This window comes from Comamonas faecalis, from assembly GCF_039538025.1.
GTDB classification, from domain to species: Bacteria; Pseudomonadota; Gammaproteobacteria; order Burkholderiales; family Burkholderiaceae_C; genus Comamonas_C; species Comamonas_C faecalis.
Genome location: NZ_BAABBP010000020.1, coordinates 1 through 56727 on the forward strand (window position 1 = coordinate 1; position 56727 = coordinate 56727).

The following is a 56727-nucleotide window of genomic DNA, read 5'->3' on the forward strand; positions in this document are numbered from 1 at the left end:
GCCAGAAGTGGACCATGCCCATCCGGGATTGGAAGGCCGCGCTGACCCGCTTTACCATTCAGTTCGGAGACCGCATCTCCGTCAATTGAAGTCCGACCCGTTTACACAAAAATTCGGACACGCCCCGTACTGGGCCTCGTCGCTGGCGTGGTCGGCCAGCAGGCGCTGGCCGGTGAGCTGCGCGATCTGTTCGCGGATGAGCTGTTGCTCGTAGAAGCCGTCGCCCAGGCGCTTGAGAGTGGCGCCCGGGTCCAGGCCCAGGGCGCCGAGCATGTAGTCGCTGCTGAGCCACTGGCGGTAGTCGGCGAAGCGCGGGTCGGTCTCCACCAGGTGGGTGGCGCTGGAGCCGGGCATGAGGCTGAAGATGCTGGCCGTGGGCAGCGCGATGGCGGGCAGCGAGCTGCGCATCACGGCGCTTGCGCCGGCGCTGGCGGCCGTGCCGGTGCCGCCAGCGCCGGCCTGGGCCTGGGCGATGTCTGCTGCGGCGAGCGTGCCGACCGCGGCATCCGGCGTGGCGTGCGCGCCTTGGCCCGCCGTGCCGGCTGGCGCATCGATGGCTACGTCGCCGGGTTGCGCCGCGGGGGCGCCAATGGGTGCGATGTGCCCGGTGGCGGCGGTCTCGATGGTGGTGCCGGGGCTCGGGGCCTGGCCGCCGATGGGACTGGATGGGGATGCCGCGGTGTATTCCTGGATCCGGCCGGTGCCCAGGCGGATGGTCTCGTCGATGGTGGTGACGGCGTAGGCGCCGCTGCCGGCCTGGCCGACACGGTGCACGTAGGGGCTGTACTCGACGTTGTCCATGCGCCAGGAGCCCAGGTCCCGCACCTGCCGGGTGCCCAGGGTTTCCTCATTGATGAGTTGCCCGCCCTGGATGTCCAGCCGTGCGCCGGCCAGGATCTGGCTGTTGTCGTTGCGGCCTTCGGCCAGGCGCAGATCCATGTTGCCGCCGCTGACGATTCTTGCGGCCAGGCCGTGGTTGTCGACGACGGTCTGCGTGGTTTCCCGCCGGTTGATGTTGACGACGGTGAAGTGCCGCGAGGCGCGGTTCATGAAGTCGTTGTTGTAGGCCTGGAGTTTTTGCTTGAGAAGGGAGGTGTCGCCGTAGGCGACGCCGAACAGGCTCCAGACCGGGTCATCTTCGGCGTAACTGAAGCGCTGGGGGATGGTTTCCCCCGTCTCCGTGGGCACGTTGATGAATTGGCCGGGCAGTATGTAGGGCGATCTCTGGTAGCCGGCCTCGAAGGGGTAGAGGGTGCTGGGCGCGACGTATTCGTAGCGGTTCACGTCCGGCAGCCCCGTGTCCTGGCGGTCGCTTGCGCATTTGAAGCAGCGCCCCATGTCCGTCTCCAGGTACCTGGGGCCCGAGAGGTTGTGCTCCATGTAGACGTAGGTTTCGGCGGCGCTGTCGACGTACTGCTCCTGCCGGGTGGAGAAGCCGAGGTTCAGGTTGTCCAGCTGCTGTGCGGCCAGCACCATGTCGCCGGCGGACTCGATGGAGGCGCCCGCATTGCGCAGGCGCTGGGCGCTTTGCCCGGCGTGGCCGTCGGCGTCGAGCAGGCCGCCGATGGCCAGGTCGCCGCCGCTGTAGATCAGGGCGCCGTTCTCGTTGGCGATGTCGCGGGCGGCGATGTCCAGCCGCTGGCGCGCCGCGATGCTGCCCGCCTGGCCGTCCTCCTGGCGGTTGAGCAGGGTGTCGGCGCCGATGCTCAGGTGATCGCCGTAGATGCGGCCGCTGCCGGTGTTGTCGAGGATGGCTGCGTCGATGCGGGTGCGGGAGCCGTCGATGAGGCCGCGGTTGGCGAGCTGCCCGGCGGCGGCGACGTGGGTGGCCGCACCGGCGCTCATTTCTCCTGTTGCGGTGTTGTCGATGCCGTTGGCCTGGACGTGTAGCTGCGCGCCTGCGCGCAGGGTGCCCTGGTTGACGATGTCGCCCGCGCTGGAGACGGACAGGTCGCCAAGGGCCTCGATCAGGGACTCGTTGTGCAGGGTTTGCCGCGTGCCCAGGTGCAGGTCGGCGCCGGCCTGCAGCAGGCCCTTGCCCTGCAGGCTGTCGACCGTGGCCGCCATGTCGCGGCCGGCCAGGATGCGTCCCGCATCGTTGTCGAGCCGGGGTGCCTGCGCGGGGGCGGGGCCGGCCGCGCCCACCGCGATGTCCCGGCCCGCCGACAGCAGGCCCTGGGCGTTGTCGATGTGGGTCTGCACGTCGATCTGCGCATCGGCGTCGGCGACGATGCGGCCCTGCGCGTTGGCGAGCGTCTGCGCGGACAGGGCGACGCTGGCGCCTTCGATGCCCAGATCCGCGCCGGCGGTGGCGCCGTTGTCGATGTGGCTTGCGGCCAGCGTGGCCTGGCCGGCCGAGCGGATCAGCCCCGAGCGGTTGTCCAGCGCCGCTGCTGGCGCGCTCAAGGCCAGGTCGCCCATGGCCAGCAGTTGCCCCTGGCGGTTGTCGATGGCGCCCGCGGCGGCAGGATCCAGCGCCAGGTGCATACTGGCGCCCGAGCCGATGAAGCCGTTGCGGTTGTCCAGGCTCGCGGCATGCAATGTCAGCGGGCCGCCGGCCACGATGCCGCCGGCTTGGCCGCCATGCAGCCCGGCCTGGGTGTTGGAGAGGTGTTTCCCGTGGGTGTCGACGTGCAGCCCGCCTTGGGACTGGATGAGGCCGGCGTCGTTGCGCAGCTCGCCGGACTGGATGGACAGGGTGCCGTCGGCGCTCAGGGCGGTGATGTTGCCCTGGAGGTTGTCGATGCGGGCGGTGCCGGCGTCCAGCGCCACGGTCTGCGCGACGATCCGCCCCGCGGTGTTGTCCACGCCAGTGCTGTGGATTTCCAGGGCCTGTGCGGCTTGCAGCGCGCCGCTGCCGTTGGTGAGCTGCTGGTCGATGCGCAGGCCCAGGTCGCCGCCGGTGCTGGCGAGCAGGCCGCCGGTGTTGTCCAGTTCCAAGGCCTGCAGGCTGATGCTGCCCCTGGCCGCGATCTGGCCCTGCCGGTTGATCACGGCATGGCCGACCTGCCCGTCGATGGCCTCTTGGGCGCTCAGGCTGCCGTGGTCGTTGTCGAGGGAGCCGGCCGCCAGCGTGACGCCGGCGCCGGAGGCGATCCGTCCCTGGCGGTTGTCCAGGGCGCCGGTGGTGGCGATGGCGATGTCCCGGCCCGCGGCGGTAAGAATGCTTCCGCCTTGGTTGTCCAGGCTTTGCGCCTGGAGGGTCATGTGCGCGTTGCCGGCAATCGTGCCGCCGCGGTTGCCCAGAGCACCGGTGGCGGTGATCTGCCCGGCCGCGGTGTGGCCGGTTTGCACGAATTCTCCCGCGTCATTGACGATGGTGTGCGCCTGCACCGAGATGCCGTGCGCGCTCAGGCGGGCTGCGGTGTGGTCCAGGAGCGCATCGATTTGCAGTGCGACGTCTCCGTCGATGGTGATTTGCCCCTGGGCGCCTTGCAGCGCGTGCGCCGTGATGGTGGCCCGTGCGTCTGCGTCGGTGGATGACTGCTGCAGGATGCCGTGCTCGTTGTGCAGGGTGCCGGCCACGGAGATGCTCAATGCGCTGCTGTTGCTCGCGATGGTGCCGCCGTCGTTGTCGAGGTCTGCGCCGGTGGTGGCCAGGCGCATGGCGCCGGAGCCGGATTGGGCGATCGTTCCGTTCCGGTTGTCGATGCCTTGCGCGGCGACGTCGACGCGGTGCGCTGCGAGCTGGCCTTGGCGGTTCTGGAGTTCGCCGGTGGTGCTGGCCTGCAGCGCCGCGTTGGAGGCGATGCGTCCGAGGCTGTTGTCCAGCGTTGCGGCCTGGATGTGCAGCAGGGCGTCGGGTGCGGAGGGCGCGTGCTCGATGCGGCCACCGGCATTGGTCAGGGTGCCGTGCACGTCCAGCTGCATGGCGTGCGCATTGGCGAGGATGTGGCCGCCCGTGTTGTCGAGGTCGGCCGTGGTGGCGATGCGCAGGTCTTCGGTGTCGCTGTGGGTGATGCGCCCCTGCCGGTTGGAGATGTCCTGTGCGGAGATGGAGACGCTGCCGGCGTCCAGGCTGCCTTCGTCGTTGTCGAGGTGCCCGGCCAGCTGTACCTGCAGCTGGCCGTTGGTGGCCAGGTGGCCCTGCGCGCCCATGTAGTCGTGGGCCTGCAGGCTCAGCGTGCCTTGGGCGGCGTGTTCGATACGGCCGCCGCGGTTGAGGATGCGTCCGGCCTGCACGGCCAGGTCGTGGGCGTTGGCGCTGATGCTGCCCTCGGAGTTGTCCAGCGTGCCGTGTCCGTCGCCCAGGGTGATGAGCAGGTCGGTATCGCCGGTATGAAGGAGCCGGCCGCCCTGGGTGTTGGCCAGGTTGGCGACGTCCAGGTGCAGGGCCTGGGCGCTGATCAGGCCGCCCGTGTTGCGCAGGGCCTGGCTGCCGGACTGGTTCGCCTGTGCCGACAGTGTCCGGGTTGCGCCGAGCACCGCGCCATCGGTGACGATGTCGTCTTGCAGGGCGTGCAGGATGATGTCGCGGGCGACGGTCTCGCTGTGCGATAGATCCAGGCCCAGGCCTTGCATCTGCAGGTGGCCTGCGGCGAGGTTGCGGCCCTGTGCGCTGAGCAGGCCCTGGGCATGGATGGACAGGCCTGCGTTGCCGGCCAGGCTGCCGTCGGCCTGGATGCCGGCGCCCAACGTGCCCGTGGACTGCAGGTTCGCCGCATGGATGCCGAGGTCCTGCGCCGCGGTGATGCGGCCTTGCCCGTCCTCCAGCGTGTGCGTGACGCTCAGCTGCAGGCCGGCTGCGGAGCGGATGTCGCCGTCGTTGACCAGGCGCGCGGCCGAGGCATCAAGCCCCGCCGCGGCAAAGATGCTGCCCTGGGCATTGGCCAGGGCGCCGGAGACCTGCAGCTGCAGCGCGCCGTCCGAGGCATGGATGCGTCCGCCGCCGTTGTCCAGACTGTCGGCGCGCACTTGCAGGTCGCCGTTGGAGCGCAGCGCTCCCTCCAGGTTGTCGATGTCGCCGCTGCTGCCGATGTCCAGCGTTGCCGCCGAGTCGATGGCGCCGTGGACGTTGGCGATGCGTCCGCCCGCGTGGATGGATGCGTGGGCGGCATTCTGACCATGGCCCAGGGCCGCGATCACGCCATCGTGGTTGAGGATGTCGCCCTGGACGTCCATGTTCAGCAGTCCGGCCTGGAGGCTGCCCCTGGTGTTGTCGACGAGCCCGACGCTGGCATCGAGCCGCTCGCTTGCGTGCAGCGTGCCATCGGTATTGAGAAGGTTGGCCTTTGCGATTGCAAGCGTCGCCAGCTCCAGCGTGCCGTTGCGGTTGTCCAGGTCGTCCGTCGCTGCATGGATCGATCCGCCAGCGTAGATCCGCCCCGCGTCGTTGAGCAGCGCGCCTTCCGCAGCCGTGATGCGGCCGGCGGGAAGTGTCGTTTCAGCAGGAGGGGTCGTCCCGGGTGGCGGTGGGGACTCGCCGCCGCCGCCGTCCTGCGGGAGGTCTTGTCCCGAGCCCGCCCCGGGCGTCGGCCCGCCGTCTGCGCCGGGCGTGCCCGTGCTTTGCGGCGGCTGCGCGCCAATGCTTCCCCCGGCGGTGTTGCTGATGCGTAGTGCCGCGATGTCGGTCTGGCCCGCGCCCGTCTGGCGCATGGTGCCCTGCCGGTTGTCGATGTTGCCCTGGGCGCTGTCCAGCAACAGCCGCGCGGCCTCCAGTGTGCCGCCGTGGCTGTTGTCGATGTCGCCCAGCGCCGCGATCTGCAATGCCGCGCCGTGATCGGTCGTGGCGATCGTCCCGCTGTTGCGCACGGAGCTGGCGGCGATGTCGATCCCTGTGCCTGCGCGCAAGGTGCCGGCGTTGGCGAGTTCTCCGTCTGTGCCCAGGCTCAGCGAGCCCGTGGCGGCAATGGTGCCCGCGCTCCTCACGCCCAGTCCGGCTTCGGTGCCGATGATGAAGATTTTGCCCGCGTACATGCCGCCCAGGTGGGCCACGTCCAGCGCGAACGGGGGAGGTGGGCCGGAGGCCGCGCCCGCGTCGCTGCGCTGCGCGCCCGCGGCGACGTCGGTCTGGTTCGGACCGGCGACCATGCGCAGGTCCTGCGCCCACAGCCCGGCGTTCACGGAGATGGCGCGCGCCAGGATGTGGGCGTAATTGGCCTGCGTGGCGTCCATGCCGCCGCCTTCGATGGCGATCCTGCCGCCTTGCACGTCGAAGCCGTCCAGGCTGCCGCCCGTGCCGTAGCGGGGGCGGCCCGTGGCCAGCGTCACGCCCGCGGCGTTGATGAGCGTGAGCCCGTCCACCACCAGGCCCGAGGGGTTGGCGACGACCACGTCGGCGCGCTGCCCGGCGACTTCCAGCGGGCCCATCAGCCGGGATTGCGCTGACGAGTTCACCTCGTTGACGATGACCCTGGCACCGCCCGCTGCCAGCCAGGGGTTGGCCTGCACCCAGCCGCCCAGCTGGGTCTGTGCCTGGGTGCGGCTGTTGTTGAGGATGGCTCCGCCCTGGCCGACGTCGAACTGCCGGTAGACGTTGCGGCTGACGCCAGCGGCCGAGGGTGTCTGGATGTTGACCAGGGGGACTCCGTTGGCCGCCTGCAGGACGGTGGGGCGTTGGTGCGCTGCCGCGCCGGGGTCGGCGGCGATTTGCGCCAGCGTGCCCTGGGCCGCCAGCAGCAGCGAGGCCGCCGCGAGTAGCCGGGGCGCGGTGCGGAGGGCGGGGGCATCGTATGGCGCGCGCGCAGTGCCCGTTTGCGTGGCGCCGCTGCTGGCTTTGCCGCCGCTGCAGGCGCTCTCCTGCACCGCCATGCGGATGCCGCGGGACTTGTTGAAGATGACGCGGTGAAGGTGCTTGTTCATGGCGGAGCCTCTTCAAAAACTGCAGGCGAGGTTCAGCGCGAGGTTGGCGCGGGAGGTGCGCAGGTGCTCGGGCTTCTTGAGAGGGGTGGACAGCGAGACCTCGTAGGAGAGCGCGCGCCAGGCGCCGCGCACCCCGACGGCTGCGCCCGCCAGGGAGCGGCCGGCCAGGAAGCGGGCCGAAGGGCCGTCGACGTGGCCGCCGTCCAGGCCGACGAAGGCCTCGGCGGCGGCGCCCATGGGCAGGCCGAGGTCGTTGCGCCAGTACCAGCCGCGCTCGGCCAGCAGGGTGCTCTCGCCGTCGAAGCCGCGCACGGTGTAGCGCCCGCCGATGCCGATGCGATCCTGGGGCGTCAGCGGCGTCCTGTTCCACTGTCCGTGCCACGCGCTGGAGTAGCGCAGGCGCTGGCCGGCCATCTCCAGTGTGCCGGCCAGCGCGACGTCGACGGTGAACAGCCGCATGCGCGAAGTGCCTTCGCCCCAGGGCTCCTCGGGGGCGCGCAGCGCGCCGAAGGCGCCCGTGCCGCGCTTGAAGGCCAGGCCAGCGTCCAGCACCGCCTGCCCGAGGTAGCCGCGCCGCGACAGGCTCAGCTCGTAGCCCGCGGTGCGCCGGCGCTGGACTTCGATTTCCGTGTCGTCGATGGCGTTGGACGAGGTGCGGTGAAAGAACCGCACGCCCGCCACGGTCCGGGACGAGGCGTCGCGGTGGATCACGCGGCTGAGCGTGAAGTCCACTGTGCTGGAGGTGCCGCTGTAGATGTAGCTCTGGTAGGCGCCGGCGACGCTCTGGTGGTATTTGTTGCGCGAGCCGGTCAGTGCAGCGAGCCAGTAGCCCATGGGCACCGAGTAGTGCGCGGCGCCGTTGCGCGTGCCCCGGCCGCCGCCGTTGCCGACGCTGCTGCCGGCGCTGACGTACAGCAGGTCGTTCAGGCCCAGCGGGTTGTCCCACGAGACGGTGGCGGTGGCCTGCGTCCTGCCGGTGGCGCGGGTGCCGCCATTGTCAAGCGTCAGGTTGGTGCGCAGGGGCGGTGCCGCGCGGTAGGAGACCACCAGGTCGCTCTGCCCCGGCCCGGCGCCGTCGCCCTCGGCCGGGGCGATCCGGATGTCGGCGCTGGCGTTGGGCACGCGTTGCAGGTTCTCCAGGCCCTGCTCGACGTCGCGCAACTGCAGCAGTTCGCCGCGCGCGGCGGGCAGCGCCGTGGCCAGCGAGGTGTGGCCCGTGCTGTCCGGGCTGAACCGGACATCGCGCAGGACACCCGGAAGGAAGGCGATGGACAGCACCCCGTCCTGCAGGTTCTGGGGCACGGCCATGGTGCGCGAGGTGACGTAGCCGCGCTCCAGCAGGGCCTGCTGCAGGCGCGCCATGACGGCCTCGATGCCTCGGGCGCCCAGGCAGGGCCGGCTCTCCCAGGCGACGCCGGCGGCATCCCGGAGCCAGGGGACGTGGTCGAGCCGGGGGCCTGTGAGGGCGATGGCGTGCAACGGGAAACAAGGGAATTCTTCAGTGGGGATGTCCGGCGCGACCGGTGTGGCCTGTGGCCGCAGGGCGTCGGCGGCGGGCTCCATGCGCTCGCGCAGGGCTTTGTCGCGTTCTTGCTGGCGCTGTTGCTGCTGCCCGTCGATGACCGCGCCCTCGGCCGGCTGCGCCTGCGCCTGCAGGGCGGGCAGGCCCAGGGCCAGCGTGGCGGCGAGGAGCGTCGCCAGGGCCGCTCCCCGATCTGCCCTTCGCGGTTCCGGGGCCGTTGTCGTCTTGTGCATGGTCTTGCCGTGCTAGGCCGGCAGGATGCATGGCTCAAGCCTTTCTCAAGCCTTGTTCGTGCGTCCTGCCCGCCTGGGCGCCCGGGCGTCTCCCTTCTCGGATAGGGCGTGCTTATACACTATTTGATACACAAGTAACTTGATGGGAAACAGGTGGCGGAGCAGGGGCCGCCAAGCTGGGTTGGGCCGGATGTTGTGGCCTGGATGCCCGGCATGGGCCGGGCGGGGCCGTGCCGTTGATGCCGCCTACGCCGTCACCACCCGCTCGACCACCCGGTCGTCGCCCAGCACGATGAGGGCGAACAGCAGTTCTTCCAGGCTCTGGGCGCGCTGCGTGCGGCGCGCCAGCAGCGGTGTGGCCTGGGGGTTGAGGACGATGAAGTCGGCCTCGCTGCCGGGCTGCAGCGTGCCGACGACGCCGTCCAGCCCCAGCGCCTGGGCGGCGCCGCCGGTGTGGCGCCACCACAGCTCGGTGGGCGCCAGGCTCAGGCCCTGCTTGGTCTGGCCCTCGCGCCCGGTGTAGTAGGCGGCCAGCATGGTGTGAAACGGCGACAGGCTGGTGCCGCCGCCCACGTCGCTGGCCAGGCCGTGCAGCATGTTTTGTTCGCGCGCCTGGGCAAAGTCGAAGAAGCCGCTGCCCAGAAACAGGTTGCTCGTGGGGCTGACGGCGGCGGCCGCGCCGGTCTCGTGCATCAGCTGGCGGTCGGTGCCGTCCAGGTAGATGCAGTGGGCGTAGACGGCGCGGCGGCGCAGCAGGCCAAAGCGCTGGTAGACGTCGAGGTAGGAGCGCGCCTGGGGGAACAGCTCGGCCACCCAGCGCACTTCGTCGTGGTTTTCGGCTACGTGCGAGTGAATCCAGGTGTTGCTGTAGCGCGCGGCCAGCTCGCCGGCACCTTGCAGCTGCGCGTCGGTGCTGGTCGGCGCAAAGCGCGGTGTGATGGCGTAGCCCAGGCGTCCCTTGCCGTGCCAGCGCTCGATCAGCGCTTCGCTGTCGATCAGGCTTTGCTCGGTTTCGTCGCGCAGGCCGTCGGGGCTGTGGCGGTCTTGCAGCACCTTGCCGCTGATCATGCGCAGGCGCCGTGCCTGCGCCTGGGTGAAAAAGGCGTCGACCGACGCCGGGTGCGTGGTGGCAAAGGTGAGCGCCGTGGTCACGCCGTTGCGCAGCAGCTCGTCCAGGAAGAAGCCGGCCACCTCGGTGGCGTGGGCCGGGTCGGCAAAGCGTTTTTCCGCGGGAAAGGTGTAGTGCTCCAGCCAGGGCAGCAGGCCGTCGGCGGGCGAGCCGATGACGTCGAGCTGCGGGTAGTGCACGTGCATGTCGATGAAGCCGGGCGCGATGAGGCGCCCGCTCCAGTCGGTCGTGGCCAGGCCCGGATGGCGGGCGACCACGGCGGCGTGGCTGCCGGCGTCGAGCACGTGGGCCACGCCGTCAGCGCCGCGCTCGGTCACCAGCAGCCCGTCGCTGTCGTACAAGGCCTTGCCCTGCGGGTCAAAGCGCAGCAGCTGCGCGCGGTAGGCCTGTCGTGCCATCTCAACCCCCCACGTAGGCAAACTTGAACATGAACAGCGCGGCGATGATCCACACCATCCAGTGCACCTCGCGCACGCGGCCGGTGCACAGCTTGATCAGCGCGTAGCTGATGAAGCCGCAGGCCAGGCCGGTGGCGATGGAGTAGGTGAAGGGCATCATCAGCGCGGTGATGGCCGCGGGGATGGTCTCGGTGGAGTCGTCCCAGTCGATCTCGGTGAGGTCGCGCATCATCAGGCAGCCGACGAAGAATAGCGCCGGCGCCGTGGCGTAGGCGGGCACGACGCCGGCCAGCGGCGCGATGAACAGGCAGGCCAGGAACAGCACCGAGACGGTGAGCGCCGTCAGGCCGGTGCGCCCGCCCGCCTGCACGCCCGAGGCGCTCTCGACGTAGGCGGTGGTGCTGGAGGTGCCCAGCAGCGAGCCGGCGAAGATGGCCGCGCTGTCGGCCAGCAGCGACTTGCTCAGGCGATCCATCTTGCCCGGCACCAGCAGGCCGGCGCGGCGCGCCACGCCCATCAGCGTGCCGGTGGCGTCAAACAGCTCGACCAGGAAGAACACCAGCACGACGTTGAGAAAACCCTTGGTCAGCGCGGTCTTGATGTCGAGCTGCAGGAAGGTAGGCTCGATCGACGGCGGCGCCGAGAAGATGCCGTGGAACTGGTTGCCGCCGAAGAAGAACGAGGCGACGGTGACCGCGATGATGCCGATCAGGATGGCGCCGCGCACGCGCAGGCGGTCGAGCGCCACCATCAGCAGAAAACCGAGCGACGCCAGGATGACCGAGGGCTGGTGCAGGTCGCCCAGCGTGACCAGCGTGGCCTCCGAGCCGACGACGATGCCCGCGCTCTTGAGCGCGATCAGCGCCAGGAACAGGCCGATGCCGACGGTGATGGCAAAGCGCAGCGACTGCGGTATGCCGTCGATGATCATGCGCCGGATGCCGGTGAGCGTGACGACCAGGAACAGGCAGCCCGAGACGAACACCGCGCCCAGCGCCGCCTGCCAGGTAAAGCCCATGTGCAGCACGACGGCGTAGGCGAAGTAGGCGTTCAGCCCCATGCCCGGCGCCATCGCGATGGGGTAGTTGGCGTAGAAGGCCATGACCGCAGTACCCAGCGCCGCGATCAGGCAGGTGGCGACGAACACCGCATCCTTGGGCATGCCCGCGTCGCCCAGGATGGACGGGTTGACGAAGATGATGTAGGCCATCGTCAGGAACGTGGTCAGGCCGGCGATGAGCTCGGTGCGCACGTTGGTGCCATGTTCCTGCAGTTTGAAAACGCGTTCGATCCAGTTCATGGGGTCTCCTTGTTGTCGGTCGTTGGGGCGGTCAATGCGTTGCACGGGGGAACAGGGGCGGGGCGGGGCGGACGGCTTAGCCGTGCGGGGGCGCGGCGGCGCTGCGCACGCGCTCGCGCAGCCAGCGCACCGCGGGCGAGGCGTGGCAGCGCTCGTGCCACAGCTGGTAGTACAGCAGCGGCGGCATGGCCACGGGGCAGGGCAGGATGGCCAGCGGCAGCTGGGCGGCCACGCGCTCGCAGTACTGGCGGCCGGTGGTCAGCACCAGCAGGCTGTCGGCGACGATGGCCGGGATCAGCCCGAAGTAGGCGCTGCGCGCGACGATGTTGCGCGCCAGGCCCTGGCGGTCGAGCATCTGGTCGATGATGCCGCGCGCGCCCAGGTGGGTGGGCATGGGCGCGATGTGCTCGGCGGCCAGCCACTGCGCCACGTCCCAGCCGCGGCGCACCGCCGGGTGGCGGGTGCTGACCAGGCAGACCACCTCGTCGCTGAGCAGGCGCGCCAGGTGCAGGTCGGCCGGGGGCTGCAGCCAGTTGCCGACGACCAGGTCGATCTCACCGCTGGCGAGCTGGCCACGGTAGTCGGCCTCGTGCGTCAGCGCGTGGATGGCCACGTGCGCCTGCGGCGCGCGGTGCTTGATGTCGGCCACCAGGCGCGGCAGAAACAGCGGGTCGAGGTAGTCGCTGGCGGCCAGGTTGAATTGGCGCGTGGTCTGCAGCGGGTCGAACGCCTGCGCCTGGCCAAACAGCTGCTGCGCCGACTGCAGCAGCTGCGCGGTGGGCTCGATCATCTGCACCGCCGCATCGGTCAGCACCATGGCGGCGCCGCTGCGCACCAGCAGCGGGTCGCCGGTGAGGCGGCGCAGGCGCCGCAGCGCGGCCGACACGGCCGGCTGGTGCATGCCCAGGCGCAGCGCGGCGCGCGAGACGCTGCGCTCGACCAGCACCATGTGCAGCACGCGGATCAAGTGCAGGTCGATGCGGTCGAGCGCCTGCCCCGCGGAGGCGGGCGTGGGCGCGGGGCGGTCGTGCGGGGCCGTTGGGGGCATGGGCGCGGCGGCGTGGGTGAAAAGCTGTGGGCGGCGCGCGATGCCTTCAGTGGGCCGCGGCCTGCACCGCGGTGATCGCGCGCAGGATGGCTTCGCTCGTGGCCGGCGCCTGCAGCGGCGGCACGCAGCCGGGCGCGCCGGCCGCGGCAATCGCGTCGCGGATCGCAAAAAAGACCGAGAACGGCAGCAGCAGCGGCGGTTCGCCCACGGCCTTGCTGCGGTGGATGGAGTCCTCGGCGTTGCGCCCCTCGAACAGCCGCACGTTGAAGGTGGGCGGGCAGTCGTTGGCCGTCGGGATCTTGTAGGTGCTGGGCGCGTGCGTCATCAAGAGGCCGCTCTTGGGGTGCCAGACGAGCTCTTCCATCGTCAGCCAACCCATGCCCTGGATGAAGCCGCCCTCGATCTGGCCGATGTCGATCGCCGGGTTGAGCGACTGGCCGACGTCGTGCAGCAGGTCGGCGCGCAGCAGCTTCCACTCGCCGGTCAGCGTGTCGACGACGACCTCGCTCACCGCCGCGCCGTAGGCGTAGTAGTAGAACGGGTGGCCGGTCATGGTTTTTGCGTCCCACGACAGGCCGGGCGTGGCGTAGAAACCGTCGGACCACAGTTGCACGCGCTCCAGGTAGGCGCTGGCGACGACGGCGGAGAAGTCCAGCGTCTTGCCGGCGACGGTGACCTGGTCGTTGGCAAAGCGCACGTCCTCAATCCGCGCGCCATGCTGCTGCGCCACGTGGGCGGCCAGGCGCTGGCGGATTTTTTGCGCCGCATCCTGCGCGGCCTTGCCGTTGAGGTCGGAGCCGGTCGACGCGGCCGTCGCCGAGGTGTTGGCCACCTTGCTGGTGTCGGTGGCGCTGACGCGCACGCGCCCGAAGTTCACGCCCAGCTCGTGCGCCACCACTTGCGCGACCTTGGTGTTCAGGCCCTGGCCCATCTCGGTGCCGCCGTGGTTGACCAGGATGGAGCCGTCCAGGTAGACATGCACCAGCGCGCCCGCCTGGTTCAGGTGCTTGACGTTGAAGCTGATGCCGAACTTGACCGGCGTGAGCGCCAGGCCTTTCTTCAGCACCTCGCTGCCTGCGTTGAAGGCGGCAATCTCCTCGCGCCGCGCGGCGTAGTTGCTGCTGGCCACCAACTGGCCGACCAGCGGCGCAATGATGTTGTCGCTGACGGTTTGGCGGTAGGGCGTGACGTTGTTTTCGCCCACGCCGTAGAAGTTGGCGCGGCGCACCGCCAGCGCGTCCCTGCCCAGGCTGCGGGCGATGCCGTCGAGGATGTACTCGATGCAGATCGCCCCCTGCGGGCCGCCAAAGCCGCGAAACGCGGTGTTGCTCTGCGTGTTCGTCTTGGCGCAAAAACCGTGCATGGCCACCTCGGGCAGCCAGTAGGCGTTGTCGAAGTGGCAGATGGCCCGCGTCATCACCGCGGCCGACAGGTCGGCCGAGTGGCCTGCGTGCGAGACCAGCTGCAGCGCCACGCCCAGGATGCGGCCGTCGTCGTCGTAGCCCACGTCGTACTCGTACCAGAAGCCATGGCGCCGGCCGGTGATCAGGAAGTCGTCGTCGCGGTCCAGGCGCAGCTTGACCGGGCGATCCAGCAGCCGCGCGGCGATCGCCGCGATGCAGGCGAACTGCGCCGACTGCGATTCCTTGCCGCCAAAGCCGCCGCCCATGCGCCGGCATTCGACCAGCACCGCATGCGCCCGCACGCCCAGCGCGTGCGCGACGAGGAACTGCATCTCGCTGGGATGCTGCGTCGAGCAGTGCACATGCATGCCACCGCCCTCCTTGGGCAGGGCGTAGCTGATCTGGCCTTCCAGGTAGAACTGCTCCTGCCCGCCCACGTCCAGGCTGCCGGTCAGGCGGCGGGGGGCGCTGGCGATGGCCGCGCGGATGCCCGACTCGTCCCGGCCGCTGGTGCTGCGCACCAGGTTCATTGGCGGGACGACGTATTGCTGCTTCTCATGCGCCTGGCGCGGCGTCAGCACCGGCTCGGCCGCTTCCACCTTCAGCACGGTCTTGGCCAGTGCGGCGGCGCGGCGTGCCTGCTCGCGCGTGTGGGCGATGACGGCAAACACCGGCTGGCCCAGGAAGCGGATCTCGCCGTCGCACAGGATGGGGTCGTCGTGCAGTACCGAGCCGCAGTTGTTCTCGCCCGGAATGTCGGCCGCGGTGAGCACGCGCACCACGCCGGGCATCGCGCGCACCGCGGCCAGGTCGCTTTCCAGCAGGCGGCCCGCGGCCACGGGCGACAGGCCCAGCGCGCAGTGCAGCGTGCCGGCCAGCTCGGGAATGTCGTCGCAATAAGTGGCGCTGCCGCTGACGTGCAGCTCGGCCGACTCGTGCGGGCGGCTGACGCCGACACGGGCGCCGCCTTCCATGGCGCGCGACTCGGCGGATGCGTTCAGGCGCTGGCGCTGGTTGGCCTGGTAGTCGGCAAAGACGCCAGCGTTTTGCAGCAGTGCAGTAGGGACGGCTTTGTTCATGGTCGTGTCTCCTCAGAGCGTGTTTACGATCTTTTCATAGTGCCCGTTGCCCCGCAAAAGCGGTGGCTGCAAGGCGCAAAGCGCAGCCGGGCTGGTGGCCCGGCGAGTATTTGCAACGCCGCAGACGCTGCTTTTGCGGGGCAACCCTTCGGGCAATGCAGCAAAAAGCCGCACTCAGCGCTGCGCACCTTGTCCAGGCCACCAGCATGGCCTGCGGCGCGCGCCTCGATTGCGGCTTTTTGCTGCATTGCGGGCATCATGAAAAAATCGTAAACACGCTCTCAGGCCAGCACGTGCGGCATCGCGCTGAAGACGTTGCTGTCGGCTTCAATCAGCGGCGCGTCGGCGCGCGTTTGCAGCCACAGCCGCTGGATCAGGTTTTGCGCCACCTGCAGGCGGTAGGCGCTGCTGGCGCGCAAGTCGGTCATCGGTGTGAAGTCCTGCGCCAGTGCCTGCTGGGCGGTGCGCACGCTCTCCCGAGTCCAGGGCCGGCCCAGCAGCGCGGCCTCGGCGTGGGCGGCGCGGCGCACCGTCGCGGCCATGCCGCCAAAGGCCAGGCGGATGGCTGCGACGGCGCCGTCCTGCACCTCGATGCTCATGCCGGCGCACAGCGCGGAGATGTCGCTGTCAAAGCGTTTGCTGACCTTGTAGCCGCGCACCGTGCGCGCCAGCGCCGCCAGCGGCACGGTGATGGACTGCACGAACTCGCCCGCCTGCAGCGCGTTCTTCATGTAGTCCAGGTAGAAGTCGGTCAGCGCCATCTGGCGCGTGGCGCTGCCGCGGCGCAGCACCACGCTGGCGTCCAGCGCCATCAGGATGGGCGCGCAGTCGCCAATCGGCGAGCCGTTGGCCACGTTGCCGCCCATGGTGCCGGCGTGGCGGATGGGCGCAGACGCAAAGCGCAGCCACACCTCGTGCAGGCTGGGCGCGTGCGCGGCGAGTGCGCGCCAGGCGTCCTCCAGCGAGGCGGCGGCGCCGATGTGTAGGCAGCCGCCGCGCTCCTCGATCGCCTGCAATTCGCCGACCTGGCCCAGGTAGATCAGCTCGCCCACGTCGCGCAGCTGCTTGTTGACCCACAGGCCGATGTCGGTGCAGCCGGCCAGCAGCCGCGCCTGGGGGCGCTGCTGGTAGAGCGCGGCGAGCGCGTCCAGCGTGCGCGGCGCGTGGAAGTGATCCTGGCGCGTGCTGCCGTCGTCCAGCGTGCGGCTGGCGGCGTAGTGCAACCCGCCCTGCGGCGGTCGCTGCAGCGGCTGCAGCGCCTGCTCCACGGCGGTGCGGTCCAGCCGCGCGGCGGGCAGGTCGAACATGCGCTGGCCCGCGTCCAGGATGGGGCGGTAGCCGGTGCAGCGGCACAGGTTGCCCGACAGGTCGTCGGCCAGCTGCTGGCGTGTGGGCAGCGGCGCGCCGCCCTGGTGCGCCTCGTAACGGTTGAACAGCGTCATGACGATGCCCGGCGTGCAAAAGCCGCACTGCGCGCCGTGGCAGTCGACCATGGCCTGCTGCGCCGGGTGCAGCGCAGCGCCGCCGTCCTGGCCGGCGGGTGCCAGCGCCGCCAGGTCTTCGACGGTGAACAGCGCCTTGCCGTCGAGCGTCGGCAGGAACTGGATGCAGGCGTTGACGTTGGCCAGCTGCAGCTGGCCGGCGGCGTCCAGCGTGCCGACGACGACGGTGCAGGCGCCGCAGTCGCCTTCGTTGCAGCCTTCCTTGGTGCCGGTGCGCCGCTGGCGCTCACGCAGCCAGTCGAGCACGGTGCAGGTCGTCGCCGCGTCGTGGACGGTGACGATCTGCTGGCGGAAGTAGAACCGGATGGGGGTGGTGTTGTCGTTGTGGTTCATGGTGCGATCCGTGGGGCGCGCCGTTGGTCGGGCTAGCGCCTGGCGGCTGTGGCGATGGCTTATCGTGCGGGGTTGGCACAGCTGCGCCATACCCTGTGCACGATATTCGCCATACGGATCGCGTTATGACACCTGGGTTTTCCCTGTTTTCAGGGCGCTGCGGCGCCCGGGTGGGGCGAATGAGCCCCTGGTGTCAAGCCGGGTTGGCCCGGGGAGCCAGGCAGATGGTCAGCAGCAGCGAGCTGTCGTGCACCGCTTGCAGGCCGTGGGGCGCGTTGCCGTCCAGGTGTACCAGGTCGCCAGCGCGCAGCAGCTCGGTGCCGGTGTCGGTCTGCAGCCGGACCTCGCCTTCCAGGCACTGCAGCGTGATCTCGCCGGGCACGCGGTGCTCGCGCAGCGACTGCCCGCGCGGCAGCACCAGGCGCACCACCTCCAGCTGGCTGGCCTTGAACAGCGCGGTGCTGACGTGCTGCGACAGCTGCGCGCCCAGCGGCGCCAGATGGGCAATCTGGCCGCTTTGCAGATGGGGTTGTGCCATGGGTGGGGTCTCCTCGGTCGGTCACACGCTGCGGCTGCGTGCCAGCGGCGGGTTCTTGGCGAAATAGCGCGTGATGCCGCGCATCAGCGCGTCGGCCAGCTGCTGCTGGTAGCGCGCAGACTTCAGCCGCGCCTCTTCCTGCGGGTTGCTGATGAAGGCGGTCTCGACCAGCACGCTGGGAATGTCGGGCGCCTTCAGCACGGCAAAGCCGGCCTGCTCGACCCGCGGCTTGTGCAGCTTGGCCATCGCGCCGATCTCGCCCAGCAGCGTGCCGCCCAGTTGCAGGCTGTCCTTGATCTGCGCCGTGGTGCTCATGTCCAGCATGACGCGCTGCACGTGCTGGTCCTGCGTCTTGACGTTGACGCCGCCGATCAGGTCGGCCTGGTTTTCCTTGTTGGCCAGCCAGCGCGCGGCCGCGCTGGAGGCGCCGCTCTGGCTGAGCGCGAACACGCTGGCGCCGCGCGCGGCGGGGTTGGTGAAGGCGTCGGCGTGGATGGAGACGAACAGGTCGGCCTGCACGCGCCGCGCCTTCTGCACTCTGGTGGCCAGCGGCACGAAGTAGTCGCCGTCGCGCGTCAGAAAGGCGCGCATGGGGTTGCCGCCCACTTGCGTTGCGTTGATGCGCTCGCGCAGCAGGAGCGCCACCTGCAGCACCACGTCTTTCTCGCGCGTGCCGCCGGGGCCGATGGCGCCGGGGTCTTCGCCGCCATGGCCGGGGTCGAGCGCGACGATGATCATCCGGTCGGTGGCGCGCACCTTGGAGGCGACGGACGGCGTGCCAGGGCGGGCGGGTGCCGCAGCGACTCTCGGAGGCGCTGCGCTGGCAGGCGGCGCAGCGGGCGGGGCTGTGTTGGCGATGGTGTCTTCCAGACCCTCAATGCGTTCGGCGATCAGCGCGCCCAGCGGGTCGCCGCCGGCATCGCGCGGCGTGAAGGGCGCCGGCGCGGGCGCGGCGGCGTGCGGCTGCAGCCGCTCGGCGATCAGCGCGGCCAGCGGGTCGGGCGCCTGGGCCGGGTACAGGTCGAACACCAGCCGGTGCTGGTAGGCAGCAATCGGCGTGAGCGAGAACACCTGCGGCCGCGCCTCCTGCTTGAGGTCGACCACCATGCGCACGACGCCCGGCTGGTTCTGCCCGACGCGGATGCCGGCGATGTTGGGGTCGTCGGGCCGAACCTTGGCGACCAGCTCGCGCAGCGCCGGGTCGAGGTCGATGCCCTCGATGTCGACCGCCAGGCGCGGCGGCGTGGCGACGAAGAACTGCTTGGCGACCAGCGCGCGGTCGGACTCGATGGTGACGCGCGAATAGTCCTGCGCCGGCCACACGCGCACCGCGACGATGCTGGCGCCGCGCGCGATCTGCTGCGCGCCCAGCAGCAACACCAGAGTGCCCGCCTGCAGCAGGCTGCGGCGGGCGGGGTCGGCCGATGGTGGGGGGGTACTACGCATCACGGGAGGGCAGGGCCTGGATCAGGGTCTGGCCCAAAGCGGTTGCAGCATGCAGCGTCACGTGTCGGCGGACATCATCCTCTGCTTCAATGTAAATAGCAAGGTCTGGTGTGGGCAAAAGGCCGGCTGCGTTTTCGGGCCACTCCACCAGCTTGAGGCCGGGGCTGGCGAACAGGTCGCGAAAGCCGGCGTCCTCCCACTCGCGCGGGTCGCTGAAACGGTAGAAGTCGAAGTGCCAGATGGCAAGGTCGCCCGCCTGGTGGGGCTCGACCACCGCGTAGGTCGGGCTCTTGATGCGCCCGGCCACGCCCAGCGCGCGCAGCAGGTGGCGCGCAAAAGTGGTCTTGCCCGCACCCAGGTCGCCGTGCAGCGTGAGCAGCGCGTTGCGCAGGCCCGGCTGGCGCGCCAGCCAGGCGGCAAAGCGGGCGGTTTCGTCCTCGTCGTCCCAGCACAGGCAATGGCCTTGCGCGGGGGCGGGGGAGCGGGCGGTTTCTACAATTTGGCGATGGTCAGCAGCAGTCAATGGATCCACCAGATACGGGCATGGGCGCAGGAGTTGGGATTCTCCCAAATCGGCGTTGCCGGCGTGGATTTGTCCGCCGCCGAGCCGGGATTGCTGCAGTGGCTGGCCCAGGGCTTGCACGGCGAGCTGCACTACATGGAGCGTCACGGCCTCAAGCGCGCGCGCCCGGCCGAGCTGGTGCCGGGCACGGTGAGCGTGATCACCGCGCGCATGCCCTATCTGCCGCGCAGCACGCCGCCCGACTGGCAGCGCCGCGAGCTGGCGCGGCTGGAGCAGCCCGGCGAGGGCGTGGTCTCGCTCTACGCCCGGGGGCGCGACTACCACAAGGTGGTGCGCCAGCGGCTGCAAAAACTGTGCGACCGCATCGAGGAGCTGGCCGGGCCGTTCGGCTACCGTGTGTTCTGCGATTCGGCGCCGGTGCTGGAGAAAGAGCTGGCCAGCCGCAGCGGCCAGGGCTGGCGCGGCAAGCACTCGATGGTGCTCTCGCGCGACGCGGGCTCGATGTTTTTTCTCGGTGAAATCTTTGTCGACTTTGCGCTGGAGGAAACCGAAGCAGTCAGCGCCCACTGCGGCACTTGCACCGCCTGCATCGACGTCTGCCCCACGGGCGCCATCGTCGCGCCCGGCGTGGTCGACGCGCGCCGCTGCATCTCCTACCTCACCATCGAATACCACGGCGCCATTCCCGAAGAGCTGCGCCCGCTGATGGGCAACCACATCTACGGCTGCGACGACTGCCAGACCATCTGCCCGTGGAATAAATACGCGCAGACCACCGAACTGCCCGACTTCGACGAGCGCGCGCCGCTGGTGGGCCAACAGCTGATCGACCTGTTCGCCTGGGACGAGGCGACCTTCCTCAAGCGCACCGAGGGCGGGCCGGTGCGGCGCATCAACCACGAACGCTGGCTGCGCAACATCGCCGTGGCGCTGGGCAATGCGCTGCGCCAGGCGCGCGGCGCAGAGACCGATGCGATCCGCGTCGCGCTGCAGGCGCGGATCGACCACCCCAGCGCCTTGGTGCGCGAGCACGTGGCCTGGGCGCTGGCGCAGGGCGGTGGCGCACCCGGCAATCCATAGCCGGTCGTACCGGCATTCGCCAGGCTTGGATTTGCACCGGCCGGTGGCTGGCGGATCTGCGGAGGCAGCCTTTTCTTCAAACGCATGAGCGGTAACTTTTGTGCGCCGCTCGGCCCACTATCAGGTGTTTTACCAATATCCTATAAATATATTTACAAGATACTTACGGCTGCGGTGGCGGATGGTCGCTGCGTTTCAGCACACAGGAGAAAACCATGAAGTTGTTCAAACGTGCCCTGACGGCACTGGCGATTTCGGTCGGGGTATGGAGTGGCGCCAACGCTGCGGACGTCACCTGGCGCGTTCCCACGTCGGTGCCGGAAGGCTCGCCCTTCTATCAAAATTTTCTGGAGCGTTTCGCCACGAATGTGAAGGTCATTACTTCCGGCAGGGTGGAGATCCAGCCCTTTGGCGCAGGCGTCATCGTGCCCGCGCTCAAGGTGTTCGATGCGGTGCAGGACGGCGTGGTCGAAGCAGGCCACTCCACGTCCAGCTATCTGGTCAACCAGGATCCGATCAATGCCATTTTTGCCGGCTTCCCTGGTGGAATGGGCCCGGATGCCTACAAGGCCTGGCTGTACCAGGGCGGTGGCAAGGAGCGGCTGGAGAAGTTGCGCGCCCAGCAAGGGCTCAAGACCATGATCGTCGGCATTGGCTCGTCGGAAATCCTGGCGCACGCCAACAAGCCCATTCGCAGTGCCGAGGATCTCAAGGGGCTGAAGTACCGCACATCGGGCGCCTGGGCCGAGGTCATGCGCGACTATTTCGGTGCTGTGCCGACCGTGGTGCCACCAGGTGAGACCTACACCCTGCTGCAGCGCAAGGGGGTCGATGCCGTCGAGTGGGCTCCGCCCTCGGCCAACATGCCCGAGGGCTTTCACCAGGCGGCCAAATACATCGTCGTCCCCGGCGTGCACCAGCCCACGTTCATGTGGGAAGTGGTGGTCAAGCAGGACACCTGGAACAAGGTTCCCCAGGATCTGAAACCGCTGGTTGAAGCCGCGGCCCAGCTCACCACCGAGCAGAGCCTGGATTTCTTCTATGACGCCGACATGAAGGCCATGGAGAAATACCGCGGCGGCCGCAACGAAGTGATCACGCTCGATGCGTCGTTCATCAAGCAGCTGTCGGATGCCGGCTATGACTGGATGCGCAAGACGGCGAATGCACAAAAGGCAGCAGGCAAGCCCCAGATGGCCGAGGTGCTGGCCGACTACGAGGGCTACCACAGGCGCTGGAAGGCCGAGAGCGGCTATCTGATCCGCGATTGATTGCCGCAGCGAGGCCGCCATGCTCCATGCCCTGTCCCGATTCGCCAACGCCGTGTCGTGGTGCGCTTCGCAGCTCGCTGCGCTGGCCGCCGCCGTCCTCACGCTGGCCATGGTCTACGAGGTCGTTGCGCGCTATGTGTTTTCCGCGCCGACCAACTGGGCCTTCGACATCGCCTACATGAGCAATGGCGCCCTGTTCCTGCTCGGGGTCGCCTATGTGCTGCGCGAGGACGCCCATATCCGCATCGACGTTCTGCGCAACCGCCTGCCGGCTTCGGTGAACGCGGTGGTGCAGGGGGTCGCCTACCTGCTCGTGCTGGCGCCGTTCTTCGGCACGCTGGCGTGGATTGCGCTGTCGCGCACATGGCGGGCCTGGGAGCGCAACGAGGTGGAAACCGTCAGCCCCTGGGCGCCGCTGATGTGGCCGTTCTACCTGCTGATCGGTGTGGGGCTGGTGGCCCTGACCCTGCAGCTGGTGGCCGAGGGGCTGCGTGGGTTCAGCGATCGAGGCCAGTCTGCACAGGGAGGCCGGCCATGAACCAGACCATTGCCGCGCTGATGTTCCCGGGCATGTTTTTGCTCATCTTCCTGGGCATACCGGTTTCGTTCTCGCTCATCATTCCGGCGCTGGTGGCAGGCTGGTTTGCCTTTGGCGGCCAGATGTTCAACCAGCTCTATGGCGGCCTGTATTCGGCGGCCACCAACTACATTCTTTCGGCCATCCCGATGTTCGTGCTGATGGGCGCGATCCTGGAGCGCTCGGGCATCGCAGCACGCCTGTTTCGCACCATGCAGCTGTGGCTGGGTCGCCTGCCCGGCGGGCTGGCCGTGGCCACGATTGCCATGGGCGCCACGTTTGCAGCTGCGGCCGGCGTCGTCGGCGCGGTCGAGGTCATGGTGGGGCTGATGGCCATTCCGGCGATGCAGCGCTTTCGCTACGACAACTCGCTGATCGCCGGAACGATCTGCGCCGGCGGCTCGCTCGGCACGATGATCCCGCCTTCGGTGGTGGCCGTGGTGTACGCATCGCTGGCCCAGATTTCCGTGGGCGAGCTGTTTGCCGCGATGCTGTTCCCAGGCCTGATCATGGTGGGCCTGTTCATCCTCTACATCATCGGCACCTGCATCGTGCAGCCGCACAAGGGGCCGCCCGCCAACGATGCGGACATGCAGCTGCCGGTGATGGAGAAACTCAAGATCACGGCCAGCGGGCTGCTGCCCACCATGCTGCTGATCATTGCGGTCCTGGGCTCTTTGATGGCCGGGGTTGCATCGCCCACCGAGGCTGCGGCAGTGGGTGCGATAGGCGCGCTGATCCTGTGCATTGCCTACGGAAAGTTCAGCTGGAAGGTGCTGCACGAGTCGCTGGCCATCACGGTGCGCATCTCGTCGATGATCATGCTGATCGTCGCGGGCGGCATCATGTTCACCGGCATTTTTGCCGCCAACGGCGGCTCGCGCCTGATCCAGGCACTGATCTCGGACATGGGGCTGGGCCTGGCCGGAACACTGGTGCTGTTCCTGGGCATTGTTTTCCTGCTCGGCTTCGTTCTGGACTGGACGGCCAACGTGCTGATCTGCGTGCCGCTGTTCCTGCCGGTATTGACCGCCGCGGGCGTGGATCCGATCTGGTTCGGCACGCTGGTCATCATCGTCATCCAGACCAGCTACCTGACACCGCCGATGGCGTCGTCGATCTTCTACCTGCTGTCGATCGCGCCGCCCGACATGAAATATGGCCAGGTGTGCCGGGGTGTCGTCCCGTTCATCCTGGTGCAGATCGTGACGCTGATTCTGGTGGCGCTGTTCCCGGTGCTTGCCACATGGCTGCCGCAGCGAATCGTCGGTTTTTAGTGCGATTGCGCCAGTTTTTCCCTTGTGCCTCGTTCGAGGCTACCGTCCATTAACCAAGGAAATCCCATGAAACTCGATGGTGTTCTCGTCCCAATCGTCACCCCCTTTACCGCCGACGACCGTGTCGATGCGGCCGCGCTGCGCCAGTTGGTCGACCGCTTCGTCGACGCCGGCGTGGCCGGCATCGTGGCCTGCGGCACGACGGGGGAGTACTACGCGCTGTCGGCCGACGAGCGCGAACTGGTGCTGCGCACCGTGGCCGAGGCAACGCGCGGACGGGTGACGGCGGTTGCCGGCATCAACGCTCTGTCCACGCCGCAGGCCATTGCCTACGCCGAGCAGGCCAAGGCGCTGGGCTACGACGGCCTGATGCTGTCGACGCCGCCGTACAGCCTGCCCGACCAGGACGGCATTGCCGCGCATTTCCGCACCGTCGCGGCGGCGACCGACCTGCCCATCGTGATGTATGACTTCCCGCAGCGCGTCGGCGTGCAGATCGAGGTCGACACGGTGATTGCGCTGGCGCGCGTGCCCAACATCGTCGGCATCAAGGAGAGCAGCGGCAGCTTCAACCGCGCACTGGCGCTGATCCAGGCGCGCATTCCGGATTTTCAGATCGTCAGCGGTTCGGACGACATGGCGGCCGACTTCCTGTTCTGGGGCGTGCGCAGCTGGATCAGCGGCGGCGCCAACGTCTTTCCGGCCGAGCAGGCCGCCATGGTGCGCGCCGCCGCCCAGGGCGACTGGGACGAGGTGCGCCGCCTGATGAGCGGCATGTACCCCGCGATCCAGTCGATGGAGTCCGGCGGCTACAACCAGAAGGCCAAGCTTGGCTGCCGCCGCCACGGCGTACAGGCCGGCGCCGTGCGCCTGCCGCTGTCGCCGCTGGCGCAGCAGGACGCCGACGCCTTTGCCGCGTTGCTCGACGCCTACCAGGCCTGAGGAGGACTGCGCCATGCCCCAGACCAAGGAACAGATTTTTGCGCAGGCCCGCGCGGCCAAGTTGTGGGCCGGTCATCTGATCGGCGGCCATGACGCCCCGGGCGCGGTTCTGGACAACACCACGCCGATCGACAACAGCAGCATCGGCTCGATCGAGGCGGGCACGGCGGCCGATGTCGACCGAGCCGTGCAGGTCGCGCGCGCCAGCTTCGAGTCGGGCGAATGGTCGCAGCGCCCGCCCGCCGAGCGAAAGCGCGTGATGCTGGCCTGGGCCGACCTGATGGCCGCGCATGCCGAGGAACTGGCCGCGCTGGACTGCGTCGACGCGGGCAAGCCGATCACCGAATGCCTGAACACCGACCTGCCGGCGACGCTCGACACCTTCCGCTGGTATGCCGAGGCCATCGACAAATGCTATGGCCGCGTGGCGCCCACCGGGCCGCAGGCGCTGGGCCTGATCGTCAAGGAGCCGATCGGCGTGGTCGGCGCGGTGCTGCCGTGGAATTTTCCGGCGCAGATGTACGCCTGGAAGGTCGCGCCGGCGCTGGCGGCGGGCAACTCGGTCATCGTCAAGCCGGCGGAGCTGACCTCGCTGTCGGCCTATCGCATGACAGAGCTGGCCCACGAGGCCGGCGTGCCGGCAGCGGCGCTGCAGCTGGTCACCGGCCTGGGCGAGGAGGTGGGCCGCGCCATCGGCCTGCACCCGGACATCGACGTGGTGTCCTTCACCGGCTCCACCGAAGTGGGGCGCCTGTTCTTGCGGTACTCGGCCGACAGCAACCTCAAGGAGATCGTGCTGGAGTGCGGCGGCAAAAGTCCGCAGGTCATTTTTGACGACGCCGATCTGGACGCTGCGGTGGATCATGTCCTGGCCGCGGCGTTCTGGAACATGGGCGAAAACTGCAGCTGCGGCTCGCGCCTGATCGTGCAGTCGGGCGTCAAGGCGGCGCTGCTGCAGCGGCTGCAGGCGCGCCTGGCCGACTGGAAGGTGGGCCTGCCGACCGACGAGGCGGTCCAGATCGGCCCGTTGGTGGAGAAGGCGCATTTCGACAAGGTGCACGGTTTTCTGCAAAGCGCCGCCAGCGAAGGCCTGCGCCTGGTGCACGGCGGGCGCGTGCATGCCGACCTGGGAAGCGGCTGGTATGTCGAGCCGACGATTTTTGACGAGGTGCACCCCGGCTCGCGTCTGTTTCAGGAGGAGGTTTTCGGCCCCATCCTGGCGATCACCGGCTTTGACACCGAGGCCCAGGCGATTGCGTTGGCGAACGACAGCCAATACGGCCTGGCCGCGTCGCTCTACACCCGCGACGTGTTTCGCGCGCAGCGCATGGCCCGTGCGATCAAGGCGGGGACGGTGTCGATCAACGGCTTCTCCGAGGGCGACATCACCACCCCGTTCGGCGGCTACAAGCAATCGGGCTTTGGCGGGCGCGACAACGGCCTGGAGGCGCTGGATCAGTACCAGCAGACCAAGACCATCTGGTATGTGAACGAGTGAGCGCCTGCCGCCGTCGCCGTCAGCGCAGCACCCCCAGTGCCAGCGGCAGGCTGGCCAGCGCCAGCAGCGTGGACAGCGTGATCAGCCCGGCGACATAGGGGCCGTTGTAGCCCATGCGCACGGCCAGCACGTAGCAGCTGGACGCGGTGGGCAGGGCCGAGAAGGCCATCAGCACCGCGCTTTGCGTGGCGTCCAGGCCCATCAGCCGCACCAGCGCCCAGGCCCACAGCGGCAGCAGCAGGTGGCGAATGGTCAGCACCACGGCGCTGAGCGTGCGGTTGTGCTGCAGGTGGCCCCACTGCAGGCCGGCGCCGGCGGCCATCAGGCCCAGGGCAATGGCCGACGCGCCGATGCGCTGCAGCGGCGGCGTGGCCCAGCCGGGCAGCTGCAGGCCCGCCAGGTTGCATGCCAGGCCGCTGACCGTGGCGATGACCAGCGGGTTGCGCGCCAGCTCGCGCAGCACGCGCTGGTTGCCATGGTGCGCCATGGGCCAGACGGCGGCCAGGTTGACCAGCGGAACGCACACGCCGACCAGCACCGCCACCAACTGCAGCCCGGCGGCGCCGGCCAGGCGGTCGGCCAGCGCCAGCGCGACGAAGGTGTTGAAGCGAAACGCCACCTGCGCCGCGCCTGCGTGCTCGCGCGGCGCGATGCGCTGGCGCAGGCCGGGCAGGCGCGCCAGCAGCTGCGACAGCGCGATGCCGCCGGCCGTCATTGCCAGGCCAGCAGCCATCAGGCGCGACATTTCTCCGACCTCGATCGGCGTCTTGACGATGGAGTGGAACAACAGCACCGGAAACAGCAGGTAGTACACCAGCGCCTCCACCGGCTGCCAGACGCTGCGGTTGAGCGCGGTAAGGCGGCAGACCAGGTAGCCGGCCAGGATCAGCGAGAAATCGGGGAAAAGCAGTTCGGCGTAGTTCATGGACGCGGGGAAGAAGCGCAGGCACTCAGCAGCGTGACGCCGCCGTCCGAGGCCAGCCACCGGCCCATGGGTGCGCAGCCCTGGCCCTGGGGGCACAGGTCGAAGTCGGCAGTGTAGGGCGAGCGCGTCAGGCGCAGCAGGTCGGGCGCGGGCGTGGCCGGGCGGTAGGTGTACCAGCCGTCCTTGAGCTGCGCGTCATCGGGCGGCTCCATGCCGGCGGCCGATCCGCGCACCCGCGCTGCGGTGATCTCCAGCCGCGGCGGCGCGTCCAGCACGCGCCAGTCTTCCTCCCAGCGCACCTTCTCGATCGAGTGCGTCCAGGCCAGCGTGAAGTGAGTGGCGGGGATGAAGACCGGCGCCGCAGCCGCGGCGCCGGCCAGCACCAGGCAGATGCCGAGCATGGAGTCCTGGCTTCTCAGCCTCTCAGGCCAGTGCGCCCATGGCCGGCCGGCGCGAGCGCCACAGATGCCACAGCACGAACAGCGCGGCGGCGGCAAAGCCCACTTCGTCGGTCCAGGGCGCGGCCACCACCAGCAGGCAGGCGGCGGCAAAGGCCCAGGTGCGCTCCGCCCAGTTCAGCGGCGCGAACAGGTAGCCGATGGAGGTTGCGCCCCACAGGCCGATGGCGATCACCGCCTTGAACACCACGTAGACGGTCGCGGCCCAGGTGCCTCCCTGCAGCATCAGCTCGGGCGAGTACACCGCCATGTACGGCATGATGAAGCCGGCCACTGCGATGCGCACCGCGGTCACGCCGATCTTCATTGGCGACTCGTTGGCGATCGGCGCGGCGGCGAAGGCCGCCAGCGCCACCGGCGGCGTCAGGTCGGCCATGATGCCGAAATAGAACACGAACATGTGCGAGACGATCAGCGGCACGCCCAGTTCGAGCAGGATGGGCGCGGCCAGCGAGCTGGTGATGATGTAGTTGGGAATCGTCGGAATGCCCATGCCCAGCACCAGGCAACTGAGCATGGTCAGCACCAGCGCCAGCAGCAGGTTGTCGCGCCCCAGCGCGATCACGTAGCCGCCCAGCTCGGCGGCCACGCCGGTCAGGTTGATGATGCCGATGATGACGCCGACCAGCGCACAGGCGATCGCCACCGACAGCGCGTGGTGCGCGCCGTCCACCATGGCCTGCACCGCCAGCTTGCGCGCATCCCGCCCGGTGCGCAGGATGTAGGTGAGCGCCACCAGCAGCGCGATCAGCACGAAGAAGGTGCCGACGCCGAACTTGAAAAAACCGGAGGTGGCAAAGGCCAGCAGCAGCCAGAACAGCACGCGCAGGCTGGTGCCGCGCACGCCCTGCATGCAGGCGGCGCCAAAGATCAGGATGGCGGTGAGGCCCAGGCCCACGGTGCCCGAGAACAGCGGCGTGTAGCCCGAGAACAGCAGCACGACCAGGCCGATCAGCGGGATGAGCAGATACCACTGGCGCTTGACGGCAGTCCAGGGGTTGGGGCAGTCCTCCTTGGCCAGGCCCAGCAGCTTCTTGCGTCCGGCCTCCAGGTGCACCACCCAGAAGGCGGTCGCAAAGTACAGCATGGCCGGAATCGTCGCGGCGATGCAGACGTCGACATAGGGGATGTTCAGCGTCTCGGCCATGATGAAGGCGACCGCCCCCATCACCGGCGGCATGATCTGCCCGCCCATGCTGGACGTGGCCTCCACGCCGCCGGCAAACGCGCTGGAGTAGCCGAAGCGCTTCATCAGCGGAATGGTGAACTGCCCGGTGGTGACCACGTTGGCCACGCCCGAGCCGTTGATCGTGCCCATCAGCCCCGAGCTGATCACCGACACCTTGGCCGGCCCGCCGCGCGTGTGGCCGACGGTGCCCATCGCGAAATCGGTGAACAGCTGGATCATCCCGGCCTGCTCCAGAAAGGCGCCGAAGAGGATGAACAGAAAGATGTAGCTCGACGACACATAGGTGGGTGTGCCGTAGATGCCTTCGGTGCCGAACGACAGCACGCCGATGATCTGGTCGGCGCCGTAGCCGCGGTGCTGAAACGCCATGGGCAGGAACTCGCCCCACAGTCCGTAGGCCAGGAACAGCCCGCAGATGATGGGCAACGCCCAGCCCATCATGCGCCGCGCGGCCTCGAACACCAGCAGCACCAGCACGATGCCGACCACCCAGTCGGCCTGTGTCAAGTCGCCCGCGCGGTGCGTCAGGTCGACTTCGAACATCCACTGGTACAGGCCGGTGGCAAAGCCGGCCAGTCCCAGCAGCCAGGCCAGCGGCTTGTAGCCTGCGCCGTTTTTGCTGAAGGCTGGATACATCAGAAAAATCATCAACAGCACGAAGCCGACGTGGATGGCGCGCACCACCTGGCTGGACAGCGGGCTGAAGGCCGCCGTGATGATCTGAAAAGTAGAGAACAGCAGCGCCACCCAGAACACGGCGTGGCGCCAGTCGAGCTTGTCGTGCTGAGGGACGATCAGCTGCTCGGCCTGTGCGATGGATGCGGCGACGGCCGGCGGTGCGTCAGTGGAAGAGGTCACGGGTTGTCTCCAGGGCGGGGCGGCGCGGTACGGCCGTCCAGAACGGACAAACCGGCGTCGTGCGCCGGTTGCCTTCGTCGGTTGCAGGAAGCGCTTACTTGATCAGGCCTTTTTCACGGTAGTAGCGCTCGGCGCCCGGGTGCAGCGGCACGGGCATGCCGGCCAGCGCGTTGTCCAGCTTGATGGCCTTGGCGGCGTTGTGCGCGGCGTACAGCGTGTCGATGTTGTCGTACATCGCCTTGACCATCTCGTAGACCAGATCGTCGGGCACCTTGGAGTGCGTGATCAGGAAGTTGGGAATGGCGGCGGTCTGCACATCCTCGGTCTGGCCGGTGTAGGTGTTGGCAGGAATGACCGTGGGCAGGTAGACCGGGCTGCCCACCTTGGCGACCACGTCCTGGGGCACGGGGACGATCACGATCTTGACCGCGCTGGCCAGGTCGCGGATCGAGGCGACGCCAAGACCCGCGGACTGCAGCGTGGCGTCGAGCTGGCGGTTCTTCATCAGCTCGACCGATTCGCCGAACGGCAGGTATTCGACCTTGGACAGATCCTGGTAGCTGATGCCGGCGGCCTTCAGGATGGCGCGGGCGTTCAGCTCGGTGCCCGACTTGGCCGCGCCCACCGAAAGGCGCTTGCCCTTGAGGTCGGCCAGCGTCTTGATGCCCGAGTCTTCGCTGGCGACGATCTGGATCACGTTGTTGTAGGTGGCCGAGAAGCCGCGCAGGCGGTCGAGCTTCTTGGGAAAGCCTGCCTCGGCGTCGCCCGACCAGGCGTCTTCGACCGCGTCGCCCAGCGTGAACGCCACTTCGCCGCGGCCGGCCTGCAGCAGGTTCAGGTTCTCGGCCGACGCCTTGGTCACCTGCGCCGTGGCGCGGGCATTGGGAATGGCCTTGCCGAAAATCTGCGCCAGCGACACGCCCAGCGGGTAGTACACGCCGCTTTGGCCGCCCGTCAGCACGTTGACGAACTGTTGCTGCTGCGCCTGCGCCACCGGCGCCATCAGCGCCAGGCCCAAGCCAAGCCCCAGCGTGCATCCAATCTTGTGAAACCAACGCATTGTCTTGTCTCCAGTCGTATCTGAAAAGCGGCCAGAATAACGCAAGCGCGGCGCAAACACGGCTTGCGCCGCACGCCTGCCGTCGGGAATTTCCCTCAGAGCGTGTTTACGATCTTTTCATAGTGCCCGTTGCCCCGCAAAAGCGGTGGCTGCTATGGCAGCTAGCGCAGCCGGGCCGGTGGCCCGGCGAGTATTTGCTTGCGCCGCAGACGTTGCTTTTGCGGGGCAACCCTTCGGGCAATGCAGCAAAAAGCCGCACTCAGCGTTGCGCACCTTGTCCAGGCTACCAGCATGGCCTGCGGCGCGCGCCTCGATTGCGGCTTTTTGCTGCATTGCGGGCATCATGAAAAAATCGTAAACACGCTCTCAACCCCAGCCCCGTAACCGCTCTGGTTTCCACGCTTCGATGGCCCTTTCTGATTCACACCCCGCACCGGACGCGCCCGTCGTCGACGGCGCCTCTCTTGCAATCATCGATGCCTTCGTCGACGCGCTGTGGCTGGAGCAGGGGCTGTCGCGCAACACGCTGCAGGCCTACCGCGCCGACCTGCAGGCGCTGGCGCAGTGGCTGGCCGGGCAGGGCGTGGCGCTGCTGCAGGCGGGCGAGCATGACCTGGGCGGCTACTTTGCCCACCGCCACAGCGGTACGCGCGCGACCACGGCCAACCGGCGCCTGACCGTGTTCCGGCGCTTTTACCGCTGGGCGCTGCGCGAGGGGCGGGTGGCGGGCGACCCGACGCTGCGCCTGGCGTCGGCGCGCCAGCCGCTGCGCGTGCCCGGCACGCTCAGCCAGGCGCAGGTGGAGGCGCTGCTGGCCGCGCCCGACGTGGCCACGCCGCTGGGCCTGCGCGACCGCGCGATGCTGGAGCTGATGTATGCCAGCGGCCTGCGCGTCAGCGAGCTGGTGGGGCTCAAGACCTTCCAGGTCGCGCTGGCGGACGGTGTTCTGCGCGTCGTCGGCAAGGGCGCAAAGGAGCGGCTGGTGCCGTTTGGCGAGGTGGCGCGTGGCTGGATCGAGCGCTACCTGGGCGACGCGCGCGCGGTCATCCTGGCGGGGCGCCACAGCGACGACCTGTTCGTCACCCAGCGCGGCCACGCGATGACGCGGGTGATGTTCTGGGTCATCGTCAAGCAGTGCGCGCAGCGCGCCGGCATCACGGCGCCGCTGTCCCCGCACACGCTGCGCCACGCGTTCGCCACGCATTTGCTCAACCACGGCGCCGACCTGCGCGTGGTGCAGCTGCTGCTGGGCCACGCCGACATTTCAACGACGACGATCTACACCCACGTGGCGCGCGAGCGGCTCAAGGCGCTGCATGCGCAGCACCACCCGCGCGGCTGATTGCGTTTCTTGTCCGGCGAAACGCGCCACCCTGGAGAAGGCCGGAACGGGCCTCAGAGTCCTGACTGCAGCTCCTCGGCCCAGGTCAGTGCGTTCAGGTGCGCCATGTTGACCTGGTGGCCCGACAGTTGCAGCAGCTGTGCGTTGCGTGCAAAGGCCTCGTCGTCGCCGGTCTCGCAGGCGCGCGTGAGCTCCAGGAAGGGCGCGTACTTGCCGGTGCCGTGCAGCAGCGCGTCAAGCGCGGACTGGGGCAGCGCGACCGACTCCAGCGCGCGATCGAGCGGAATGCCGATCATCGTGTCCAGCAGCGAGAACACGCCGACGACGAAGGCGTTGTCGCAGTCCTCGCGCGCCAGCAGCTCGGCGGTGAGCAGCTCCATCAGCCGCCCGCGCACCACGGCGGTCTGGCCGACGGCGGGCGACACGCCGCTGGTCTGCGAGGTGGTCATGAGCAGCGCCGCCCAGCGAAACAGCTTCTTCATGCCCAGGATCATCACCGCGTGGCGAAACGAGGTGATCTCCACCGACAGGCCCAGGCCCGAGGAGTTGATGAAGCGCAGCAGGTTGAACGACAGCGTCGGGTCTTTCTTCAGCAGCTCCTCGATGTCGTCGATCTCGGCCTCCGTGCGCACCAGGTTGATCAGCTGGATGATGGCCGCCTGCGACGGACGCATGGTCTGCACGCGCACTACCGTCGGCTCGGCGAACCAGTAGCCCTGGAACATCGTGATGCCCAGCGCCCGCATGCGCTCGTATTCCTCGGCCGTCTCCACCTTCTCGGCCACCAGCGTGGCCTTGGAGTGCTTGCGCGCGAACTGCACCAGCGGCTCGGCCAGCTCGGGCTTGAAGGCCTGCATGTCCAGCTTGATGAAACTGGCCAGCGGCAGCCAGCTGCCGTAGGCGCGCTTGAGCGCGTTCTGGTTGAAGGCCAGGCGAAAGCCGCGCTCGCGCAGCTTCTGGAACACGCTGACCAGCGTCTCGATCTGCTCGGGCGTCGCGTCCTCGGGCAGCGTGGGGATCTTGAGCACCACCTTGTCCGGGTGGATCAGCTCCAGGTGCGGGCCGACCAGGCTGAAATGCGTGCAGTTGATGAACACGATCTTGCGGTCCATCAGCATTTCCGAGCCGGCGTCCGACAGCGCGTTGAACAGCAGCGCCGCGTCGGTGTCGGCCGTGTGGGCGCCGGCGCTGGTCGTGCGGTCGAACAGCTCGTAGCCGAAGACCGAGCGTTTCTCGTCCAGGATGGCCTGGCGGGCGATGAGGATGGCGTTGGCGCCGCCGGCGGGCGCGGCGGCCGGTTCTGGAGTGCTCGTCATGAGGGCAAAGTGGCTCTGGGTCGGAGGGGAGGCGTGCTCACAGGCGCAATTGGTTCATCCACGCCATGGCCTGCAAATGGGCGGTGTTGATCTGTTCGCTGCTCAGCTCAAGCGCGCTGCCCAACTGCTCCCAGGTGCTGCCGCTGCTGCTCTCGCAGGCCTGGGCCAGCTGCAGCAACTGGCCCAGCGCCCCGTCGTGCCGCAGCAGGGCGCCGCGCACCTCGTCGGGCATTTGCAGCAGATCCACGGCCTTGTCCAGCGGCAGGCCCAGCATCTGGTCGAGCAGCGAAAAAATACCGGTGACGAAGGCCTTGTCGGCCGCGTCCGGGGGCAGCGCCTGCTGCGCCAGCAGCTCCATGAAGCGTCCGCGCAGCACCGCGGTCTGGCCCACGGCGGGCGGTGTCTCACCGTCGCGCGCGGCCGTCAGCAATAGCGCGGCCCAGCGGAACAGGCGCTTGAGGCCCAGCAGCATCACAGCCTGGCGAACCGAGGTGATCTCGTGCGCAAAACCCAGGCCGGCGGAGTTGATCAGCCGCATCAGGTTGAAGGTGAGGGCCGCGTCTTTCTTCAGCGCGTCTTCGAGCTGGCCGACCTCGGCCTGGTTGCGCACCAGGTTGAGCAGCTCGATGGTGCTGGTCTGCGCCGGCGTGAGCAGCTTGGTCTCCACCAGCGTGGGGCGCGAGAACCAGTAGCCCTGGAACAACTGCACGCCCAGCGAGGAGACCATGTCGTATTGCTGCGCGGTCTCGATCTTCTCGGCGATCAGCTCGGCCTGCGACTGGCGCGCGGCGTAGTTGATCAGCACGCTGACCTGGTCGGGCGGCAGCACCGACAGGTCGATCTTGATGTAGTCGGCCAGCGCCAGCCAGGGCGCGTAGGTCTGCTCCAGCACCTGGTGGCCGAAGGCCAGGCTGAAGCCGCGCGCACGCAGCTCCTGCAGGATGGGCAGGCGCGCCTGCACCTCGTCCTGCGCCGCGTGGCCCAGCGACGGGATCTCCAGCACGACCTTGTAGGGGTTGATCAGATCCAGGTGGCCGCCGCTCAGGCTCTCGTGCGTGCAGTTGACGAACAGCAGCATCTTGCCCACCAGCTCCTCGGTGCCGGCGTGCGACAGCGCGGTGAACACCAGCACCATGTCGCTGGCGGCCGTATGGGCGGTGCTGGTGCGTGCGCGGTTGAACAGCTCGTAGCCCACCACGACCTGCTGGGCGTTCATGATGGCCTGGCGCGCAATCATCGCGCCGTGGCTGGGCGGCGACGGGCTGTGGTCGGAGGGAAGGGCGTCGGTGTCCATCGGGCAGGCTGGGGTGGGGCAGTCAGGGCGCATTGTAGGAAAGAACGGCCGGGGCCCTTTCGGCCTTATCGGCTATTGCTGCGCGGGCTGTAGGCGTGGTGCGCAGGCGTCAACCCTGCTGCAGCCAGGCGATTTCGGCGTCGCTGAAGCCGGCGGCGCGCCGTGCGGCCTCGTTGAGCGGCGGGCGCGGGCGCGGCGCCTGGTAGCGCTGCACCAGCGCGGCGTAGTGCGCAGCGGCGTCAAGGCCCAGGCGCGCGCACAGCCACTGGTACCAGTGGTTGCCGATGGCCACGTGGTCGACCTCCTCGCGCACGATGGTGTCCAGGATGGCGACCGCGGCCAGCGCGTCGGGCGTGCCCACCTGGCGCAGCTTGCGCTGGATCAGCGGAGTCGCATCCAGCCCGCGCGCCTCCAGCGTGCGCGGCACCAGCGCCATGCGCGCGGTGATGTCGTGCGCGGTCTTCTCGCACATGCTCCACAGGCCCTGGTGCGCGGCAAAGTCGCCGTAGTCGCTGGCCAGCTGCGCGCGCAGGTGGTCGCGCAGCAGCAGGAAGTGGCGCGCCTCGTCGGCGGCCACGCGCAGCCAGTCGCGGTAGAAGGCCTCGGGCATGCCGGCAAAGCGCCAGGCCGCGTCCAGCGCCAGGTTGATGGCGTTGAACTCGATGTGAGCGATCGAGTGGATCAGCGCTGCGCGCCCTTCGCGCGTGGCTGGAGAGCGCCGCGGCACGCTCAGATGGTCGGTCAGCTGCGGGCGCGGCGGGTGGCCGGGCAGGGCGGCGGCGCAGGCCAGCTGCTCGCCCGGATCGGGCGCCAGCGTGGCAGCGAGCGCGTGCAGCGCAAGCGCGGCGGCGCATTTGGCGTCGGGGTCGGCAAGCTGCAGCGCGGCCAGTGCCTGGGCGCGCAGCGATGCAGGGGCTGTCGCGCACTGCGCGGGGGCGGCGGGTGCCGTCTCTACAATGGCGCCCTGGTTGAAACAATGCATGGAGACGTGGGCAATGGCGATTTATGAGCTCGACGGCGTGGCGCCGCAGGTGGCCGCTTCCAGCTGGGTGGCGGACAGCGCGCAGGTGATGGGCCGGGTGCAGCTGGGCGAGGACACCAGCGTGTGGTTTGGCACCGTGGTGCGCGGTGACACCGACACCATCACGATTGGCGCGGGCACGAATGTACAGGACGCGAGCGTCCTGCACGCCGATCACGGCATGCCGCTGGTGATCGGCCGCGGCGTGACCGTGGGCCACAAGGTGATGCTGCACGGCTGCACGATTGGCGACAACGCGCTGATCGGCATCGGCGCCATCGTCCTGAACGGCGCGCGCATCGGCAACAATTGCCTGGTGGGCGCGGGCGCCCTGGTGACCGAGGGCAAGGAATTTCCCGATGGGTCTATGATTTTGGGCTCGCCTGCCAAGGCGGTACGCCAGCTCACGTCCGAGCAGATCGAGGGGCTGCGCCAGAGCGCGCGACACTATGTTGACAACGCGCGTCGCTTCAAAGCAGGCCTGCGCCGCATCGATGGGCCGGCCCCTTCCGTCCCAGGCAGCGATTGACACCGGCGCCACGCGCCTGCAAACCATTTTCACGACGTGTCTGAACTTCACACTTTTCTTTTTGACGGCCTGCCCGTGCGAGGCTCCATCGTGCGCCTGACCGATGCCTGGGGCGAGATCCTGCGCCGGCGTGCGGCCAATACGCAAACCGGCGGCTGGCCCGACCCGGTGGCCGCGCTGCTCGGCGAGATGGCGGCCGCCGGCGTGCTGCTGCAGTCGCGCATCAAGTTCAACGGCGCGCTGGTGTTCCAGGTGTTTGGCGATGGCCCGGTCAAGCTGGCGGTCGCCGAAGTGCAGTCCGACCTGCGCCTGCGCGCCACCGCGTCGGTGATCGGTGAGGTGGCGCCCGATGCCGCTCTGCCCGACCTGGTGCAGGTGGGCGGAGGCGGGCGCTGCGCGATCACGCTCGACCCGCGCGACCGTCAGCCGGGCCAGCAGCCCTACCAGGGCGTGGTTGCGCTGCAGGGCGAGGATGGCAGGCCGCTGCAGCAGATGGCCCAGGTGCTGCAGCAGTACATGCGCCAGTCAGAGCAGCTGGACGCCACCTTTGTGCTGGCGGCCAACGCCGACGTCGCCGCCGGCCTGATGGTGCAGCGCATGCCGGTGGCGGGCGAGGCCAATTTGCAGGGTCAGGCGGGCGGCGCGGGCGACGGCGAGGACGAGGACTACCAGCGCATCGCCACGCTGGCCGCCAGCCTGACGCGCGAGGAGCTTTTGAGCCTGGACGTGGACGCCATCCTGCACCGCCTGTTCTGGCAGGAGCGGCTGCTGCGCTTCATGCCGCGCAGCGGCGCGGACGGCCCGCGCTTTGCCTGCACCTGCTCGCGCGAGCGCGTCGCGCAGATGCTGCGCACGCTGGGCGAGGACGAGGTGCGCAGCGTGCTGCAAGAGCGCGGCGAGGTCGAGGTGGGCTGCGAGTACTGTGGCCAGCAGTACCGCTTCGATGCGGTCGACGTGCCCCAGCTGTTTGCCGCTGCCTCGCGCCAGCCGCCCAGCTCCAAGGCAGTGCAATAGGACAGTGCGCGGCAGCGCAGGCGACAAGTGCGCTGCCAAAGCACGCCGCGGATGCGGCGACAATCGCTGCTTTGATGATTTCAAGGAAGACTGCAATGCGGAAATTCATGATCACGCTGGCCTTGGCCGCTCTTGCCGGCGGCGCGCAGGCCGCCGACCTGCGCGTGGGCCTGAACCCGGCCTACGAGCCGTTCGAGTCCAAGACCGCCACGGGCGAGATCGTCGGCTTTGACGTGGACATCGCCAATGCGCTGTGCGAGCAGATCAAGCGCAAGTGCGTGTTCGTCGAGTCCGAGTGGGACAGCATCATTGCCGGCCTGCAGGCGCGCAAGTACGACGTGGTGATCAGCTCGATGTCGATCACGCCCGAGCGCGCCCGCGTGGTGGACTTCACCAAGCGCTATTACAAGACGCCCAGCGCCATCGTCGTGAAAAAAGGCACGGCGTATGACGGCCCGGCCTCGCTCAAGGGCAAGAAGATCGGCGTGCTCAAGAGCAGCACGCAGGAGAAATGGGCACTGGGCGAGCTGGCGCCGGCGGGCGTCACCGTCGTGCCCTACCAGTCGCAGAACCAGGTCTATCTGGACATCGAGGCGGGCCGCCTGGATGGCACCGTGGCCGACAAGGTCGAGGTCAACGGCGGCTTTCTGAGCAAGCCCGAGGGCAAGGACTACGGCTACGTGGGCCACGACCAGTACGAAGAAAAGTACTACGGCGAGGGCATCGGCATTGCCATGCGCAAGGGCCGCGGCGAGCTGAAGAAGCAGCTTGACGATGCGATCGACACCATCCGTGCCAACGGCACCTATGAGGCGATTGCCAAGAAATACTTCGACTTCGACCCCTACGGCAAATGAGATGTGGTGTTGAGCGCCCGCCACCCAAGGCCCGGCGCTCAACCTGTTGCTGATGAACGATTACTACCTGGCCATCCTGCACGGCTCGCTGCTGACCGTGGGCGTGTCGCTGGCGTCGCTGGCCGTGGCCACGCTGCTGGGCCTCGTGGGCGCCGCGGCCAAGCTCTCGGGCAACCGGCCGCTGGTGTGGGGCGCCAGCGTCTACACCACCATTGTGCGCGGCGTGCCCGAGCTGCTCATGATGCTGCTCGTCTTCTACGGCGGCGCCATCGGGCTGAACAACCTGCTGGAATGGCTGGGATACGAGGAAGGCATCGACCTCGACCCGTTCGTCGCCGGCGTGCTGACCATCGGCTTCATCTACGGCGCCTACATGACCGAGACCTTTCGCGGCGCCATCCTCGCGATTCCGCGAGGTCAGATGGAGGCCGCCTGGGCCTTCGGCATGGGGCGCTTCCAGACCTTTGTGCGCATCACGCTGCCGCAGATGGTGCGCTATGCGCTGCCCAGCTTCACCAACAACTGGCTGGTGCTGATCAAGGCCACTGCGCTGGTCAGCCTGATCGGCCTGCACGACATGACGTATCTCGCCAAGCAGTCCAGCGCCGCGGTGCGTGAGCCGTTTGCCTTCTTCATGTTTGCCGCCGGGCTGTACCTGATGTTCACCTCGCTGTCGCTGTGGGCGCTGCGCCTGGTGAGCGCGCGCTACAGCCTGGGCGCGGACAAGGTGCAGCTGCTGTGAGTTGGGACGTCATCTTCGAGCCCGCGACGCTGGCGCTGTACTGGCAGGGGCTGATCGTCACGCTGCAGCTGACGCTCTACAGCCTGGGCTGCGGCGCGGTGCTGGCGCTGGCGTGTTCGCTGGCGCTGATCAGCCACCGCCCCTGGCTGCACTGGCCGGCCCGCACCTTCACCTACTTCATGCGCGGCACGCCGCTCTTGATTCAGGTCTACCTGATCTATTACGGCGTGGCCCAGCTGCCCTGGATACAGGCGCACTGGGACGCGGTCTGGCCCTGGACTTATTTCAAGGAGCCGTTCTTCTGCACACTGCTGTCGTTCAGCCTGAACACCGCCGCCTACACGGCGGAGACATTGGCTGGCAGCATCCGTGAGACCGGCAAGGGCGAGGTCGAGGCCGCACGCGCCATGGGCATGGGCCACGCGCTGATGATGCGCCGCATCGTCCTGCCCAGCGCCATCCGGCGCATGCTGCCTGCCTATGGCAACGAGGTGGTGATGATGCTGCACAGCTCCAGCCTGGCGAGCACCGTGCCCGCGGTGCTGGATCTGACGGGCGCGGCCAGCCGCGTGTACTCCGACTTCTTTCTGCCGTTCGAGGCCTATCTGTTTGCCGCGGCCATCTACCTGTGCATCACCTTTGCGCTGCTGGGCTGCTCCAGGCTGGTCGAGCGGCGCTTCCTCGGCTATCTGGCGCCGCGCAAATGAACGATTCGACGAACGACCGCACCACCCCCGTCAAGCTCCAGGCCCTGGACATCCACAAGCGCTACGGCGCCAACGAGGTGCTCAAGGGCGTGTCGCTCACCGCGCATGCGGGCGACGTGATCAGCATCATCGGCAGCTCGGGCTCGGGCAAGAGCACGCTGCTGCGCTGCATCAACCTGCTGGAGCGCCCGCAGCAGGGCCGCATCCTGGTGGCGGGCGAGGAGCTCGCGCTGCGCCCGGGGAGCGGTGGCGCGCTGGAGGCGGCCGACCAGAAGCAGCTGCAGCGCTTGCGCACCCGCCTGGCCATGGTGTTCCAGCACTTCAACCTGTGGGCGCACAAGACGGTGCTGGGCAACATCATCGAGGTGCCCATCCACGTGCTGGGCCTGTCGCGGGGCGAAGCCGTGGAGCGTGCGCGCAAATACCTGCAGCTCGTCGGCCTGCAGGGGCGCGAGGATGCCTACCCCAACCACATGAGCGGCGGCCAGCAGCAGCGCGTGGCGATTGCCCGCGCGCTGGCGGTGGAGCCCGAGGTGATGCTGTTCGATGAACCGACCAGCGCGCTTGACCCCGAGCTGGTGGGCGAGGTATTGCGCGTGATGCAGGTGCTGGCCCAGGAGGGGCGCACCATGCTGGTCGTGACGCATGAGATGGGCTTTGCCCGCGAGGTCTCCAACCAGGTGATTTTTCTGCACCAGGGCGTGATCGAGGAGCAGGGCGATCCGCGCGAAGTGATGGCCAACCCGCGCAGCGAGCGGCTGGCGCGCTTTCTGTCGGGCAATCTGAAGTAGGGCCTGTTAACGCTATTTTTGACGGATGCGTTGTGATCAAAAGGGCCACTCGCCAAGGCGCCAGCCGCAGCCAAGGTGCCACCCTTGGCAAGGCTGGCAACGCCGGCGATGGCCCTTTTGATCGCAACCCGAAGGGAACATACTCAAAACTGCGCCACTCTTCGTTGCGCTCCTTGTCCAGACACCCAGTCTGGGCTGCGTCGCACGTCTCGATTGACGCCGTTTTGAGTATGTTCGCACCGCCAAAAATAGCGTTAACAGGCCCTAGCCGCGCCGCGTCGAAGAGCGCGCCCCGTTCAGGGAGCGCTCAGGGGCGGCTGGATGCGGCGGCCGGCGCGACGCGCACGAAAATCTCGCCGCGGCGCACCATGCCCAGCTCGCTGCGGGCCTTTTCCTCGACCAGATCCAGGCCATTCTTCAGGTCTTCCACCTGGCTGGCCAGCTGCTCGTTGGTCAGGCGCGCGCGCGTATTGGCCGCTTCGCGCTCGGCCAGCTGCGCGCGCATCTGCTGCACTTGGCCCAGGCTAGCGCGCCCCGTCCACAGCTGGGCGTGGATGGCCACGAGCAGTGCCAGCAACAGCAATGCAACCAGGCGCGAGCTCATGGATCAGCCGTGGGCAGACAGCGGCCGGCAGGTCAGCGCAGGTTGTAGAACGCAGCGCGGCCCGGGTATTCGGCCACGTCGCCCAGATCCTCTTCAATGCGCAGCAGCTGGTTGTACTTGGCGATGCGGTCCGAGCGGCTCAGGCTGCCGGTCTTGATCTGGCCGGCGTTCAGGCCGACGGCGATGTCGGCAATCGTGCTGTCCTCGGTCTCGCCCGAGCGGTGGCTGATGACGGCGGTGTAGCCGGCGCGCTTGGCCATCTCGATGGCGGCGAAGGTCTCGCTCAGCGTGCCGATCTGGTTGATCTTGATGAGGATGGAGTTGGCTATTCTTTTGTCGATGCCTTCCTTGAGGATCCTGGTGTTGGTGACGAACAGGTCGTCGCCCACCAGTTGCACCTTGTCGGCCAGGCGCTCGGTCAGGATCTTCCAGCCATCCCAGTCGCCCTCGTGCATCCCGTCCTCGATGGAGATGATGGGGTATTTGTCCACCCAGGTGGCCAGCATGTCGGTCCATTGCTGGGCGGTGAGCGCGATGCCGCCTTCGCCCTGGAGCACGTACTTGCCATCCTTGTAGAACTCACTGGCCGCGCAGTCCAGGCCCAGCACGATCTGCTCGCCGGCGGTGTAGCCGGCCTTGTCGATGGCTTCGAGGATCAGCTGGATGGCCGCCTCGTGGCTGTCCACGCTGGGGGCGAAGCCGCCCTCATCGCCGACGGCCGTGCTCATGCCGCGGTCGTTGATGATTTTCTTCAGGGCGTGAAACACCTCGGCGCCCCAGCGCATGGCTTCGCGAAAGGTGGGCGCGCCCACCGGGATGATCATGAATTCCTGCAGGTCCAGGCTGTTGTTGGCGTGCGCGCCGCCGTTGATGACGTTCATCATCGGCACCGGCAGCTGGCAGCCGTTCATGCCGCCGAAGTAGCGGTACAGCGGCAGGCCGGCTTCTTCAGCGGCTGCGCGCGCCACGGCCATCGACACGGCCAGCATGGCGTTGGCGCCCAGGCGGCTCTTGTTGTCGGTGCCGTCCAGGTCGATCAGCGTCTTGTCCAGGAAGGCCTGCTCGGAGGCATCGAGGCCCAGCACGGCCTCGGATATCTCGGTGTTGATGTGCTCGACGGCCTTGAGCACGCCCTTGCCCAGGTAGCGGTTCCTGTCGCCGTCGCGCAGCTCGATGGCCTCGCGCGAACCGGTGGAGGCGCCGCTCGGCACGGCGGCGCGGCCCATCACGCCCGATTCGAGCAGCACGTCGCACTCGATGGTGGGGTTGCCGCGGCTGTCCAGAATTTCGCGGCCTACGATGTCAACAATGGCACTCATGGTCTTCCTTTGGATGCAGATAAATCAGGGAAATGGGTGAAATGTCGCGGCGGTCTTTGCAACGCAACCGAGCGCTGCGATTCACAGCGATGCGGTTGCAGTTGTCGTTCCCGGATCAGGCCGAGAAGCGGTTTTCCAGATAGCCGTTTTTCTTGGTGACGGTGTCGAGCTCGACCAAGGTCGACAGCAGTGCGCGCATGTGGTGCAGCGGCACGGCGTTGGGCCCGTCAGACCAGGCCTCGGCGGGTTTGGGATGGGTCTCCATGAAAAAGCCCGCAACACCCACGGCCGCGCCGGCGCGTGCGAGCACCGGCACCATGTCGCGTGCGCCGCCGCTGACTGCGCCCAGGCCGCCGGGTTTTTGCACCGAATGGGTCACGTCGAACACCACGGGAGCGCCGCAGCTGCGCATTTCGGCCAGGCTCGTCATGTCGGCCACCAGGTTGTTGTAGCCGAAGCTCACGCCGCGCTCGCAGGCGAGGAACCGGTCTTCGGACAGCCCCGCCTCGGCAGCGGCGGCGCGCGCCTTGTCGATGACGTTCTTCATGTCCCAGGGTGCGAGAAACTGCCCCTTCTTGATGTTTACCGGCTTGCCCGACTGCGCCACGGCGCGGATGAAGTCGGTCTGGCGGCACAGGAAGGCGGGCGTCTGCAGCACGTCGACGACGCTGGCGACCTCGGCCACCTGGGCGGTGTCGTGCACGTCGGTCAGGATGGGCAGCTGCAGCTGGCGGCGCACTTCATCCAGGATCCTCAGCCCCGCGTCGATGCCGACTCCGCGTTTGCTGGAGCCCGACGAGCGGTTGGCCTTGTCGAACGAGCCTTTGTAGATCAGCGGCACGCCCAACGCGCTGCAGACTTCCTTGAGCTGGCCGGCGACGTCCAGCGACATTTGCAGCCCCTCGATGGAGCAGGTGCCTGCGATGAGGAAGAAGCGTTGATCCAGGCCAACGTCAAAGCCGCACAGTTTCATGGCGTCAGTCTTTTTTCTGGTGAACGATGGCCGCCTTCACGAAGGCGTTGAACAGCGGGTGGCCGCTCCACGGTGTCGACTTGAATTCGGGGTGGAACTGCACGCCGATGAACCAGGGGTGCACCGCGGTGGGCAGCTCGACGATCTCGGTCAGGTGCTCGCGCTGCGTCAGCGCCGAGATCACCAGGCCGGCTGCGCGCAGCTGGTCGAGGTATTGCACGTTGGCCTCGTAGCGGTGGCGGTGGCGCTCGGTCACCACGTCGCCGTAGATCTGGTGCGCCAGCGTGCCGGGCTGAACGTCCGAGGACTGCGCGCCCAGGCGCATCGTGCCGCCCAGGTCGGAGCTCTCGCTGCGCGTCTTGATCGAGCCGTCCTGATCCTTCCACTCGGTGATCAGCGCGATCACCGGGTGCGGCGTTTTCGGGTCGAACTCGGTCGAGTTGGCGCCTTTGAGGCCTGCCACGTGGCGCGCGTATTCGATGGTCGCCACCTGCATCCCCAGGCAGATGCCCAGGTAGGGCACCTGGTGCTCGCGGGCATAGCGGGCGGTGCTGATCTTGCCCTCGACGCCGCGCGAGCCGAAGCCGCCGGGCACCAGGATGGCGTCGTAGCCGCCCAGCTTGGCGGCGGCGTTGGCGTCGGTGATGTCTTCGGAGTCCAGGTGGTCGATCTGCACGCGCACATGGCTTTGCATGCCGGCGTGCTTGAGCGCCTCGTTGACCGACTTGTAGGCGTCCGACAGCTCGACGTACTTGCCGACCATCGCGATCTTCACCGCACCCTGCGGGTGCTCGAACTCGTGCACCAGCGCGTCCCAGCGCTTCAGGTTGGCCGGCGGTGTGTTCAGGCGCAGCTTGTCGCAGATCAGGCCGTCCAGGCCCTGCTCGTGCAGCATGCGCGGCACCTTGTAGATGGTGTCCACGTCCCACATGCTGATCACGCCCCACTCGGGCACGTTGGTGAACAGCGAGATCTTCTCCTGCTCCTCCTGCGGCACCGCGTGCTGGGCGCGGCACAAGAGCGCGTCGGGCTGGATGCCGATCTCGCGCAGCTTCTGCACCGTGTGCTGCGTGGGCTTGGTCTTCAATTCGCCGGCCGTGGCGATCCACGGCAGATAGGTCAGGTGCACGAAGGCCGAGTTGTTCGAGCCGAGCTTCAAAGCCAGCTGGCGCACCGCTTCGAGGAAGGGCAGCGACTCGATGTCGCCGACGGTGCCGCCGACCTCGCAGATGGCCACGTCCACCGCGTCGCTCGTGCCAATGCCGGCGCCGCGCTTGATGTATTCCTGGATCTCGTTGGTGACGTGCGGGATGACCTGCACCGTCTTGCCCAGGTAGTCGCCGCGGCGCTCTTTCTCCAGCACGCTCTGGTAGATGCGGCCGGTGGTGAAGTTGTTGGACTGCTTCATGCGCGTTTCGATGAAACGCTCGTAGTGGCCCAGGTCCAGGTCGGTTTCGGCGCCGTCGTCGGTGACAAAGACTTCCCCGTGCTGGAACGGGCTCATCGTGCCCGGGTCGACGTTGATGTACGGGTCGAGCTTGATGAGGGTGACTTTGAGACCCCGCGATTCGAGGATCGCGGCAAGGGAGGCTGAGGCGATTCCCTTGCCCAGGGAAGACACCACACCGCCGGTGACGAAGACGAATTTGGTCATGTCTTTGGAGGAGGTGGGAAATTGCGATTATAGGAACTGTGGCACACGCTCCGCCGCCACCGGGTTTCACCGGCGGGCGGTGCTGCGCTTGGGGCGCGGCAGGTCTGCTAAATTGCGGCCCCATGAATGCACTGCAAGGCAAACACATCGTTCTGGGGCTGAGCGGCGGCGTCGCTTGCTACAAGGTGGCGGAGCTGGCGCGGCTGCTGGTCAAGGCTGGCGCCAGCGCGCAGGTGGTGATGACCGAGGCGGCCTGCCAGTTCATCACGCCGGTGACCATGCAGGCGCTTACCGGCCGGCCGGTCTACTCGTCGCAGTGGGACGCGCGCGAGGGCAACAACATGGCGCATATCAACCTCTCGCGCGAGGCAGATGCCATCCTGATCGCGCCGTGCAGCGCCGACTTCATCGCCCGCCTGGTGCAGGGGCGTGCCGACGAGCTGCTGAGCCTCCTGTGCCTGGCGCGGCCGATGGATCGCGTGCCGCTGTTGCTGGCGCCGGCGATGAACCGCGAGATGTGGGCCCACCCGGCCACGCAGCGCAACCTGGCGCAGGTGGCGCAGGACGGCGCGCGGGTGCTGGGCGTTGGCAGTGGGGAGCAGGCCTGCGGCGAGACCGGCGACGGCCGCATGCTGGAGCCCGCGGAAATCTTCGAAGAGCTGTACCAATTCTTCAGCCCCAAGCCGCTGGTCGGCCAGCGGGTGCTGATCACTGCCGGGCCGACCTTCGAGGCCATCGATCCGGTGCGCGGCATCACCAACCTGTCCTCGGGCAAGATGGGCTTTGCCATTGCCCGCGCCGCGCGCGCGGCCGGCGCCGAGGTCACGTTGGTCGCAGGCCCCGTGCACCTGGCCACGCCGCGCGGCGTGCGGCGCATCGACGTGCGTTCGGCACGCGACATGCAGGCCGCGGTGCAGGCCGAGGTGGATCGCGCCAGCGTCTTCATTGCGACGGCCGCCGTGGCCGACTGGCGCCCGGCCAGCAGTGCCGGGCAGAAGATCAAGAAGGACGGCAGCGGCCAGGTGCCGCAGATGGCGTTCGTCGAGAATCCCGACATTCTGGCCGGCGTGGCGCAGTCCGAGCGCGCGCGCAGCGGCCAGCTGTACTGCGTGGGCTTTGCAGCCGAGAGCGAGGATCTGATCACCCACGCCAGCGCCAAGCGCCGGCGCAAGGGCGTGCCGCTGCTGGTGGGCAACATTGGTCCGGCAACCTTTGGCCAGGACGACAACGCGCTCGTCCTGTTCGACGAACATGGCTGGCGCGAACTGCCGCGCGCCAGCAAGAATGCGTTGGCGCAACAGTTGGTGGCCGAGCTGGCGCAACTGCTGCAGGCGCGCCAGAGCGCATAACATGGGCGCACCGCTGAACCAGGAACCCCCGGGCGGCGACTTCGCCCGCTATGTCGAGGCGCTGGTGGCGCGCTCGGCCGCCGGGCTCGCCAGCGCCGGCGGGGCACAGGTGCCGCCGGCAACGCCGCCCGTGCCCGGCCTGCAGCAGCGCACCACGCGGCGCAGGCTGGCGGCCCGGACTGCTGCGCCTGTCCCGGCGCCCCAGTCGCCGCAGGCCCAGCCGCAACAACCACCACAGCAGCTGCCCGTGCCAGCTCTCGCCAAGGTGCTTCCCTGGGTGATCGGGCTGGTCGTCGCGGCGTTCGTCATCCTGTCGATCGGCGGCTTGGATGCGCTGTACCTTCTGGTCTTCGTCGCGGCGATTGCGGTGCAGCTGATTCAGCGCAGCCTGCGCAACCGGCGCAAATAGGCCGGGTAGTGGCACGGCGGCGCGGATAATCGCGCGCCATGCAAGTGGATCTGAAAATTCTCGACGAGCGCCTGCGGGCGCGCCCGCCCGCCTATGCAACCCCCGGCAGCGCCGGCCTGGATCTGCGCGCCTGCATCGACGCGCCGCTGGCGCTTGCGCCCGGCCAGTGGCAACTGGTGCCCACCGGTATGGCCATGCATCTGCGCGACCCGGGCTACGCCGCGCTGATCCTGCCGCGCTCGGGCCTGGGCCACAAGCACGGCATCGTGCTGGGCAATCTGGTGGGCCTGATCGACAGCGACTACCAGGGCCAGCTGATGGTCAGCTGCTGGAACCGGTCGAACATCACCTACACACTGGCGCCGATGGAGCGCCTGGCGCAACTGGTCATCGTGCCTGTGGTGCAGGCGCAGTTCAACCCGGTCGACGACTTTGCCCACGCCAGCGAGCGCGGCGCGGGCGGTTACGGCTCCACTGGAACCCTTTGACCACCGGGCGCGAGACCCGGTCAATGCAGCGTGTTGCTGCCCGGCGCCTGCGGGTGGATCTTGAAAAAGCCCGTGCCGGCGCTGCCGCGGCCCACTTCCTCTTCGGTCGCCTCGCGCACCGCGTGCACCTTGAGCTTGAGGCGCAGCGCCATGCCGGCCAGCGGGTGGTTGCCGTCGAGCACCACGTGGTCGGGGTAGATGTCGGTGACCGTGTAGAGCAGCTCGCGCGGCGCCTGCGGGCTGCAGCCGGCGGGCAGGGCGCTGCCCTCGAAGGTCATGCCTTCCTCCAGCGTCGCGGGAAACAGCGCGCGCGGCTCCAGAAACAGCAGCTGATCCTGGAAGTCGCCAAAGGCGTCCTCGGGCTCCAGGTGCAGCGCCAGCTCGGCGCCAGCCGTGTGGCCTTGCAGCGCGCGCTCGATGCTTTGCAGCAAATCGTCGCCGCCAACCAGAAACTCCACCGGATCGTCGAGCACGTCCAGTTCCTCGCCCAGCGTGTCCTGCAGCACCCAGGTCAGGGCGACGACGCATTGTTCAGTGATTTCCATAGGAGAATTGTCGCAGTTCTTCACCGGGCGGCTGCGCCCGCCACCGGATTTGCCCCATGGACGTACAACAACCCCTGACCCTGCTCGGCGGCATCAGCGCCGCACAGTTCATGCGCCGTCACTGGCACAAAAAGCCGCTGCTGGTGCGCCAGGCCGTGCCCGGCTTCAAAGCCCCGGTGGGCCGCAGCGCGCTGCTGCAGCTCGCTGCAAGCGAGGATGTCGAGTCGCGCTTCATCCAGCAACGGGGCGATGGCCAGTGGGTGCTGCGTCACGGGCCGCTGGCGCGCCGCTCGCTGCCGTCGCTGACTACGCGCCAGTGGTCGGTGCTGGTGCAGGGCGTCGATCTGCACGACGAGGCGGTGCACTCGCTGATGCAGCGTTTTGCCTTTATTCCCCAGGCTCGGCTCGATGACCTGATGATCAGCTACGCCACCGACGGCGGCGGCGTCGGCCCGCATTACGACAGCTACGACGTCTTTTTGCTGCAGGCCCACGGCAGGCGGCGCTGGCGCATTGGCCGGCAAAAGGACAAGACCCTGGTGGACGGCCTGCCGCTGAAGATACTGGCCAACTTCGAGCCCGAGGAGGAGTACGTGCTGGAGCCCGGCGACATGCTCTACCTGCCGCCGCGCTGGGCGCATGACGGTATCGCCGAGGGCGAGTGCATGACCTACTCGATCGGTTTTCGCTCGCCCCAGCGTGCGCAATTGGCGCACGAGGTGCTGCTGCACCTGGCCGACGCGGCGGCCGAGCAGGACGACGCAGTGATCTACCGCGATCCCAAGCAGGAGGCGGTGGCGCAGTCTGGCGAGATCCCCACGGCGCTGCAGGACTTTGCCCGCGACGCGGTGCAGCGCGCGCTGGACGATCCCCAATTGCTGGCGCGCGCGCTGGGCGAGGTGCTGAGCGAACCCAAGCCGCAGGTGTGGTTCGAGCCGTCGAGCACGCGCGGCATGATGGAGAGCGTGGTGCTGGATCGGCGCACCCGCATGCTCTATGACGAGCACCATGTCTACATCAACGGCGAGAGCTGGCGCGCTGGCGGGCGCGATGCCCGACTGATGCAGCGCCTGGCCGACGGGCGCCGCCTGCGGCCCGCAGACCTGCAGCGCGCCAGCGACGAGGCGCTGGAGCTGCTGGCCAGCTGGTGCGACGCCGGTTGGGCGCACGCTGGCGGCGCCGACTGAGCCGGAGCCCGCGCGATGACCACGCCCGCCGCTGACGATGCCCTGCCGCTGGGCCGCTTCGAGGGTCCGGGCGACTTTGCCTGCTGCGTGCGCGCCGGCCTGCAGTGCGCGGCCGAGGGCGGCTGGCGCGAACTCATTCTGAGCGACGCCAGCTTTCACGACTGGCCGCTGGGCGAGCGCGCGGTAATCGCGTCGCTGGAGCAATGGGCGCGCAGCGGCCGGCGTCTGACGCTGCTGGCCTGCGAATACGACACCATGGCGCGCCGCCACCCGCGCTTCGTGCGCTGGCGCGTGCAGTTCGACCACCTGGTCAGCGCACGCCAGGCGCGCGGCGCGGACCTGCTGGAGTTGCCCAGTGCGCTGTGGTCGGGCGGCTGGGTGCTGCAGCGCATCGACCCGCTGCGCAGCCTGGGCGTGGCCGACCAGGACGCCGGGCGGCGGCTGGCGCTGCGCCAGCTGCTCGACGAATGGCTGCTGCGCAAGAGCCAGCCGGGGTTTGCAGCGTCGGTGCTCGGCCTTTGATGCGTGTCAAGGGCGGCGGCATTGTGCGCTGGAATCAGTGCTTGCATGGTTGACAAATTTTTGCAGGCAATGTCAACCAAACGCCGCGCGAGGCGTTCTTACAATCGGTTCGCACTGGTTTTGTGCGTTGCCGCGGCCCCGGGCCGTGGGCGTACAAGGCTTTTTTGATTGACTATCCCTGTGCTCGTTTGAGAGGAATCGCTATGAAGAAATCGCTTGTTCTGGCCAGCCTGGTGGCTGCCGTTGCCCTGGCTGCCTGCGGTCAGAAGGAAGAAGCCGCTCCCGCAGCACCTGCGGTCGAGGCTCCCGCCACCGCCCCTGCCGATCAGGCCGCCGACGCCGCCAAGCAAGAAGCTGACGCCGCTGCCGGCGAGGCTACCGACGCAGCCAAGGACGCTGTCGACGCCGCCAAGGATGCCGGCGCCGCCGCCGTCGATGCAACCAAGGACGCTGCAAGCGATGCCGTCGACGCTGCCAAGGATGCTGTCCAGGCCACGACCGATGCCGCCAAGGATGCTGCCAGCGACGCGGTCGACGCCGCCAAGGCCGCTGCCGACGCCGCCACCAACGCGGCCACCGGCAAGTAAGCACGGCTTGCACGCCTCGCGCCTGGCGCGGGGCGAAAACAAGAAACCCGGCCTGAAGAGCCGGGTTTTTTGTGCCTGCACGGTGCCCCAGCCAGGCGCCTTCGCCTGGCGGCCGGGGGCTTATTTCAGGTCGTCGGCCAGCACGCGCATGATGCGCTGTGCATTGGCGGTGGTGTCGGGTGCGCCCTGGTCGTCGAGCACCGACACCGTGCTCTGGCCGCCCTCGCTGCGCACCGCGATGCGGAACTTGAGTGGGCCCGTGGCCTTGTCAGAGCTGCCAAACAGCTTGCTGAAGAAGCCTTGTTCCTTCTTCTCGGTGGGCGCGACGTAGCGCACGAAGTACAGCCCCTTGCTGCGGTCTCGGTCTTCGACCGTGAAGCCGGTGCGGTCCAGCGACACGCCGACGCGGCGCCAGGCGCGGTCGAACGACTCGGCCAGCTGCACGACCGGCACGTTGCCCACGGTTTCCATGCGAGCCGACGGCGCTGCCGGCACTGGCGCGGCGGCTGCGGCCTGGGCCTGTTCCTGCGGCACGCCCAGCTTGACCATCAGGCGGCGCAGGAATTCGGTCTCCAGCTCGGGGTCGACCGGGCGAGGCTGCCAGATGGTGTTGTCCTTCTGGCTGCTGGTGTAGACCTCCTGCATGCCGCGGTGGGTGATGAAGATCTCGGTGCTGCCGTTGGGGCCGCGCTCCAGGCGGGTGCGGAACTTGTCGCGCTCGCCGGTGGAGTAGAGCGAATCGAACACCTTGCCGATGGTCTGGCGGATGATGTCCTGCGGCAGCTTGGCGCGGTTCTCGGCCCAGTCGGTCTCCATGATGCCCAGGTTGGGCTGCTCCAGCGTGAAGACGAAGCCGTTCTCCAGCCAGAAGTCGCGGATCGGCTCCCACAGCTTGTCGGCCGGGCGGTCGACGACCAGCCAGCGCTCGTTGCCGTCGCGCTCGATGCGCACGTCGCCGATCGACTTGGGCGCGGCGTTGATCGAGGTGCGCGACTGCTGTGCCTGGCCGGCCTCGAAGGCTGCGGCCGAGGCGACGCCGCCGGGCACGTTGTAGCGCACGTCGCCCGACAGCTGCGTCAGGTCGGGCGGCACTTCCAGGGTTGCGCCCTTGGTGGCGCTTTTGTAGTCGATCTTGTCGCTCTCCAGCACGGAGCAGGCCGACAGGCTCAGGGCGACGATGCCCGTCAGGGCGAGGCGGGTGCGAGGGGTCACGCGGTTTCCTTGGGGGTGCCCGTCAAAGGGCGGCAATGTTCTGGGCGAAGGCTCTCAGGCCAGCAGGCCGGCGGCGCGCAGCGCGGCCTCGACCACGGCTTCGTTGGCCTGGGCCAGCGGTGTCATAGGCAGGCGCAGCGCCGGGCCGCACAGGCCCATGCGCGCCATGGCCCACTTCACGGGGATGGGGTTGGCCTCGACGAACAGGTGCTTGTGCACCGGCATCAGTTGAAATTGGATCTGCATCGCGCGGCGCGCGTCGCCGGCCACCGCCGCCACGCACAGCTCGTGCATCAGGCGCGGCGCGACGTTGGCCGTCACGCTGATGTTGCCCTGGCCGCCGCACAGCATCAGCGCCACCGCCGTCGGGTCGTCGCCAGAGTAGACGGCAAAGCTCTTGGGCAGGTCGCGGATCAGCCACTGCGCGCGCTCGATGTTGGCCGTCGCTTCCTTGATCGCGATGATGCCCGGCACCTGCGACAGGCGCAGCACGGTGTCGTGCTGCATGTCGGCGACGGTGCGGCCGGGCACGTTGTACAGCACGATGGGCAGGTCGCCCGTGGCCTCGGCAATCGCCTTGAAGTGCTGGTACTGGCCCTCTTGCGTGGGCTTGTTGTAGTAGGGAACGACCTGCAACTGGCTGTTGGCCCCCACTCCGCGCGCGTACTTGGCCAGGCGAATCGCCTCGTGCGTGGAGTTGGCGCCGCAGCCGGCCATGACGGGCACGCGGCCGGCGGCCTGCTCGACGGACACGCGGATGATCTCGCAATGCTCTTCGACGGTGACCGTGGGCGACTCGCCCGTGGTGCCGACGACGCCGATGCAGTCGGTGCCTTCCTGGATGTGCCAGTCGATCAGTTTGCGCAGCGTCGGGTAATCGACGCTGCCGTCTTCAAGCATGGGAGTGACCAGCGCGACGATGCTGCCGGTCAGGGGGGCGGTGGAAGATGTCATCTCAGCGGTCTAACGGTCAAAAACCGGAAAAAAGCATTCTAACTACGCGCCATGGCCCGGGGGCTGCAGCGGCAGGCGAATCACCCCTGTGGTTTGCTCGGGTGTACGCACCGCGGCAATGCGCTGCACGAAGCGCGCCGGCGCCCCGGCATGGGCATCTTCAAAGCCGTCTTCATAGGCAATGACGCGCAGCGCATGGCATGCGGCCAGCAGTTCGCCCGGGCGCAGCAGAAAGTCCGTGCGCGCCGGGCGGCCTACCGTCTCGTTGCCCTGGGCGAAGGTCTCGTACAGCAGCACGCCGCCGGGCGCGACGGCCCCCGCGATGGTCGGCAGCAGCGGGCGCCACAAATAGTTGGTGACCACCACCGCGCCAAAGCACCGCCCGGCCAGCGGCCAGGGGCCGCCCTCGATGTCGGCGCACAGCACCTCGCCCCAGCGCGCGGCGTGTGCCAGCGCCTGGGCGTCGCGATCCACGCCGGTGGGGTGCAGGCCGCACGCGTGCAGCCAGTGCATATGGCGCCCGCTGCCGCAGGCCACGTCCAGCGCCTGGGTGCCGGTGGGCAGCAGGTGCGCCCAGCGCGCAAGCCAGGCCGAGGGCGGGGCGACTGCGTCCATCAGAAGCAGGCCCAGATCTGGTCGGTCAGCGCCAGCATGAAGCCCGGGCGCAGGTACAGCGCAAACACCGCCAGCAGCGTCAGTGCGGCGGCGATCTTGATCCAGGTGGCGGTGCGCGGGTGCATGGCGGCGGTCGTGGCGGAGGGTATTTCAGGCGGGCAGGGCGGAGGGGCGGTTGATGGCGTGCTCGCGGACCGGCAGGTTGATCAGCGCGGCCAGCACGCCCAGCACCATTGCCAAATACCAGACGACGTCGTAGCTGCCCGTGGCGTCGTACAGGTAGCCGCCCAGCCACACGCCCAGAAAGCTGCCGATCTGGTGGCTGAAGAACACGAAGCCGCTGAGCATGGACAGGTGTTGCACGCCGAAGATGCCGGCCACGGTGGCGTTGGTCGGCGGCACGGTGGACAGCCACAGCATGCCGATCACCGCCGAGAACGCATAGACCGACAGTGCGGACAGCGGCGCCAGCAGAAACACCGCGATCGCCACGGTGCGCGCCAGGTAGATGAAGGCCAGGATGTGGCGCCGCGGCAGGCGCTCGCCGAGCGATCCCGAGACATAGGTGCCGATGACGTTGAACAGCCCGATCAGCGCCAGCGCGGTGCTGGCCACGTGCGCCGGCAGGTTGTGGTCCTTCAGGTAGCTGGGCATGTGCACGCCGATGAACACCACCTGGAAGCCGCAGACGAAGTAGCCGGTCATCAGCAGCAGAAAGCTGGGGTGGCGCAGCGCCTCGGCCATGGCACCGCGCGTGCTCTGGCTGTGCGAAGCGCCGCCGCCGGCGCGAAAGCCCGGCTCGCGCAGGCCAAACGCCAGCGGCACGATCAGCAGCACCAGCACGGCCAGCACCAGCAGCGAGGGCTGCCAGCCCAGGCGCGCGATCATCTGCCCCTCCAGCGGCAGCATCAGGAATTGCCCGAACGAGCCGGCCGCCGCCGCCACGCCCATGGCCCAGGAGCGGCGGTTGGCCGGCACCTGGCGCCCCAGCACGCCATAGATGACCGCGTAGGTCGTGCCCGCCTGCGCGGCGCCGATCAGAACGCCGCTGGTCAGCGCGAACAGCAAGGGCGTGGGCGACAGCGCCATGCCCGCCAGGCCCAGCGCGTACAAGAGCGCGCCGGCGATCAGCACGCGAAACGCGCCCAGGCGGTCGGCCACCATGCCGCCGAAGATGCCGAACACACCCCAGGCGATGTTCTGCACCGCCATGGCCAGCGCAAAGGTCTGGCGCGTCCAGCCCATGTCTTGCGTGACCGGCGCCAGCCACAGGCCAAAGCCGTGGCGTATGCCCATGGACAGCGTGACCACGGCGGCGCCGCAGGCCAGAACCTGGAGCATCGAGAGTTTGGGTGGGGCAGAGTGCATCGGGGCGAATGTAGCGAAAACCCGCAGGGCTCGCTGGCGCCTGGGCGATAGCAGGTCGGCATGTGAACCATCGCGGGGGCGGATGGCGGTGCCGCGGCGCACAAATACTGATTGCGCATCCAGTGTTTTGCTTCCCGGCCGTAGAATCGCGCGCCATGGCAAGCAAACCCGCAACCGAATACTCGGAACGCGCGATCCGCGTTCTCAAGGGCCTGGAGCCCGTCAAGCAGCGCCCGGGCATGTACACCCGCACCGACAACCCGCTGCACATCATCCAGGAGGTGCTGGACAACGCCGCCGACGAGGCGCTGGCCGGCTTTGGCAAGAAGATCCGCGTCACGCTGCACCTGGACGGCTCGGTCAGCGTCGAGGACGACGGCCGCGGCATCCCCTTCGGCCTGCACCCCGAGGAGGGCGCGCCGGTGGTCGAGCTGGTCTTCACCCGGCTGCACGCCGGCGGCAAGTTCGACAAGGGCAGCGGCGGCGCCTACAGCTTCTCCGGCGGCCTGCACGGCGTGGGCGTGTCGGTGACCAATGCGCTGTCCACGCGCCTTGAGGTGAGCACGCACCGCGAGGGCCAGGTGGCGCACATCGTGTTCGCCGGCGGTGACGTGGCCGAGCCGCTGCAGGCGCGCCCTCTCCAGGCGGGGGAGCGCAAGCAGGGCACGACGGTGCGTGCCTGGCCCGACGCGCGGTATTTCGAGTCGGCCCAGCTGCCGCTGGGCGAGCTCACCCACCTGCTGCGCAGCAAGGCGGTGCTGATGCCCGGCGTGGCCGTCACGCTGGTCAACGAGAAAACCCGCGAGCAGCAGACCTGGCAGTACAAGGGCGGCCTGCGCGACTACCTGCAGCAGACGCTGCCGGTCGATCCGGTCATCCCGCTGTTCGAGAGCGAGGGTTTTGCCGACGCCCACCACGACAGCTTTGCCGAGGGCGAGGGCGCGGCCTGCTGCGTGGCCTTCACCGACGAAGGCGCGGTGGTGCGCGAGAGCTACGTCAACCTGATCGCCACCACCGCTGGCGGCACGCACGACAGCGGCCTGCGCGACGGGCTGTTCCAGGCAGTGAAGGGTTTCATCGAGCTGCATTCGCTGCTGCCCAAGGGCGTGAAACTGATGCCCGAGGACGTGTTCGCCCGCGCCAGCTACGTGCTGTCGGCCAAGGTGCTCGACCCGCAGTTCCAGGGCCAGATCAAGGAGCGCCTGAACTCGCGCGACGCGGTGCGGCTGGTGTCGAGCTTCGTCAAGCCGGCGCTGGAGCTGTGGCTGAACGCCCATGTGGAATACGGCAAGAAGCTGGCTGAACTGGCCATCAAGGCCGCGCAGACGCGCCAGCGCGCCGGGCAGAAGATCGAGAAGAAAAAGGGCTCGGGCGTGGCCGTGCTGCCCGGCAAGCTCACCGACTGCGAAAGCCGCGACACCGCCTACAACGAGGTCTTCCTGGTCGAGGGAGACAGCGCCGGCGGCAGCGCCAAGATGGGGCGCGACAAGGAGACGCAGGCCATCCTGCCGCTGCGCGGCAAGGTGCTCAACACCTGGGAGGTCGAGCGCGACCTGCTGTTCAGGAACAACGAGGTGCACGACATCTCGGTCGCCATCGGCGTCGATCCGCACGGGCCGAATGACGCGCCGGATTTGAGCGGCCTGCGCTACGGCAAGGTCTGCATCCTGTCGGACGCAGACGTCGACGGCTCGCACATCCAGGTGCTGCTGCTGACGCTGTTCTTCCGGCACTTTCCCAAGCTCATCGAGGCGGGCCACATCTACGTCGCCCGCCCGCCTTTGTTTCGCGTCGACATTCCGGCGCGCGGCAAGAAGCCGGCGGCCAAGCTCTATGCGCTTGACGAAATGGAGCTCGAATCCATCCTCGACAAGGCCGCCAAGGACGGCGTGGCGCGCGAGAAATGCCAGATCAGCCGCTTCAAGGGCCTGGGCGAGATGAACGCCGAGCAGCTGTGGGAAACCACGCTCAACCCCGACACGCGGCGCCTGCTGCCAGTGCAACTGGGCAGCATGGACTTTGCCGCCACCGAGGTGTTGATCACCAAGCTGATGGGCAAGGGCGAGGCCGCCTCGCGCCGCGCGCTGATGGAGCTGCACGGCGACGCGGTGGAAGTGGATATTTGATGTTTTTGGCCTCTAGCGCTTTCCAGATAAGCGCTGGCAGCTCCTATTTTTAAAGCATGAGCGATCAACCTGTTCTCGATTTCCCCGCCCCCGACGCGGGCGACGCCCTGGGCCTGGGCAGCTACGCCCAGCGTGCCTACCTCGAATATGCCCTCTCCGTCGTCAAGGGCCGCGCGCTGCCCGACGTGTGCGATGGCATGAAACCGGTGCAGCGGCGCATTCTGTATGCGATGCAGCAGATGGGCCTGTCCTGGGGCGGGCCGAATGGCAACACGCCGGCCAAGCCCGTGAAAAGCGCGCGCGTCGTCGGCGACGTGCTCGGCCGCTTTCACCCACATGGCGACCAGTCGGCGTATGACGCGCTGGTGCGCCTGGCGCAGGACTTCAACCAGCGCTACCCGCTGATCGACGGCCAGGGCAACTTTGGCAGCCGCGACGGCGACGGCGCGGCCGCGATGCGCTACACCGAGGCGCGGCTGGCGCGCATCAGCACGCTGCTGCTGGGCGAGATCGGCATGGGCACAGTGGACTTCCAGCCCAACTACGACGGCAGTACCGAGGAGCCGTGCCAGTTGCCGGCACGCCTGCCGTTCGCGCTCTTGAACGGCGCCAGCGGCATTGCCGTGGGCCTGGCGACCGAGATTCCCAGCCACAACCTGCGCGAGGTGGCCGACGCCTGCGTGGCGCTGGTCAAGAACCCGCAGCTCTCGGATGAAGCGCTGTTCACGCTGATCCCCGGCCCGGACTACCCTGGTGGTGGGCAGATCATCAGCAGCAGCTCCGACATCCAGGATGCCTACCGCAGCGGGCGC

48 protein-coding genes (1 of these 48 only partly in view) are annotated in these 56727 nt (G+C 68.4%); 21 read left to right on the forward strand and 27 right to left on the reverse strand.

Going from position 1 to position 56727, the window contains the following annotated elements; translation table 11 throughout:
• Window positions 1-81 precede the first annotated feature (81 nt).
• The 10 genes from ABD767_RS11395 to tsaE form a co-directional block, all read right to left on the reverse strand.
• Window positions 82-6801, reverse strand: coding sequence for a two-partner secretion domain-containing protein (locus ABD767_RS11395; RefSeq protein ID WP_103046019.1), 6720 nt, complete (start codon window positions 6799-6801; stop codon window positions 82-84).
• 12 nt (window positions 6802-6813) lie between these two features.
• Window positions 6814-8556 carry a ShlB/FhaC/HecB family hemolysin secretion/activation protein gene (locus ABD767_RS11400; protein WP_103046018.1) on the reverse strand — a complete coding sequence of 581 codons (1743 nt, stop codon included), beginning with the start codon at window positions 8554-8556 and terminating at the stop codon, window positions 6814-6816.
• 246 nt (window positions 8557-8802) lie between these two features.
• Complete coding sequence (gene guaD / locus ABD767_RS11405) at window positions 8803-10083, reverse strand: guanine deaminase (RefSeq protein ID WP_103046017.1); 1281 nt, start codon at window positions 10081-10083, stop codon at window positions 8803-8805.
• A gap of 1 nt (window position 10084) precedes the next feature.
• Window positions 10085-11383, reverse strand: a complete 1299-nt coding sequence (locus ABD767_RS11410; protein ID WP_103046016.1) for a solute carrier family 23 protein — start codon at window positions 11381-11383, stop codon at window positions 10085-10087.
• A gap of 76 nt (window positions 11384-11459) precedes the next feature.
• Window positions 11460-12431, reverse strand: a complete 972-nt coding sequence (locus tag ABD767_RS11415; RefSeq protein ID WP_344869693.1) for a LysR family transcriptional regulator — start codon at window positions 12429-12431, stop codon at window positions 11460-11462.
• Between the two features lie 46 nt (window positions 12432-12477).
• Window positions 12478-14913 (reverse strand): xanthine dehydrogenase molybdopterin binding subunit, encoded by a 2436-nt coding sequence (gene xdhB / locus ABD767_RS11420; protein WP_103046014.1) that lies wholly within the window; start codon window positions 14911-14913, stop codon window positions 12478-12480.
• A gap of 281 nt (window positions 14914-15194) precedes the next feature.
• Entirely contained in the window at window positions 15195-16748 is a 1554-nt protein-coding gene (xdhA, locus tag ABD767_RS11425; protein WP_103045972.1) for a xanthine dehydrogenase small subunit, read from the reverse strand.
• Between the two features lie 193 nt (window positions 16749-16941).
• Window positions 16942-17286, reverse strand: a complete 345-nt coding sequence (locus tag ABD767_RS11430) for a cupin domain-containing protein (RefSeq protein ID WP_103045973.1) — start codon at window positions 17284-17286, stop codon at window positions 16942-16944.
• Between the two features lie 21 nt (window positions 17287-17307).
• Entirely contained in the window at window positions 17308-18732 is a 1425-nt protein-coding gene (locus tag ABD767_RS11435; protein ID WP_103045974.1) for an N-acetylmuramoyl-L-alanine amidase, read from the reverse strand.
• Window positions 18725-19255, reverse strand: coding sequence for a tRNA (adenosine(37)-N6)-threonylcarbamoyltransferase complex ATPase subunit type 1 TsaE (gene tsaE, locus ABD767_RS11440; protein ID WP_103045975.1), 531 nt, complete (start codon window positions 19253-19255; stop codon window positions 18725-18727). The genes ABD767_RS11435 and tsaE overlap by 8 nt, the downstream gene beginning before the upstream one ends.
• On the opposite strand from tsaE, the gene queG reads away from it, so the two are divergent.
• From queG to ABD767_RS11470, 6 genes are all read left to right on the forward strand, one after another.
• Complete coding sequence (gene queG, locus ABD767_RS11445) at window positions 19238-20335, forward strand: tRNA epoxyqueuosine(34) reductase QueG (protein ID WP_344869694.1); 1098 nt, start codon at window positions 19238-19240, stop codon at window positions 20333-20335. The two genes, tsaE and queG, sit on opposite strands and share 18 nt — an antisense overlap.
• A 215-nt stretch (window positions 20336-20550) precedes the next feature.
• On the forward strand, window positions 20551-21606 hold the full coding sequence (gene dctP / locus ABD767_RS11450; protein ID WP_103045976.1) for a TRAP transporter substrate-binding protein DctP: 1056 nt from the start codon (window positions 20551-20553) through the stop codon (window positions 21604-21606).
• A 19-nt stretch (window positions 21607-21625) separates the two neighbouring features.
• Window positions 21626-22144, forward strand: coding sequence for a TRAP transporter small permease subunit (locus tag ABD767_RS11455; RefSeq protein WP_103045977.1), 519 nt, complete (start codon window positions 21626-21628; stop codon window positions 22142-22144).
• A complete protein-coding gene (locus tag ABD767_RS11460) occupies window positions 22141-23460 on the forward strand; it encodes a TRAP transporter large permease subunit (RefSeq protein ID WP_103045978.1) in 1320 nt (439 codons plus the stop codon). Before ABD767_RS11455 ends, ABD767_RS11460 begins: the two co-directional genes overlap by 4 nt.
• Window positions 23461-23526: 66 nt before the next feature.
• On the forward strand, window positions 23527-24402 hold the full coding sequence (dapA, locus tag ABD767_RS11465; RefSeq protein WP_103045979.1) for a 4-hydroxy-tetrahydrodipicolinate synthase: 876 nt from the start codon (window positions 23527-23529) through the stop codon (window positions 24400-24402).
• A gap of 13 nt (window positions 24403-24415) precedes the next feature.
• Complete coding sequence (locus ABD767_RS11470; protein WP_103045980.1) at window positions 24416-25900, forward strand: aldehyde dehydrogenase family protein; 1485 nt, start codon at window positions 24416-24418, stop codon at window positions 25898-25900.
• Window positions 25901-25919: 19 nt separating this feature from the next.
• Here ABD767_RS11470 and ABD767_RS11475 read toward each other — a convergent pair whose 3' ends face one another.
• The 4 genes from ABD767_RS11475 to ABD767_RS11490 all read right to left on the reverse strand — a co-directional run bounded on the left by ABD767_RS11475 (window position 25920) and on the right by ABD767_RS11490 (window position 30390).
• The gene (locus ABD767_RS11475) at window positions 25920-26825 is read right to left on the reverse strand and encodes an AEC family transporter (RefSeq protein ID WP_103045981.1); all 906 of its coding nucleotides are present in this window, start codon (window positions 26823-26825) and stop codon (window positions 25920-25922) included.
• Window positions 26822-27226 (reverse strand): DUF1850 domain-containing protein, encoded by a 405-nt coding sequence (locus ABD767_RS11480; RefSeq protein ID WP_103045982.1) that lies wholly within the window; start codon window positions 27224-27226, stop codon window positions 26822-26824. Before ABD767_RS11480 ends, ABD767_RS11475 begins: the two co-directional genes overlap by 4 nt.
• A gap of 22 nt (window positions 27227-27248) precedes the next feature.
• Window positions 27249-29330: a TRAP transporter permease gene (locus tag ABD767_RS11485; RefSeq protein WP_344869695.1), complete on the reverse strand. Its 2082-nt coding sequence runs from the start codon at window positions 29328-29330 to the stop codon at window positions 27249-27251.
• Window positions 29331-29424: 94 nt separating this feature from the next.
• A complete protein-coding gene (locus ABD767_RS11490; RefSeq protein ID WP_103045983.1) occupies window positions 29425-30390 on the reverse strand; it encodes a TAXI family TRAP transporter solute-binding subunit in 966 nt (321 codons plus the stop codon).
• A 406-nt stretch (window positions 30391-30796) separates the two neighbouring features.
• On the opposite strand from ABD767_RS11490, the gene xerD reads away from it, so the two are divergent.
• A complete protein-coding gene (gene xerD, locus ABD767_RS11495; protein WP_103046339.1) occupies window positions 30797-31732 on the forward strand; it encodes a site-specific tyrosine recombinase XerD in 936 nt (311 codons plus the stop codon).
• A gap of 53 nt (window positions 31733-31785) precedes the next feature.
• On the opposite strand, the gene ABD767_RS11500 is transcribed toward xerD, so the two are convergent.
• The 3 genes from ABD767_RS11500 to ABD767_RS11510 all read right to left on the reverse strand — a co-directional run bounded on the left by ABD767_RS11500 (window position 31786) and on the right by ABD767_RS11510 (window position 35324).
• Window positions 31786-33048, reverse strand: a complete 1263-nt coding sequence (locus ABD767_RS11500) for an HDOD domain-containing protein (protein ID WP_103046340.1) — start codon at window positions 33046-33048, stop codon at window positions 31786-31788.
• 37 nt (window positions 33049-33085) lie between these two features.
• Entirely contained in the window at window positions 33086-34342 is a 1257-nt protein-coding gene (locus tag ABD767_RS11505) for an EAL and HDOD domain-containing protein (protein WP_344869696.1), read from the reverse strand.
• A 109-nt stretch (window positions 34343-34451) separates the two neighbouring features.
• Window positions 34452-35324 (reverse strand): DUF455 family protein, encoded by an 873-nt coding sequence (locus ABD767_RS11510; protein WP_103046341.1) that lies wholly within the window; start codon window positions 35322-35324, stop codon window positions 34452-34454.
• A 13-nt stretch (window positions 35325-35337) separates the two neighbouring features.
• On the opposite strand from ABD767_RS11510, the gene ABD767_RS11515 reads away from it, so the two are divergent.
• From ABD767_RS11515 to ABD767_RS11540, 6 genes are all read left to right on the forward strand, one after another.
• The gene (locus ABD767_RS11515; RefSeq protein ID WP_103046342.1) at window positions 35338-35892 is read left to right on the forward strand and encodes a DapH/DapD/GlmU-related protein; all 555 of its coding nucleotides are present in this window, start codon (window positions 35338-35340) and stop codon (window positions 35890-35892) included.
• Window positions 35893-35928: 36 nt separating this feature from the next.
• A complete protein-coding gene (gene hslO, locus ABD767_RS11520; RefSeq protein ID WP_103046343.1) occupies window positions 35929-36906 on the forward strand; it encodes an Hsp33 family molecular chaperone HslO in 978 nt (325 codons plus the stop codon).
• Window positions 36907-37001: 95 nt separating this feature from the next.
• Window positions 37002-37763: a transporter substrate-binding domain-containing protein gene (locus ABD767_RS11525; RefSeq protein ID WP_103046344.1), complete on the forward strand. Its 762-nt coding sequence runs from the start codon at window positions 37002-37004 to the stop codon at window positions 37761-37763.
• A gap of 52 nt (window positions 37764-37815) precedes the next feature.
• Window positions 37816-38505, forward strand: coding sequence for an ABC transporter permease (locus ABD767_RS11530; RefSeq protein WP_344869697.1), 690 nt, complete (start codon window positions 37816-37818; stop codon window positions 38503-38505).
• Complete coding sequence (locus ABD767_RS11535) at window positions 38502-39212, forward strand: ABC transporter permease subunit (protein WP_103046346.1); 711 nt, start codon at window positions 38502-38504, stop codon at window positions 39210-39212. The genes ABD767_RS11530 and ABD767_RS11535 overlap by 4 nt, the downstream gene beginning before the upstream one ends.
• A complete protein-coding gene (locus ABD767_RS11540; RefSeq protein WP_103046347.1) occupies window positions 39209-40003 on the forward strand; it encodes an ATP-binding cassette domain-containing protein in 795 nt (264 codons plus the stop codon). Before ABD767_RS11535 ends, ABD767_RS11540 begins: the two co-directional genes overlap by 4 nt.
• 307 nt (window positions 40004-40310) lie before the next feature.
• Here ABD767_RS11540 and ABD767_RS11545 read toward each other — a convergent pair whose 3' ends face one another.
• The 4 genes from ABD767_RS11545 to pyrG all read right to left on the reverse strand — a co-directional run bounded on the left by ABD767_RS11545 (window position 40311) and on the right by pyrG (window position 44553).
• Entirely contained in the window at window positions 40311-40607 is a 297-nt protein-coding gene (locus ABD767_RS11545; protein WP_103045766.1) for a septum formation initiator family protein, read from the reverse strand.
• Between the two features lie 32 nt (window positions 40608-40639).
• Complete coding sequence (eno, locus tag ABD767_RS11550; protein WP_103045767.1) at window positions 40640-41926, reverse strand: phosphopyruvate hydratase; 1287 nt, start codon at window positions 41924-41926, stop codon at window positions 40640-40642.
• A 115-nt stretch (window positions 41927-42041) separates the two neighbouring features.
• The gene (gene kdsA / locus ABD767_RS11555; protein WP_103045768.1) at window positions 42042-42899 is read right to left on the reverse strand and encodes a 3-deoxy-8-phosphooctulonate synthase; all 858 of its coding nucleotides are present in this window, start codon (window positions 42897-42899) and stop codon (window positions 42042-42044) included.
• 4 nt (window positions 42900-42903) lie between these two features.
• The gene (gene pyrG, locus ABD767_RS11560; protein ID WP_103045769.1) at window positions 42904-44553 is read right to left on the reverse strand and encodes a CTP synthase; all 1650 of its coding nucleotides are present in this window, start codon (window positions 44551-44553) and stop codon (window positions 42904-42906) included.
• A 122-nt stretch (window positions 44554-44675) separates the two neighbouring features.
• On the opposite strand from pyrG, the gene coaBC reads away from it, so the two are divergent.
• The 3 genes from coaBC to dut are packed head-to-tail and all read left to right on the forward strand — an operon-like array spanning window position 44676 to window position 46799.
• Entirely contained in the window at window positions 44676-45902 is a 1227-nt protein-coding gene (coaBC, locus tag ABD767_RS11565; protein WP_103045770.1) for a bifunctional phosphopantothenoylcysteine decarboxylase/phosphopantothenate--cysteine ligase CoaBC, read from the forward strand.
• A 1-nt stretch (window position 45903) separates the two neighbouring features.
• Window positions 45904-46311, forward strand: a complete 408-nt coding sequence (locus ABD767_RS11570) for a hypothetical protein (protein WP_103045771.1) — start codon at window positions 45904-45906, stop codon at window positions 46309-46311.
• 38 nt (window positions 46312-46349) lie between these two features.
• Window positions 46350-46799, forward strand: a complete 450-nt coding sequence (gene dut / locus ABD767_RS11575; protein WP_103045772.1) for a dUTP diphosphatase — start codon at window positions 46350-46352, stop codon at window positions 46797-46799.
• Between the two features lie 20 nt (window positions 46800-46819).
• Here the strand turns inward: dut and ABD767_RS11580 are convergent, their stop codons facing one another.
• Window positions 46820-47344, reverse strand: a complete 525-nt coding sequence (locus ABD767_RS11580; RefSeq protein WP_103045773.1) for a peptidylprolyl isomerase — start codon at window positions 47342-47344, stop codon at window positions 46820-46822.
• Between the two features lie 56 nt (window positions 47345-47400).
• On the opposite strand from ABD767_RS11580, the gene ABD767_RS11585 reads away from it, so the two are divergent.
• From ABD767_RS11585 to ABD767_RS11595, 3 genes are all read left to right on the forward strand, one after another.
• Window positions 47401-48531, forward strand: a complete 1131-nt coding sequence (locus ABD767_RS11585; protein ID WP_103045774.1) for a JmjC domain-containing protein — start codon at window positions 47401-47403, stop codon at window positions 48529-48531.
• Window positions 48532-48546: 15 nt separating this feature from the next.
• Entirely contained in the window at window positions 48547-49053 is a 507-nt protein-coding gene (locus tag ABD767_RS11590; protein ID WP_103045775.1) for a hypothetical protein, read from the forward strand.
• A gap of 203 nt (window positions 49054-49256) precedes the next feature.
• Window positions 49257-49640 (forward strand): hypothetical protein, encoded by a 384-nt coding sequence (locus ABD767_RS11595; RefSeq protein ID WP_103045776.1) that lies wholly within the window; start codon window positions 49257-49259, stop codon window positions 49638-49640.
• A gap of 120 nt (window positions 49641-49760) precedes the next feature.
• Here ABD767_RS11595 and bamC read toward each other — a convergent pair whose 3' ends face one another.
• Genes bamC through ABD767_RS11620 form a run of 5 tightly spaced genes read right to left on the reverse strand, consistent with a single transcriptional unit; the run spans window position 49761 to window position 53789 of the window.
• Entirely contained in the window at window positions 49761-50852 is a 1092-nt protein-coding gene (gene bamC / locus ABD767_RS11600; RefSeq protein WP_103045777.1) for an NlpB/DapX family lipoprotein, read from the reverse strand.
• 54 nt (window positions 50853-50906) lie between these two features.
• A complete protein-coding gene (gene dapA, locus ABD767_RS11605) occupies window positions 50907-51806 on the reverse strand; it encodes a 4-hydroxy-tetrahydrodipicolinate synthase (RefSeq protein WP_103045778.1) in 900 nt (299 codons plus the stop codon).
• 42 nt (window positions 51807-51848) lie between these two features.
• Window positions 51849-52421, reverse strand: a complete 573-nt coding sequence (locus tag ABD767_RS11610) for a methyltransferase domain-containing protein (RefSeq protein ID WP_103045779.1) — start codon at window positions 52419-52421, stop codon at window positions 51849-51851.
• Window positions 52421-52546: a hypothetical protein gene (locus ABD767_RS11615; RefSeq protein ID WP_344869698.1), complete on the reverse strand. Its 126-nt coding sequence runs from the start codon at window positions 52544-52546 to the stop codon at window positions 52421-52423. Before ABD767_RS11615 ends, ABD767_RS11610 begins: the two co-directional genes overlap by 1 nt.
• 25 nt (window positions 52547-52571) lie before the next feature.
• On the reverse strand, window positions 52572-53789 hold the full coding sequence (locus ABD767_RS11620) for an MFS transporter (protein ID WP_103045780.1): 1218 nt from the start codon (window positions 53787-53789) through the stop codon (window positions 52572-52574).
• Between the two features lie 155 nt (window positions 53790-53944).
• On the opposite strand from ABD767_RS11620, the gene ABD767_RS11625 reads away from it, so the two are divergent.
• Window positions 53945-55915 (forward strand): ATP-binding protein, encoded by a 1971-nt coding sequence (locus ABD767_RS11625; RefSeq protein ID WP_103045781.1) that lies wholly within the window; start codon window positions 53945-53947, stop codon window positions 55913-55915.
• Between the two features lie 56 nt (window positions 55916-55971).
• Window positions 55972-56727 carry the 5' end (the start) of a DNA topoisomerase IV subunit A gene (parC, locus tag ABD767_RS11630; RefSeq protein WP_344869699.1) on the forward strand. The gene runs 1596 nt beyond the window's last position, so only the first 756 of its 2352 coding nucleotides appear in the window; the start codon lies at window positions 55972-55974; its stop codon lies off the right edge, out of view.

Coding starts and splice junctions, on each gene's coding strand:
- ABD767_RS11395 (WP_103046019.1), bottom strand. CDS start 6,801: ATGAACAAGCACCTTCACCGCGTCATCTTCAACAAGTCCCGCGGCATC.
- ABD767_RS11400 (WP_103046018.1), bottom strand. CDS start 8,556: ATGCACAAGACGACAACGGCCCCGGAACCGCGAAGGGCAGATCGGGGA.
- guaD (WP_103046017.1), bottom strand. CDS start 10,083: ATGGCACGACAGGCCTACCGCGCGCAGCTGCTGCGCTTTGACCCGCAG.
- ABD767_RS11410 (WP_103046016.1), bottom strand. CDS start 11,383: ATGAACTGGATCGAACGCGTTTTCAAACTGCAGGAACATGGCACCAAC.
- ABD767_RS11415 (WP_344869693.1), bottom strand. CDS start 12,431: ATGCCCCCAACGGCCCCGCACGACCGCCCCGCGCCCACGCCCGCCTCC.
- xdhB (WP_103046014.1), bottom strand. CDS start 14,913: ATGAACAAAGCCGTCCCTACTGCACTGCTGCAAAACGCTGGCGTCTTT.
- xdhA (WP_103045972.1), bottom strand. CDS start 16,748: ATGAACCACAACGACAACACCACCCCCATCCGGTTCTACTTCCGCCAG.
- ABD767_RS11430 (WP_103045973.1), bottom strand. CDS start 17,286: ATGGCACAACCCCATCTGCAAAGCGGCCAGATTGCCCATCTGGCGCCG.
- ABD767_RS11435 (WP_103045974.1), bottom strand. CDS start 18,732: ATGCGTAGTACCCCCCCACCATCGGCCGACCCCGCCCGCCGCAGCCTG.
- queG (WP_344869694.1), top strand. CDS start 19,238: ATGGTCAGCAGCAGTCAATGGATCCACCAGATACGGGCATGGGCGCAG.
- dctP (WP_103045976.1), top strand. CDS start 20,551: ATGAAGTTGTTCAAACGTGCCCTGACGGCACTGGCGATTTCGGTCGGG.
- ABD767_RS11455 (WP_103045977.1), top strand. CDS start 21,626: ATGCTCCATGCCCTGTCCCGATTCGCCAACGCCGTGTCGTGGTGCGCT.
- ABD767_RS11460 (WP_103045978.1), top strand. CDS start 22,141: ATGAACCAGACCATTGCCGCGCTGATGTTCCCGGGCATGTTTTTGCTC.
- dapA (WP_103045979.1), top strand. CDS start 23,527: ATGAAACTCGATGGTGTTCTCGTCCCAATCGTCACCCCCTTTACCGCC.
- ABD767_RS11470 (WP_103045980.1), top strand. CDS start 24,416: ATGCCCCAGACCAAGGAACAGATTTTTGCGCAGGCCCGCGCGGCCAAG.
- ABD767_RS11475 (WP_103045981.1), bottom strand. CDS start 26,825: ATGAACTACGCCGAACTGCTTTTCCCCGATTTCTCGCTGATCCTGGCC.
- ABD767_RS11480 (WP_103045982.1), bottom strand. CDS start 27,226: ATGCTCGGCATCTGCCTGGTGCTGGCCGGCGCCGCGGCTGCGGCGCCG.
- ABD767_RS11490 (WP_103045983.1), bottom strand. CDS start 30,390: ATGCGTTGGTTTCACAAGATTGGATGCACGCTGGGGCTTGGCTTGGGC.
- xerD (WP_103046339.1), top strand. CDS start 30,797: ATGGCCCTTTCTGATTCACACCCCGCACCGGACGCGCCCGTCGTCGAC.
- ABD767_RS11500 (WP_103046340.1), bottom strand. CDS start 33,048: ATGACGAGCACTCCAGAACCGGCCGCCGCGCCCGCCGGCGGCGCCAAC.
- ABD767_RS11505 (WP_344869696.1), bottom strand. CDS start 34,342: ATGGACACCGACGCCCTTCCCTCCGACCACAGCCCGTCGCCGCCCAGC.
- ABD767_RS11510 (WP_103046341.1), bottom strand. CDS start 35,324: ATGCATTGTTTCAACCAGGGCGCCATTGTAGAGACGGCACCCGCCGCC.
- ABD767_RS11515 (WP_103046342.1), top strand. CDS start 35,338: ATGGCGATTTATGAGCTCGACGGCGTGGCGCCGCAGGTGGCCGCTTCC.
- ABD767_RS11525 (WP_103046344.1), top strand. CDS start 37,002: ATGCGGAAATTCATGATCACGCTGGCCTTGGCCGCTCTTGCCGGCGGC.
- ABD767_RS11530 (WP_344869697.1), top strand. CDS start 37,816: ATGAACGATTACTACCTGGCCATCCTGCACGGCTCGCTGCTGACCGTG.
- ABD767_RS11540 (WP_103046347.1), top strand. CDS start 39,209: ATGAACGATTCGACGAACGACCGCACCACCCCCGTCAAGCTCCAGGCC.
- ABD767_RS11545 (WP_103045766.1), bottom strand. CDS start 40,607: ATGAGCTCGCGCCTGGTTGCATTGCTGTTGCTGGCACTGCTCGTGGCC.
- eno (WP_103045767.1), bottom strand. CDS start 41,926: ATGAGTGCCATTGTTGACATCGTAGGCCGCGAAATTCTGGACAGCCGC.
- kdsA (WP_103045768.1), bottom strand. CDS start 42,899: ATGAAACTGTGCGGCTTTGACGTTGGCCTGGATCAACGCTTCTTCCTC.
- pyrG (WP_103045769.1), bottom strand. CDS start 44,553: ATGACCAAATTCGTCTTCGTCACCGGCGGTGTGGTGTCTTCCCTGGGC.
- coaBC (WP_103045770.1), top strand. CDS start 44,676: ATGAATGCACTGCAAGGCAAACACATCGTTCTGGGGCTGAGCGGCGGC.
- ABD767_RS11570 (WP_103045771.1), top strand. CDS start 45,904: ATGGGCGCACCGCTGAACCAGGAACCCCCGGGCGGCGACTTCGCCCGC.
- dut (WP_103045772.1), top strand. CDS start 46,350: ATGCAAGTGGATCTGAAAATTCTCGACGAGCGCCTGCGGGCGCGCCCG.
- ABD767_RS11580 (WP_103045773.1), bottom strand. CDS start 47,344: ATGGAAATCACTGAACAATGCGTCGTCGCCCTGACCTGGGTGCTGCAG.
- ABD767_RS11585 (WP_103045774.1), top strand. CDS start 47,401: ATGGACGTACAACAACCCCTGACCCTGCTCGGCGGCATCAGCGCCGCA.
- ABD767_RS11590 (WP_103045775.1), top strand. CDS start 48,547: ATGACCACGCCCGCCGCTGACGATGCCCTGCCGCTGGGCCGCTTCGAG.
- ABD767_RS11595 (WP_103045776.1), top strand. CDS start 49,257: ATGAAGAAATCGCTTGTTCTGGCCAGCCTGGTGGCTGCCGTTGCCCTG.
- dapA (WP_103045778.1), bottom strand. CDS start 51,806: ATGACATCTTCCACCGCCCCCCTGACCGGCAGCATCGTCGCGCTGGTC.
- ABD767_RS11610 (WP_103045779.1), bottom strand. CDS start 52,421: ATGGACGCAGTCGCCCCGCCCTCGGCCTGGCTTGCGCGCTGGGCGCAC.
- ABD767_RS11615 (WP_344869698.1), bottom strand. CDS start 52,546: ATGCACCCGCGCACCGCCACCTGGATCAAGATCGCCGCCGCACTGACG.
- ABD767_RS11620 (WP_103045780.1), bottom strand. CDS start 53,789: ATGCACTCTGCCCCACCCAAACTCTCGATGCTCCAGGTTCTGGCCTGC.
- ABD767_RS11625 (WP_103045781.1), top strand. CDS start 53,945: ATGGCAAGCAAACCCGCAACCGAATACTCGGAACGCGCGATCCGCGTT.